59 protein-coding genes and 1 pseudogene (1 of these 60 running past the window's edge) are annotated in these 52859 nt (G+C 68.0%); 32 read left to right on the forward strand and 28 right to left on the reverse strand.

The features are described 5' to 3' along the window. Both rlmKL and RHOOR92_RS0109000 read left to right on the forward strand, forming a co-directional pair. The coding region (gene rlmKL, locus RHOOR92_RS18645; RefSeq protein ID WP_037115184.1) for a bifunctional 23S rRNA (guanine(2069)-N(7))-methyltransferase RlmK/23S rRNA (guanine(2445)-N(2))-methyltransferase RlmL at window positions 1-1153 on the forward strand (1153 nt) is incomplete at its 5' end. 62 nt (window positions 1154-1215) lie between these two features. Continuing rightward, window positions 1216-1641, forward strand: coding sequence for a hypothetical protein (locus tag RHOOR92_RS0109000; protein WP_007507858.1), 426 nt, complete (start codon window positions 1216-1218; stop codon window positions 1639-1641). A gap of 77 nt (window positions 1642-1718) precedes the next feature. On the opposite strand, the gene RHOOR92_RS0109005 is transcribed toward RHOOR92_RS0109000, so the two are convergent. Beyond that, window positions 1719-2159 (reverse strand): DUF6491 family protein, encoded by a 441-nt coding sequence (locus RHOOR92_RS0109005; RefSeq protein ID WP_007507860.1) that lies wholly within the window; start codon window positions 2157-2159, stop codon window positions 1719-1721. Between the two features lie 230 nt (window positions 2160-2389). Between RHOOR92_RS0109005 and egtB the strand changes: the two genes are divergently transcribed. Together egtB and egtD are read left to right on the forward strand one after the other, a co-directional pair. Next, window positions 2390-3640 (forward strand): ergothioneine biosynthesis protein EgtB, encoded by a 1251-nt coding sequence (gene egtB, locus RHOOR92_RS0109010; RefSeq protein ID WP_027490101.1) that lies wholly within the window; start codon window positions 2390-2392, stop codon window positions 3638-3640. After that, a complete protein-coding gene (egtD, locus tag RHOOR92_RS0109015) occupies window positions 3637-4626 on the forward strand; it encodes an L-histidine N(alpha)-methyltransferase (RefSeq protein ID WP_027490102.1) in 990 nt (329 codons plus the stop codon). Before egtB ends, egtD begins: the two co-directional genes overlap by 4 nt. Before the next feature lie 43 nt (window positions 4627-4669). Here egtD and RHOOR92_RS0109020 read toward each other — a convergent pair whose 3' ends face one another. The 3 genes from RHOOR92_RS0109020 to RHOOR92_RS0109030 form a co-directional block, all read right to left on the reverse strand. Further along, the gene (locus tag RHOOR92_RS0109020; RefSeq protein ID WP_015448277.1) at window positions 4670-6175 is read right to left on the reverse strand and encodes a peptidase S10; all 1506 of its coding nucleotides are present in this window, start codon (window positions 6173-6175) and stop codon (window positions 4670-4672) included. A gap of 82 nt (window positions 6176-6257) precedes the next feature. Further along, complete coding sequence (locus RHOOR92_RS0109025) at window positions 6258-6884, reverse strand: NADPH-dependent FMN reductase (protein WP_015448276.1); 627 nt, start codon at window positions 6882-6884, stop codon at window positions 6258-6260. A gap of 27 nt (window positions 6885-6911) precedes the next feature. Beyond that, complete coding sequence (locus tag RHOOR92_RS0109030; RefSeq protein ID WP_007507870.1) at window positions 6912-7508, reverse strand: LysE family translocator; 597 nt, start codon at window positions 7506-7508, stop codon at window positions 6912-6914. Between the two features lie 92 nt (window positions 7509-7600). Between RHOOR92_RS0109030 and RHOOR92_RS0109035 the strand changes: the two genes are divergently transcribed. Next, on the forward strand, window positions 7601-8506 hold the full coding sequence (locus tag RHOOR92_RS0109035; protein ID WP_027490103.1) for a LysR substrate-binding domain-containing protein: 906 nt from the start codon (window positions 7601-7603) through the stop codon (window positions 8504-8506). Here RHOOR92_RS0109035 and trxC read toward each other — a convergent pair whose 3' ends face one another. Then, window positions 8507-8950, reverse strand: coding sequence for a thioredoxin TrxC (gene trxC, locus RHOOR92_RS0109040; RefSeq protein ID WP_027490104.1), 444 nt, complete (start codon window positions 8948-8950; stop codon window positions 8507-8509). Window positions 8951-9034: 84 nt separating this feature from the next. Between trxC and RHOOR92_RS0109045 the strand changes: the two genes are divergently transcribed. Further along, entirely contained in the window at window positions 9035-9511 is a 477-nt protein-coding gene (locus RHOOR92_RS0109045; protein ID WP_027490105.1) for a hypothetical protein, read from the forward strand. Window positions 9512-9524: 13 nt separating this feature from the next. On the opposite strand, the gene msrB is transcribed toward RHOOR92_RS0109045, so the two are convergent. Further along, window positions 9525-10127 (reverse strand): peptide-methionine (R)-S-oxide reductase MsrB, encoded by a 603-nt coding sequence (gene msrB / locus RHOOR92_RS0109050; protein ID WP_015448273.1) that lies wholly within the window; start codon window positions 10125-10127, stop codon window positions 9525-9527. A 102-nt stretch (window positions 10128-10229) separates the two neighbouring features. Further along, window positions 10230-11951, reverse strand: a complete 1722-nt coding sequence (locus RHOOR92_RS0109055; RefSeq protein ID WP_027490106.1) for a cytochrome c biogenesis protein DipZ — start codon at window positions 11949-11951, stop codon at window positions 10230-10232. A 127-nt stretch (window positions 11952-12078) separates the two neighbouring features. Between RHOOR92_RS0109055 and RHOOR92_RS0109060 the strand changes: the two genes are divergently transcribed. Together RHOOR92_RS0109060 and RHOOR92_RS0109065 are read left to right on the forward strand one after the other, a co-directional pair. Next, a complete protein-coding gene (locus RHOOR92_RS0109060) occupies window positions 12079-12744 on the forward strand; it encodes a sigma-70 family RNA polymerase sigma factor (RefSeq protein WP_015448271.1) in 666 nt (221 codons plus the stop codon). 4 nt (window positions 12745-12748) lie between these two features. Further along, a complete protein-coding gene (locus RHOOR92_RS0109065; RefSeq protein WP_007507884.1) occupies window positions 12749-13402 on the forward strand; it encodes an NrsF family protein in 654 nt (217 codons plus the stop codon). A 2-nt stretch (window positions 13403-13404) separates the two neighbouring features. On the opposite strand, the gene RHOOR92_RS0109070 is transcribed toward RHOOR92_RS0109065, so the two are convergent. Then, window positions 13405-13887 carry a YajQ family cyclic di-GMP-binding protein gene (locus RHOOR92_RS0109070; protein ID WP_007507886.1) on the reverse strand — a complete coding sequence of 161 codons (483 nt, stop codon included), beginning with the start codon at window positions 13885-13887 and terminating at the stop codon, window positions 13405-13407. A gap of 184 nt (window positions 13888-14071) precedes the next feature. Here RHOOR92_RS0109070 and RHOOR92_RS0109075 point away from each other — a divergent pair, with 184 nt between their 5' ends. Together RHOOR92_RS0109075 and RHOOR92_RS0109080 are read left to right on the forward strand one after the other, a co-directional pair. Next, the gene (locus tag RHOOR92_RS0109075; RefSeq protein WP_007507888.1) at window positions 14072-15295 is read left to right on the forward strand and encodes an NAD(P)/FAD-dependent oxidoreductase; all 1224 of its coding nucleotides are present in this window, start codon (window positions 14072-14074) and stop codon (window positions 15293-15295) included. Window positions 15296-15379: 84 nt separating this feature from the next. After that, entirely contained in the window at window positions 15380-16264 is an 885-nt protein-coding gene (locus tag RHOOR92_RS0109080) for an NAD(P)-dependent oxidoreductase (protein WP_007507890.1), read from the forward strand. Window positions 16265-16277: 13 nt separating this feature from the next. On the opposite strand, the gene RHOOR92_RS0109085 is transcribed toward RHOOR92_RS0109080, so the two are convergent. Then, window positions 16278-17156 carry a PhzF family phenazine biosynthesis protein gene (locus RHOOR92_RS0109085; protein WP_027490107.1) on the reverse strand — a complete coding sequence of 293 codons (879 nt, stop codon included), beginning with the start codon at window positions 17154-17156 and terminating at the stop codon, window positions 16278-16280. 201 nt (window positions 17157-17357) lie between these two features. On the opposite strand from RHOOR92_RS0109085, the gene RHOOR92_RS0109090 reads away from it, so the two are divergent. From RHOOR92_RS0109090 to RHOOR92_RS18650, 4 genes are all read left to right on the forward strand, one after another. Then, the gene (locus tag RHOOR92_RS0109090; RefSeq protein WP_007507894.1) at window positions 17358-17963 is read left to right on the forward strand and encodes a rhomboid family intramembrane serine protease; all 606 of its coding nucleotides are present in this window, start codon (window positions 17358-17360) and stop codon (window positions 17961-17963) included. A gap of 92 nt (window positions 17964-18055) precedes the next feature. Further along, window positions 18056-18364 carry a hypothetical protein gene (locus tag RHOOR92_RS0109095; protein ID WP_015448266.1) on the forward strand — a complete coding sequence of 103 codons (309 nt, stop codon included), beginning with the start codon at window positions 18056-18058 and terminating at the stop codon, window positions 18362-18364. Window positions 18365-18521: 157 nt separating this feature from the next. Continuing rightward, complete coding sequence (locus RHOOR92_RS0109100) at window positions 18522-18929, forward strand: hypothetical protein (protein WP_015448265.1); 408 nt, start codon at window positions 18522-18524, stop codon at window positions 18927-18929. A 78-nt stretch (window positions 18930-19007) separates the two neighbouring features. After that, complete coding sequence (locus tag RHOOR92_RS18650) at window positions 19008-20045, forward strand: aminopeptidase (protein ID WP_037115191.1); 1038 nt, start codon at window positions 19008-19010, stop codon at window positions 20043-20045. Between the two features lie 14 nt (window positions 20046-20059). Here RHOOR92_RS18650 and RHOOR92_RS0109110 read toward each other — a convergent pair whose 3' ends face one another. After that, window positions 20060-20866, reverse strand: a complete 807-nt coding sequence (locus RHOOR92_RS0109110; RefSeq protein ID WP_015448263.1) for a cytochrome c — start codon at window positions 20864-20866, stop codon at window positions 20060-20062. 333 nt (window positions 20867-21199) lie between these two features. Between RHOOR92_RS0109110 and pncB the strand changes: the two genes are divergently transcribed. Further along, window positions 21200-22384: a nicotinate phosphoribosyltransferase gene (gene pncB, locus RHOOR92_RS0109115; RefSeq protein WP_007507903.1), complete on the forward strand. Its 1185-nt coding sequence runs from the start codon at window positions 21200-21202 to the stop codon at window positions 22382-22384. A gap of 145 nt (window positions 22385-22529) precedes the next feature. Here the strand turns inward: pncB and RHOOR92_RS0109120 are convergent, their stop codons facing one another. The 3 genes from RHOOR92_RS0109120 to RHOOR92_RS0109135 all read right to left on the reverse strand — a co-directional run bounded on the left by RHOOR92_RS0109120 (window position 22530) and on the right by RHOOR92_RS0109135 (window position 25237). Beyond that, window positions 22530-23324, reverse strand: a complete 795-nt coding sequence (locus RHOOR92_RS0109120; protein ID WP_015448262.1) for a MetQ/NlpA family ABC transporter substrate-binding protein — start codon at window positions 23322-23324, stop codon at window positions 22530-22532. A gap of 228 nt (window positions 23325-23552) precedes the next feature. Next, window positions 23553-24230 carry a methionine ABC transporter permease gene (locus RHOOR92_RS0109130; protein ID WP_015448261.1) on the reverse strand — a complete coding sequence of 226 codons (678 nt, stop codon included), beginning with the start codon at window positions 24228-24230 and terminating at the stop codon, window positions 23553-23555. Next, window positions 24227-25237, reverse strand: a complete 1011-nt coding sequence (locus RHOOR92_RS0109135; protein ID WP_015448260.1) for a methionine ABC transporter ATP-binding protein — start codon at window positions 25235-25237, stop codon at window positions 24227-24229. Before RHOOR92_RS0109135 ends, RHOOR92_RS0109130 begins: the two co-directional genes overlap by 4 nt. A 99-nt stretch (window positions 25238-25336) precedes the next feature. On the opposite strand from RHOOR92_RS0109135, the gene RHOOR92_RS0109140 reads away from it, so the two are divergent. After that, entirely contained in the window at window positions 25337-25822 is a 486-nt protein-coding gene (locus RHOOR92_RS0109140) for a glutathione peroxidase (RefSeq protein ID WP_015448259.1), read from the forward strand. Between the two features lie 149 nt (window positions 25823-25971). Next, entirely contained in the window at window positions 25972-26454 is a 483-nt protein-coding gene (locus RHOOR92_RS0109145) for a peptidylprolyl isomerase (protein WP_007507912.1), read from the forward strand. A gap of 85 nt (window positions 26455-26539) precedes the next feature. Here RHOOR92_RS0109145 and RHOOR92_RS0109150 read toward each other — a convergent pair whose 3' ends face one another. Further along, the gene (locus RHOOR92_RS0109150) at window positions 26540-27637 is read right to left on the reverse strand and encodes a phospholipase A (protein WP_027490108.1); all 1098 of its coding nucleotides are present in this window, start codon (window positions 27635-27637) and stop codon (window positions 26540-26542) included. A gap of 115 nt (window positions 27638-27752) precedes the next feature. Next, on the reverse strand, window positions 27753-28133 hold the full coding sequence (locus tag RHOOR92_RS0109155; protein WP_027490109.1) for a hypothetical protein: 381 nt from the start codon (window positions 28131-28133) through the stop codon (window positions 27753-27755). Between the two features lie 186 nt (window positions 28134-28319). On the opposite strand from RHOOR92_RS0109155, the gene RHOOR92_RS0109160 reads away from it, so the two are divergent. After that, the gene (locus RHOOR92_RS0109160) at window positions 28320-29555 is read left to right on the forward strand and encodes a crosslink repair DNA glycosylase YcaQ family protein (RefSeq protein ID WP_027490110.1); all 1236 of its coding nucleotides are present in this window, start codon (window positions 28320-28322) and stop codon (window positions 29553-29555) included. 25 nt (window positions 29556-29580) lie between these two features. Here RHOOR92_RS0109160 and RHOOR92_RS0109165 read toward each other — a convergent pair whose 3' ends face one another. Further along, on the reverse strand, window positions 29581-30045 hold the full coding sequence (locus tag RHOOR92_RS0109165; RefSeq protein WP_231378358.1) for a hypothetical protein: 465 nt from the start codon (window positions 30043-30045) through the stop codon (window positions 29581-29583). A gap of 327 nt (window positions 30046-30372) precedes the next feature. Here RHOOR92_RS0109165 and RHOOR92_RS0109170 point away from each other — a divergent pair, with 327 nt between their 5' ends. The 6 genes from RHOOR92_RS0109170 (at window position 30373) to RHOOR92_RS0109195 (ending at window position 34515) form a co-directional block, all read left to right on the forward strand. Further along, window positions 30373-30582: a cold-shock protein gene (locus tag RHOOR92_RS0109170; protein ID WP_007507922.1), complete on the forward strand. Its 210-nt coding sequence runs from the start codon at window positions 30373-30375 to the stop codon at window positions 30580-30582. A 257-nt stretch (window positions 30583-30839) separates the two neighbouring features. After that, window positions 30840-31049: a cold-shock protein gene (locus RHOOR92_RS0109175; protein ID WP_007507924.1), complete on the forward strand. Its 210-nt coding sequence runs from the start codon at window positions 30840-30842 to the stop codon at window positions 31047-31049. 86 nt (window positions 31050-31135) lie between these two features. After that, window positions 31136-32053, forward strand: coding sequence for an alpha/beta fold hydrolase (locus tag RHOOR92_RS0109180; RefSeq protein ID WP_027490111.1), 918 nt, complete (start codon window positions 31136-31138; stop codon window positions 32051-32053). A gap of 52 nt (window positions 32054-32105) precedes the next feature. After that, entirely contained in the window at window positions 32106-33167 is a 1062-nt protein-coding gene (locus RHOOR92_RS0109185) for an NADH:flavin oxidoreductase/NADH oxidase (protein WP_027490112.1), read from the forward strand. 18 nt (window positions 33168-33185) lie between these two features. Further along, a complete protein-coding gene (locus tag RHOOR92_RS0109190; protein WP_027484724.1) occupies window positions 33186-34061 on the forward strand; it encodes a pirin family protein in 876 nt (291 codons plus the stop codon). A gap of 151 nt (window positions 34062-34212) precedes the next feature. Further along, a complete protein-coding gene (locus tag RHOOR92_RS0109195; RefSeq protein ID WP_027484723.1) occupies window positions 34213-34515 on the forward strand; it encodes a DUF962 domain-containing protein in 303 nt (100 codons plus the stop codon). 57 nt (window positions 34516-34572) lie between these two features. Here the strand turns inward: RHOOR92_RS0109195 and RHOOR92_RS0109200 are convergent, their stop codons facing one another. Continuing rightward, a complete protein-coding gene (locus RHOOR92_RS0109200; RefSeq protein ID WP_027484722.1) occupies window positions 34573-34962 on the reverse strand; it encodes a cytochrome c in 390 nt (129 codons plus the stop codon). Between the two features lie 123 nt (window positions 34963-35085). Between RHOOR92_RS0109200 and RHOOR92_RS0109205 the strand changes: the two genes are divergently transcribed. Then, window positions 35086-35874 carry a tRNA threonylcarbamoyladenosine dehydratase gene (locus tag RHOOR92_RS0109205; protein ID WP_037115194.1) on the forward strand — a complete coding sequence of 263 codons (789 nt, stop codon included), beginning with the start codon at window positions 35086-35088 and terminating at the stop codon, window positions 35872-35874. A gap of 96 nt (window positions 35875-35970) precedes the next feature. On the opposite strand, the gene RHOOR92_RS0109210 is transcribed toward RHOOR92_RS0109205, so the two are convergent. The 3 genes from RHOOR92_RS0109210 to gluQRS all read right to left on the reverse strand — a co-directional run bounded on the left by RHOOR92_RS0109210 (window position 35971) and on the right by gluQRS (window position 38724). Beyond that, entirely contained in the window at window positions 35971-36894 is a 924-nt protein-coding gene (locus tag RHOOR92_RS0109210; RefSeq protein ID WP_015448250.1) for a sel1 repeat family protein, read from the reverse strand. A 112-nt stretch (window positions 36895-37006) separates the two neighbouring features. Further along, window positions 37007-37747, reverse strand: coding sequence for a beta-ketoacyl-ACP reductase (locus tag RHOOR92_RS0109215; protein WP_027484721.1), 741 nt, complete (start codon window positions 37745-37747; stop codon window positions 37007-37009). A 110-nt stretch (window positions 37748-37857) separates the two neighbouring features. Then, window positions 37858-38724: a tRNA glutamyl-Q(34) synthetase GluQRS gene (gluQRS, locus tag RHOOR92_RS0109220; RefSeq protein ID WP_027484720.1), complete on the reverse strand. Its 867-nt coding sequence runs from the start codon at window positions 38722-38724 to the stop codon at window positions 37858-37860. Window positions 38725-38831: 107 nt separating this feature from the next. Here gluQRS and htpX point away from each other — a divergent pair, with 107 nt between their 5' ends. Both htpX and htpG read left to right on the forward strand, forming a co-directional pair. Next, entirely contained in the window at window positions 38832-39725 is an 894-nt protein-coding gene (htpX, locus tag RHOOR92_RS0109225) for a protease HtpX (RefSeq protein ID WP_027484719.1), read from the forward strand. A 164-nt stretch (window positions 39726-39889) separates the two neighbouring features. Beyond that, the gene (htpG, locus tag RHOOR92_RS0109230) at window positions 39890-41758 is read left to right on the forward strand and encodes a molecular chaperone HtpG (RefSeq protein WP_027484718.1); all 1869 of its coding nucleotides are present in this window, start codon (window positions 39890-39892) and stop codon (window positions 41756-41758) included. 333 nt (window positions 41759-42091) lie between these two features. Here the strand turns inward: htpG and RHOOR92_RS0109235 are convergent, their stop codons facing one another. The 6 genes and pseudogenes from RHOOR92_RS0109235 to RHOOR92_RS19025 form a co-directional block, all read right to left on the reverse strand. Next, the gene (locus tag RHOOR92_RS0109235) at window positions 42092-42823 is read right to left on the reverse strand and encodes a hypothetical protein (RefSeq protein WP_007507949.1); all 732 of its coding nucleotides are present in this window, start codon (window positions 42821-42823) and stop codon (window positions 42092-42094) included. Between the two features lie 229 nt (window positions 42824-43052). Then, the gene (locus RHOOR92_RS0109240; protein WP_007507950.1) at window positions 43053-44024 is read right to left on the reverse strand and encodes a restriction endonuclease; all 972 of its coding nucleotides are present in this window, start codon (window positions 44022-44024) and stop codon (window positions 43053-43055) included. A gap of 212 nt (window positions 44025-44236) precedes the next feature. After that, a pseudogene (locus RHOOR92_RS19960) lies at window positions 44237-44332 on the reverse strand (LysR family transcriptional regulator); the annotation flags it as partial. Between the two features lie 110 nt (window positions 44333-44442). After that, the gene (locus RHOOR92_RS0109245; RefSeq protein WP_007507952.1) at window positions 44443-45012 is read right to left on the reverse strand and encodes a hypothetical protein; all 570 of its coding nucleotides are present in this window, start codon (window positions 45010-45012) and stop codon (window positions 44443-44445) included. Between the two features lie 118 nt (window positions 45013-45130). After that, complete coding sequence (locus RHOOR92_RS19020) at window positions 45131-45835, reverse strand: NAD(P)-binding domain-containing protein (protein ID WP_050980794.1); 705 nt, start codon at window positions 45833-45835, stop codon at window positions 45131-45133. A gap of 165 nt (window positions 45836-46000) precedes the next feature. After that, window positions 46001-46255, reverse strand: a complete 255-nt coding sequence (locus tag RHOOR92_RS19025) for an FAD-dependent oxidoreductase (RefSeq protein ID WP_050980795.1) — start codon at window positions 46253-46255, stop codon at window positions 46001-46003. Window positions 46256-46426: 171 nt separating this feature from the next. Between RHOOR92_RS19025 and RHOOR92_RS0109255 the strand changes: the two genes are divergently transcribed. Beyond that, on the forward strand, window positions 46427-47050 hold the full coding sequence (locus RHOOR92_RS0109255) for a phosphatase PAP2 family protein (protein WP_007507954.1): 624 nt from the start codon (window positions 46427-46429) through the stop codon (window positions 47048-47050). Window positions 47051-47068: 18 nt separating this feature from the next. Here RHOOR92_RS0109255 and RHOOR92_RS0109260 read toward each other — a convergent pair whose 3' ends face one another. Then, window positions 47069-47704 (reverse strand): DUF4124 domain-containing protein, encoded by a 636-nt coding sequence (locus tag RHOOR92_RS0109260; RefSeq protein WP_231378359.1) that lies wholly within the window; start codon window positions 47702-47704, stop codon window positions 47069-47071. 309 nt (window positions 47705-48013) lie between these two features. Here RHOOR92_RS0109260 and RHOOR92_RS0109265 point away from each other — a divergent pair, with 309 nt between their 5' ends. The 4 genes from RHOOR92_RS0109265 (at window position 48014) to RHOOR92_RS0109275 (ending at window position 52735) form a co-directional block, all read left to right on the forward strand. Further along, the gene (locus RHOOR92_RS0109265; protein ID WP_007507958.1) at window positions 48014-50227 is read left to right on the forward strand and encodes a toll/interleukin-1 receptor domain-containing protein; all 2214 of its coding nucleotides are present in this window, start codon (window positions 48014-48016) and stop codon (window positions 50225-50227) included. Between the two features lie 80 nt (window positions 50228-50307). Next, window positions 50308-50706 carry a hypothetical protein gene (locus tag RHOOR92_RS0109270; protein ID WP_007507960.1) on the forward strand — a complete coding sequence of 133 codons (399 nt, stop codon included), beginning with the start codon at window positions 50308-50310 and terminating at the stop codon, window positions 50704-50706. Between the two features lie 38 nt (window positions 50707-50744). After that, the gene (locus RHOOR92_RS19585) at window positions 50745-50906 is read left to right on the forward strand and encodes a hypothetical protein (RefSeq protein WP_015448245.1); all 162 of its coding nucleotides are present in this window, start codon (window positions 50745-50747) and stop codon (window positions 50904-50906) included. A 143-nt stretch (window positions 50907-51049) separates the two neighbouring features. Continuing rightward, the gene (locus RHOOR92_RS0109275; RefSeq protein ID WP_027490114.1) at window positions 51050-52735 is read left to right on the forward strand and encodes a hypothetical protein; all 1686 of its coding nucleotides are present in this window, start codon (window positions 51050-51052) and stop codon (window positions 52733-52735) included. Between the two features lie 32 nt (window positions 52736-52767). On the opposite strand, the gene pnuC is transcribed toward RHOOR92_RS0109275, so the two are convergent. Then, window positions 52768-52859 carry the final stretch of a nicotinamide riboside transporter PnuC gene (gene pnuC / locus RHOOR92_RS0109280; RefSeq protein WP_015448243.1) on the reverse strand. The gene runs 496 nt beyond the window's last position, so only the last 92 of its 588 coding nucleotides appear in the window; its start codon lies off the right edge, out of view; the stop codon is at window positions 52768-52770.

Below are 52859 nucleotides of genomic sequence, written 5' to 3' on the forward strand. Positions count from 1 at the left end.
CGCCGTGCTGGCCGGTGACGTGGAACTGGGCCGCGCGATGCAGCTGCATGCGGACAAGCGCTACGCGCTGTACAACGGCGCGCTGGAAACGGTGCTGCTGACCTTCGACCTGAAGCCGCGCGACGAGATACCACGCGAGCTGAAGCCGCTGTCGGCCGGCGCGCAGATGCTGAAGAACCGGCTGGAAAAGAACGTCAGGCACCTGCGCAAGCGGCTGCTGCGCGAGGATATCCACTGCTGGCGCGCCTACGACCAGGACCTGCCCGAGTACGCTGCCGCGATCGACGTCTATGGCGATGTGCACGGCGACGACCACCTGCACATCCAGGAATACCGCGCACCGGCCGACATTCCCGCCGACGTGGCGCGGCTGCGCCTGCGCGAGATCGCCCGGGTCGCCGGCGAGGTGCTCGGCGTGCCGCGCGAGCGCATCGCGATCAAGACCCGCGAGCGCGGCAAGGGCGGCTCCAAGTACGGCCAGCTCGACCAGCGCGGCGAGTTCATCGAGGTGGAGGAGGGCGGCCTGAAGTTCCTGGTCAACCTTACCGACTATCTCGACACTGGCCTGTTCCTCGACCATCGGTTGGTGCGCGCGAAAGTGCGCGAGCTGGCCGAGGGCCGCTGCTTCCTCAATCTGTTCTCCTACACCGCCACCGCCAGCGTGTACGCCGCCGCCGGCGGCGCGCTGGAAACCACCAGCGTGGACTTGTCGGCGACTTATCTGGAATGGGCCTCGCGCAATCTCGCGCTGAACGGCTTCAGCGGCGTGCGCCACCGGCTGATGCAGTTCGACGCGCTGGAGTTCCTGCAGCGCGACCGCGGCCACTACGGCCTGATCTTCGTCGACCCGCCGACGTTCTCCAACTCCAAGCGCGCCGACGATTTCGACGTGCAGCGCGACCACGTGGCGCTGCTGGAAGCCTGCAACGGGCGGCTGACCCGCGACGGCGTGATCGTGTTTTCCAACAATTTCCGCCGCTTCAAGCTGGATCGCGAAGCGCTGGAAGCGCACTTCGACATCGAGGACTGGAGCGCGCCCAGCATCCCGTTCGACTTCGCCCGCCGCGCCGACATCCACGGCTGCTGGCTGCTGCGCCGGCGCCAGGCTGTGACGGGGATCAACCCCTGGGATACGGCGCACATTAAAAAATGAACCCTTCAGTGCATATTAAGCGTGATCGGACGAGCATCCATCCCGTACAACGGAGAACGATCATGACCAAACGCTTCGGTAATGCAGGCAAGCTGGCAGTCATCGGTTTGGCGGTCGCGGCAGCTGTGGCCATGCCGTTGAGCGCGTCGGCGCACGATCACGGTGATCGTGGTTGGCATGGCGGCGGGTGGCACGGCGGTCACCACGATTACGACGGCGGTTATTACCGCCACGGCGGCTACTGGAGCGGAGGCCGCTGGATCGCCGGCGCCATCGTCACCGGTGCCGTGGCCGGCCTGGTCAGCGACGCGCTGCGCCCGGCACCGGTGTATTACGAGGCACCGGTGGTGTACGGCCCGCCGCGCACGGTGATCTACGAGGATGCCCCGGTCGTGCGTCGCCGCGTGGTCGAAACCCGCACCGTGGTGTATGGCGACCCGTACCAGACACGGTATATCCGCGAAGATGGTGACGATGACGACGACTGAGCAATGCGTGGGATCATTGCATTGCGCAACGAAGAGCCCGGCCTGTCCGGGCTCTTCGTGTTTCGGCGGCCGGTGCCTCAGTGCGCCGGCAGGGCCGTCGGCAGCTCGGCGCCGCTGCCGTGCCGGGTGGCGTGCTCGCCGAGCTGCTTGAAGCGGGCCTTGTCGATCCTGCTGACGGACTCGATCGCGCACGGCGGCTGGTAGCGCGAGTGCACCGTTTCACCCACCTCGCCGCAGATGCGGCCCCGGTTGACAATGGCGTTGGACGGGTTGGGCCGGAAGATCAGCCCGGGCGGTGGCGTGCCGAGTCGCGGGCAGTCATTCTGCAGCGTCACCAGGTAATGCTTCGGACCGGTGCGCACGATGGCCGTGCGCGCATCGACGATGTACCACTCGTTGATCTGCGTCGTGTCGATGCACTCGTTTGCGGGCAACGGCGAACGGGCTCGGCCTGGCTCGGCCGCGTGCACGTTGCCGACAGCGAGGACGAACAGCAGGGCGGGAAGAATCGCTTTCATGGGCGTTACCTCGTCGGATGGCGCGGAGCGGGCATCGTGAGCCGGCCGCGGGAGCTGCATGCCGGCTATTCACGGCGGCCGGTGGGGGAGCCGCGCTGCAAAGCATCTGCCATCTTCATATCACAATAAGTGAACGGTTGGCGCGGCATGCTGGCGGACATGTTTTTGAACTGTCTGCATCGCGAAACGCTCCGTACCGAGGCCGCCGTGCGGATGCCGGGAGGGCGCCGGTGACGACCTGGCAATCGTCCGCGCCGGCCGGCATCGCGGCGCGATTCCGCCAGGTACGCCAATGCACGCTGGCGCTGTGCGCCGGCCTCAGCGCCGAGGATCTGCAACTGCAGTCGATGCCTGACGCCAGCCCCGGCAAGTGGCACCTGGCGCACACCAACTGGTTCTTCGAGCAGTTCGTGCTGGGCCGTGACCCGGCCTACCGGCCGCGTGATCCGGCCTGGCATTACCTGTTCAACTCCTACTACCAGTCGGTCGGGCCGATGCATGCGCGGCCGCAGCGTGGTCTGCTGTCGCGCCCGTCGCTGGACGAGGTGCTCGATTACCGCCGCCATGTCGACGACGCGGTGGGCGAGCTGCTGGAACGCAGCGACGATGCGGAACTGCCCGGACTGGTCGAGCTGGGCCTGCAGCACGAACAGCAGCACCAGGAGTTGCTGCTGACCGACATCAAGCACGCGTTCTGGTGCAATCCGCTGCAGCCGGCCTATCGCGCACCGATTGCCGCGTCGGCAGATGCGAAAGTCGTGCCGCTGCGCTTCGTCGATGGCCGCGAGGGCATCGTCGAGATCGGCCACCGCGGCGAGGGCTTCGCGTTCGACCACGAGACCCCGCGCCATCGCGCCCTGCTGCAGCCGCACGCGCTGGCCAACCGGCTGGTGACCAACGCCGAATACCTGGCCTTCGTGCGTGAAGGCGGCTATCGCGAACCCGGGTTGTGGCTGTCCGACGGCTGGGCCACGCTGCAGCGCGAGGGCTGGCAGCATCCGCTCTACTGGCAGGACGACCTGGCCAGCGAGTTCACCCTGGCCGGCGCGCGCGCGCTCGACCCGCACGAGCCGGTCTGCCACCTCAGCTATTTCGAGGCCGACGCGTTCGCGCGCTGGGCCGGCGCGCGGCTGCCCACCGAGGCCGAGTGGGAGTCGGCGGCGCAGGGCGTCGCGATCGACGGCAACCTCCAGGACGCGCAGCGCTTCCAGTCGCGTGCGGCAAGTGGCGATGCCGGCCTGCTGCAGCTGTACGGCGACGTGTGGGAGTGGACCGCCTCGCCCTACGTCAGCTACCCGGGTTTCCGCCCGCTGCCCGGTTCGCTGGGCGAGTACAACGGCAAATTCATGTGCGGCCAGTGGGTGTTGCGCGGCGGTTCCTGCGCCACGCCGCGCGATCATGTCCGCGCCACCTACCGCAATTTCTTTCCACCCCAGGCCCGTTGGCAATTCGCCGGGCTGCGACTGGGACAGGACCGATGAGCAGCGTGCAACCCTTTGGCCTCAGTGACGACGAGCGTCGCCCGCCGTCGAGCGATCTCCTTGAAGTTGTCCAGCGCGGCCTCGGCGCCCGCCCCAAGCGGCTGCCGTCGTGGCTGTTCTATGACGAACGCGGCTCGGCGCTGTTCGAGCGCATCTGCGAGCAACCGGAGTACTACCTCACGCGCTGCGAGATCGCGCTGATGGACGAGCACGCCGCCGACATTGCCGGCGTGCTCGGCAGCGGCGTGCGGCTGGTCGAATACGGCAGCGGCAATGCGCACAAGACCCGCATGCTGCTGCAACATCTGCACGAGCCAGTGGCCTACGTGCCGGTGGAAATTTCGCCCGAGCCGCTCAGGCGCAGCGTCGAGCGGCTGGCCGCGGCGTTTCCGCAGCTGCCGCTGCAGCCGCTGTGCGCGGATTTCAGCAAGCCGCTGCGACTGCCGATCCCGCCGCGTGCGCCGCGGCGCACTGTGCTGTATTTCCCTGGCTCCACCATCGGCAATTTCGACAACCGCGAGGCGGCCGTGCTGCTGCGCAAGATGCGCAACGAGATGGGCGACGCCGGCGGCATCCTGATCGGCGCGGACCTGAAGAAGGATCCAGCGCTGATCGAGGCGGCCTACAACGACCGCGCCGGCGTCACTGCCGAGTTCACCCTGAACATGCTGGCGCGGCTCAACCGCGAGATCGGCAGCAACTTCGAGCTGTCGGCGTTCGCCCACCGCGCGCACTACAACCCGATGGCCGGGCGCATCGAGACGCACATCGTCAGCCGCCGCGAGCAGCAGGTCAAAGTCGGCCGCGTGAACGTGCCGTTCCGCGCCGACGAGGCGATCCAGGTCGAGTACAGCTGCAAGTATTCGCTGGAGGACTTCGCCGCGCTGGCCGCCCGTGCCGGGCTGACCGTGCAGCGCGTGTGGACCGACCCGCAACGGATGTTCAGCGTGCAATACCTGGTGCGCGCCGGCGCGCTCGCGCGTTGAGCGCGCCGCGAGGCGCACTCATCCAGCCTCGCCCGCGGCTACCTCATTTCACGCCGTACAACGCCTTCACGTCGGCGGTCAGCGCAGCCTGGCTGTCGGGGCGCGCGTAGAACATGTGGCCGCCGGGGTAGTTCTTCACCCGCACGCGGGTCGGGTCGCCCATTGCCGGCATCTGGTCGACGATCAGCACCGAGGCCATGAACGGGCAGGACAGGTCGTCCCAGCCATGGGTGATCAGCACGCGCAGGCCCGGGTCGTTGGCCACCGCCTCGCGCAGCTGCGACACCGAGCCCTTGTTCGCGTCCTTGTCCTCGTGCCACAGCTTGTTCACCTCGTAGCTGAGCGCGTTGTAGCGGCCGTCGTATTTCCAGCCCACGACGCGGGTGACGAAGTCGACCATCGCCGTGGTGGTGGGCGCGATGATGCCGTTGAGGATCGGGTCGCCGCTTTGCTGGTGCGGCGCGTACGGGAACGGGTCCCACGCGGTGACGTTGGAGTCGTAGCGGCTGCCCAGCTTGCCTTCGGCGCGGTATACCTCGCGCAGGTAGGCCTGGGTCTCGATGCGGCCGCCGGAGCGCTTGACGAACAGCGGGTCGAGTCCGGTCAGCTCGGTGACCTTCTTCACCACGCGCTCGGTGGCCTGCGGGTCGGCGCGGCCGCGCATCAGGTCGCTGGCGTATTCGCCGCGGGTGTATTCGATGATCGGCGCCATCGCCGCGGCGCTGAGCTTGTGCTCGCGCTCCAGATGGGCGGCGGCGATCGAGGGTAAGGTGAGCATCCACGGCAGCGGCGACACGTTGCCGTCCTCGAACGCGGCCGGGTCGAGGTACGGCGACAGCAGCACCACGCCGTTCATCGCCACGCCGAGGCGCGTCTGCAGGTACTCGGTGATGCGCGGGCCGCGGAAGCCGCCGTAGCTCTCGCCGACCAGGTACTTGCGCGAGGCCATGCGGCCGTTCTTCACCAGCCAGTCGTAGACGATGCGCGAGAGATACTGGATGTCGCTGTCGGTGCTGTAGAACTGTTTGGTGGCTTCCTTGTCGTCGACCAGCGCGCGGCTGTAGCCGGTGCCCACCGGGTCGATGAACACCAGGTCGGTGAAGCCCAGCCAGGTGCCGGGGTTGTCGTGCAGCGTGGCCGGGTCGGACGGGTTGTCGCCTTCGGCGCCGAAGTTCACCCGTTTCGGCCCGATCGCGCCGAGGTTGAGGTACACCGAGGAGGCGCCCGGGCCGCCGTTCAGCGCGAACGTCACCGGACGGTCCCTGCCGGCCATGGTGTAGGCGGTGAACACCACTTCGCCGGTGGTCTTGCCCTTGTCGTCGCGCACCGGCAGCGAGCCGACGGTGACGGTGTACTTGAGCGTGCGCCCGTCCACCGTAGCCGATTGCGTCACGTGCGCATCGGCCGGCAGCGGCGGCAGCTGGAAGCCGTCGCTGCCGGCCGACTCCGGCGCGGCCGGCTTGTGGGTGTCGACGGCGAAGGCCGGGGCAGCGTTGGCGACGGCCAGCACGAAGGCCGCCAGCAGGACGGATCGCAGGGATTTGTGCACGGTTCTTCCTCGCGGGCGAAAGCGGCCAGCTTAACCGGCGCCGTCGCGGCGGGAGTGTGCGTAAAGGCATGGGTGATCGTGGTCAGCGCCGCGCCGTCACCGCGGGTTCCCGATTGCCGAATGACGGCGCGGTGCGCTCCATCCATCGCTCGAACGCCAGCGTGAAATCCTGCAGCGACTGCGCGATGGCCAGGTCGGTCAGCGCGCCACCCGCGTCGAAGCGGCTGGCCGCATTCGCCACGAACAGGGTCGGGGCGGGCATCACCAGGGCGCCGCAGGTATGCAGCACCTGGCGCAGCGAAGCCTGCGCCAGGCGCGTACCCCACGGCCCGCTGCTGGCGCCGAGCACGGCGACGGGCTTCTCCGGCAGCACGTCACCGGCCGGGCTTTCGCGCGAGAGCCAGTCCAGCGCGTTCTTCAGCACGCCGGGCATGGCGTGGTTGTACTCGGGCGTGGCGATGAGCAGGCCGTCCGCGGCGGCGAGCGCCGCGCGCAGCGCCTGCACACCGGCGGGGCCGGCCGGCTCGCGCCGCTCCAGATCTTCATCGAACAGCGGCACGGCGGACAGCGCATCGTAGACGTCCAGCTGCAGTGTCGCCGGCGCCTGGGCCACAGCCGCCTGCAGCAGGCGGCGGTTCCAGGAATCGCGGCGCAGGCTGCCGGGGAGGCACAGCACGCGGCGGGCAGGAGTCGTATGGAAGACGGTCATCTCGGTATCTCCAGTGAAGCAAGGGGGTCAGGGTTCGATCAGCAACAGGAAGGCGCAGGCGACCAGCAGGGCGCCCATCACGATGTCGACGCCGCGGCGGATCGTGGGGCGCACCAGCCAGCGGGCCAGCCACGCGCCAAGCGCGGCCCACAGCAGCAGGCACAGGGTGGGGATCAGCACGAACAGTCCGGCCAGCGGCAGGTAGTCGCGCAGGCCGGCGGCCGGCACCGCCGCCAGCACGCTCAGCACGATCACCCAGCTTTTCGGGTTGAGGAACTGGAAGCCGATCAGGCCCAGGATGCCGGCCGGCAAGGCTGCCGAGGTCGCGGCGGCGTGCCGTGGCGCGATGCCGGCGGCGCACAGCGATACGCCGAGCCAGGCCAGGTACACGGCGCCGATCACGCCGGTCCAGCGCCGTAGTGGCGGATGTGTGGCGAACGCCGCGCCCGCACCCAGCGCCATCACGGCGAGCAGCAGCAGGCCGCCGCACACGATGCCGGCGATCGCCGGCATCGCGCCGCGCAGGCCGGCCTGCCCTGCCGCGCGCAGCACCACCAGGTTGTTCGGACCGGGCGTGATCGCGGCCACGCAGAGCAGGCCGCACGCGGCGAGCAACGGATCCATGGCATGTCCCTCATCGCTAATGGTCGGATGAAGCACATTCTGGTGGCTGCGGCTGGTCTGTGCCGTGTGGTTTATGGTCTAGAATTGCGACCATGAACGAGCTGCCGCTGAATGCCTTGCGTGCCTTCGCCATGGTCTATGCGCACGGCGGCGTACGCGCCGCCGCGCGCGAGCTGGGCATGGTGCACTCCTCGGTGAGCCGGCATCTGGGCGAGCTGGATCGCTGGCTGGGTGTGCCGCTGCTGCGCACGGCGGCCGGTCGCGGCGCGCTGGTTTTCACGCCGCAGGGCGAGGCGCTGGGTCGTGCCACGCTGGCCGGGCTGCGCGGGATCGAACAGGCGGTGGCGGCGTTGCGCGAGACCCGCCCGGCGCATGCGGTGACCCTGTCCGCCTCGCCGTCGTTCGCGATCCGCTGGCTGCTGCCGCGGTTGCCCGCGCTGGAAAAAGCGCACCCGAAGATCGAACTGTCGGTGCAGGTGGAGCAGCGCCTCGATGCGCTGGACGACGGTCGCATCGACCTGGCGATCCGCATGGGCAAGGGACCGTGGCCGGGACTGCATGCCGAGTCGCTGATGGACGACGCGCTGTATCCGGTGATGAGCCCGGCGCTGTGGCAGGCGTCCGGGCGTCCGTCCAGGCCGGCACAACTGGCTGGCCTGCGCCTGCTGCACGATCGCGACCCGCAGGCAGCGTGGGAGCTTTGGCGACAGGCGCACGGGCCGGCGAAGCTGTCGCTGCAGGGCGGCGCACGCTACACCTCGTCCGACCTGGTGTTGCGCGCGGCGATGCAGGGCCAGGGCGTGGCGCTGGCGCGGCATCGGCTGGCCGCGGACGACGTGGCGAACGGCAGCCTGCTGCGTCCGTTCGGCGAACTCAGCGTGGCGCTGGGGCCGTCGTACTGGATCGTGCGGCCGCCGGCCAGGCCGCGCCCGGCGGTGGCCGCGGTGATCGACTGGCTGCGCTGGCAGGCGGCGGGTACCGGCCAGCCAGCCATGTGATCAGCCGCGCGCCAGCGCGCCCTCGACGAACCGCTGCAGCTGCGCCGCGTTCAGCGCGCCGGACTGCCGCGCGATCTCGCGGCCGTGCTTGAACATGACCAGGGTGGGAATGCTGCGGATGTTGAAGCGTGCGGCCAGTTGCGGCTGCGCCTCGGTGTCCAGCTTGGCCAGCCGCAGGCGCGGTTCGAACCTGCCGGCGGCCTGCACGAACACCGGCGCGAAGCCGACGCACGGGCCACACCATGGCGCCCAGAAATCCACCAGCACCGGCAGGTCGCCGCGGCCGACGATCGCCTCGAAGTTCGCCGCGGTCAATTCCGCCGGGTGTCCCTCGAACAGCGCCTGCTTGCAGCGACCGCAGTTCGGATGCTCGCCGACCCGTTCGGCCGGCACGCGATTCAGCGCACCGCAATGCGGGCAGGGGATGGCCAGTGGTGTACTCATGGCAGACTCCGGTAACGGGTCAGGCGCCAGGCGCCAACGCCGACAAGATGGCGACGACCACCGCCGAACCCAAGCCGAGCCGACATGCTGCGACATCCCGACTCATCCGGTACACGCTGGCCCCGGCGAAGTCTGCTCGCGCTGGGCATGCTGTGGACCGCGCCGAATACCTTGCTGGGCCTGCTGCTGGGTGTGGCCGCCGTGTCGTTCGGCGCGCGCATGCGTTGGCAGCCGCGCGAGCTGGCGCTGGTGGTGCGCCGCTGGCCGTGGGGGCGCGGCGGTGCGCTGACCCTGGGCAACGTGATCGTGCATACCGGCGAGCATCTGGACACGCCGTGCCTCACCTATGCGCATCGCGCCGGTCGCGGCATCGAGCCGCCGGTGTCGCTGGCCGACCACGAACGCGCACATGTCTACCAGTACATGCTGCTCGGCCCGCTGTTCCTGCCGCTGTACCTGCTGTGCGGCGGCATCAGCGCGCGCAATCCGTTCGAGCGCGCGGCCGATCGCTACGCGCGCTCGGGGCGCGGCTGGTGGCCGTGGTCGCGGGAAGGCCGCTGAGCCGCTTGCGCGGTCAGGCTGCTGCGTGCGGCACGAAACGGAGCGCCACCGAGTTCATGCAGTAGCGCAACCCGGTCGGCCGCGGGCCGTCGTCGAAGACGTGGCCGAGGTGGCTGTCGCAGCCGGCGCAGCTGATGGCGGTGCGCTGCATGCCGAACAGATGATCGCTGCGCTCGATCACGTTGCGCGCGGCGATCGGCTGCCAGAAGCTGGGCCAGCCGGTGCCGGAGTCGAACTCGGTGGCGGCGTCGTACAGCGCAGTGGCGCAAGCCACGCAGCGGAACAGGCCGGGCACGGCAGGCCGCTCGTGCTCGCCGCTGAACGCGCGCTCGGTGTCTTCGTGGCGCATCACCTCGTACGCCGCCGGCGACAGCCGCTGCCGCCATTGCGCGTCGCTCAGCACCAGCTTCGCCACCTTGCGCGCGCCGAGGTCGTGGCCGGCGTCGTCGAAGATTTCCAGCAACACCTCGCCCGGCGCGCCGACCGGCGCATTCGCCGCCGCATGCAGGCGCGGCAGCAGCAGGCCGCCGCCGACGGCCAACAGTGCACCGCCGCCGAGCGCGGCACGCAGGAAGCGGCGGCGATCCATCGCGAGAGTTTCATCGAGACGTGGCATGACAACCTCCGTGGATGTTCTTTTGTGTAGGAGCCCGCTTGCGGGCGATGCTTTTCCGCGAGCGCAGAGGCATCGCCCGCAAGCGGGCTCCTACGTGTCGCTTCAGCCGAACGTGAAGGCGTAGGCCTGCACGCCCGGGTCCAGGAACTCGATCTCGAACAGCCGCTCACCGCTGCCGTGGGCCTGGCGTACCAGCTGATACAGCCGCTGACTGGTGATCGTGCCGTGGCCGTCGGCGTCGGTGTCCATGCCGTGATCGGCGCCGGGCGGCTTGCCGTCGATGCTCACGCGGTAGCGGATCGGCTTGCCGTCCGCCGCTGGGCCGAGCACCAGGTGCAGGTCGCGGCCGCGGAAGCGATAGACGATGCGGCCGCCGGCCCGCTCCAGTTGCGCGTTTTCATCGCGTACGGTCCAGCGCCCGTCGAGCGACCACTGGTCCACGGCGAGCGAGGCGGGTGCGTGATAGTCGTGCGCCTCGTCACGCGCCACCCGGCCGCCGACGAAGTTCATTGCGCGGGCGTAGCCGACGTAGGTTTCCGGCGAGCGGGTGGGGTCATCCGAGGCGGCCGCCTCGACGCCGCGGTGGTCGTCGCTGACGTAGCCGCCGGGCAGGTTCTTCTGGCCGGCGTCGGCCAGCAACTGGCGGATCACGTCCTCGCTTTCCCGGTACTCGCCTTCGCCGAAATGGTGATGGCGGATCTGCCCCTGTGCGTCGATGAAGTAGTGCGCCGGCCAGTACTCGTTGTTGAAGCCTTTCCAGATCGCGTAGTCGTTGTCCAGCGCGACCGGGTAGTCGACGCCCAGGTCCTTCACGGCCTTGGTCACGTTGGCCGGATCCTTCTCGAACGCGAACTCCGGCGCATGCACGCCGATCACCACCAGGCCGTGGTCCTTGTACTTGTCGGCCCAGCCACGCACGTACGGCAGCGCGCGGATGCAGTTGATGCAGGAGTACGTCCAGAAATCGACCAGCACCACCTTGCCGCGCAGCGCTTCGGTGGTCAGCGGCGGACTGTTCAGCCATTGCGTGGCACCGGCCAGCGACGGCAGCGTGCCTTCCACCGGCAACGGCTCGCCGGCCTTCAGCACCGGCTGCGGCGCCGGCGCCGGGCGCACGGCGTTGATCAGCTTCTGCTCGATGCCGCCGGTGCTGGCCAGCGAGACGCGGGTGAGCAGGCCGGTATCCAGGCCCAGCGCGATCGCCGCCACGCCGCACAGCACCAGCACGCCGAGCGCGCGGCGCATCCACTCGCCGGCGCCGAGCGAGCGCTTCATCAGCGCGAACACCTTGCCGCCGATCAGCAGCGCGAGGCCCAGTGACGTGGCCGCGCCGGCGGCGTAGGTGAGCAGCAGCAAGGTGGTATGCACGCTGGCGCCGTTCAGCGCCGCACCGGTCAGCAGCAGGCCCAGGATCGGTCCCGCGCACGGCGCCCACAGCAGGCCGGTGGCGACGCCGAGGCCGGCCGCGGCCCAGACCGAATCGCCATCGCCGGCCGAGCGCTGCGACAGCCGGTTGCCCAGCGCCACGAACGGGCGCGTGATCCATTCGGCCAGCCGGGTCGACAACAGGGTCAGGCCGAGGAAGGCCAGCACCAGCATCGCCACGTAGCGGCCGTACTGGTTCGCGTGCACCGCCCAGCCGCCGCCGAGCGCAGCCAGCGTGGCCACGGCGGCGAAGGTGATCGCCATGCCCAGCAGCATCGGCAAGCCATTGCGCATGAACGGCCGGTCGGAGCGGGCGAACACGAACGGCAACACCGGCAGGATGCACGGGCTGAGGATGGTCAGTACGCCGCCGAGATAGGCGAGGATCAACACGAGCATGGGGGGCATCCGTGGAAGGTTGTCTGATTATTCGCCGCTGCCCTGGCGAGGGTTACACGCCGGCACGAAGTAACGTTGGCGCCGACGGCAGCGAATACCTGTCAGGCGTTCCGCCGCGGAGCGAAGCATGTCGCAAGCCTTGACCGCCACCGGCTTCATGGGTCTAGATAGCGTACTTTCCCTGCGAACGAGTCCCGCCCCGACCGTGCCAGCCGATGTGGCCACCGCGAATGACGGCGAGTCGCCCAGCCAGCGCCGGGCGGCGTGGATGGTTGCGGCACAGGCCGGCGACCGACGCGCCTACGAGAGGCTGCTGGCCGATTCGGTGGCGCTGATCCGCGCCACCGCGCGGCGCCAGGGCGTGGCGCAGGATCAGCTGGACGACGTGGTGCAGGAGGCCCTGATCACCGTGCACCGCGTGCGCCACACCTACGACCCGACCCGTTCGTACGATGCGTGGCTGACCGCGATCGCCAGTCGCCGCGCGATCGACGCGTTGCGCCGCCGCGGTCGTCGCGACAGCCGCGAACTGCGCGACGATGTCGCGCTCGACCAGCATCCGGATGCCGACGACGCCAGCGCCGCCACCGAGGGCGAACAGCGCGCGCAGCGCCTGCACGAGGCGATCGCCGAATTGCCGCCGGGCCAGCGCGAGGCGGTGGAACAGCTGGGCCTGCGCGAGCGTTCGCTCAGCGAGGCGGCCGAGTTGACCGGGCGCAACACCGGCGCGCTGAAAGTGAACCTGCACCGCGCGCTGAAGGCACTGCGCGAACGTTTCCATGGAGAACCCTGACGTGATGTCCGACCCGCAATCCCATGAGGCGCTGATCGACCGCCTTGGCACCGAGCTGGTGCCGGTGCGGCGTCTGCTGCCGCCATGGCTGCGTACCGCCGGCTGGCTGCTGGTGGTGGTGGCGCTCGCGGTCGGGTTGCTGATGCATTACGGCGCGGGCCCGATGCTGCGGCGCTGGGATGCCACGCCGGACCTGGCCTGGGCCGGCATCGGCGCGGCGATCACCGCGATCTGCGCGGCGTGGGCCGCGTTCGCGCTGGGCGTGCCAGGGCGCCGTGCGGCGTGGGCGTGGCTGCCGCTGCCCGGAGCGCTGCTGTGGATCGGTGCCAGCGGCCTCGGCTGCCTGCGCGAATGGATCGCGCCGGGCACCGAGATCGCCGGCATGCATCAGTCCGCCGATTGCCTGATTTTCATCATCGGCTTCTCGGTGCCGCTGTCCGCCTTGCTGATCGTGCTGCTGCGCCGCGCGTGTCCGTTGCGGCCGGTGCTCACCGCGGTGCTGATCGGCCTAGCCAGCGCGGCAGCCTCGGCCAGCCTGCTGGAGATCTGCCACGCGTTCGACTCCGCCGCCACCGATCTGCTGACCCACGCGTTGGCGGTGATCGTGGTGGTGGCGGTCAATGCCGCGATGGGCGGCCGGCTGCTGTCGAGGGCCTGAACTCAGTCGCGGAAGTTGTCGAACTGCAGCGGCAGCTCGACCTCGGACTTGCGCAGCACCGCCATCGCCGCCTGCAGGTCGTCGCGCTTCTTGCCGCTGATGCGCAGCTTGTCGCCGTTGATCTGCGCCTCGACCTTGAGCTTGGCCGCCTTGAGTTCGGCGACCAGCTTCTTCGCCACCGGCTGCTCGATGCCCTGCTTCACGGTGATCTTCTGCCGCGAGCCGCCCAGGTTGGTTTCCGGGTCGCCGACGTCGAGCGCGCGGATGTCGATCTTCCGCGCGGTCAGCCGGCCGCGCAGGATGTCCAGCATCTGCTGCAACTGGAACTCGCTGGGCGCGTTCTGGGTGATCACGCCGTCGTCCAGCACGTACTGCGCGTCCACGCCCTTGAAGTCGAAGCGCGTGGTCAGCTCGCGGTTGGCCTGGTCGATCGCATTGGTCAGTTCGTGCTTGTCGACTTCGGAGATCACGTCAAAGGAAGGCATGGCGGCGGCTCGCTGGGAACAGGAACAAAGTGTAAGCCATGCGGCTGGGCGATAATGCGCGACTTTCCTTCTCGTCATTCCGGCGCAAGCCGGAATCCAGCGCCTCATAGTTGGCAAAGGCACTGGATCCCGGCTTGCGCCGGGATGACGAGCCAAAGCACAACGGTGCAACCATGGTTAGTTCTTGAAAACCGACGTGTTGATCATCGGCGCCGGCGCCGCAGGCCTGATGTGCGCGATCGCCGCCGGCCAGCGCGGCCGCCGCGTGCTGGTGGTCGATCACGCCAACAAGGTCGGCAAGAAGATCCTGATGTCCGGCGGCGGGCGCTGCAATTTCACCAATACGGGCGCGACGCCGGCGAACTATCTGTCGGCGAACCCGCATTTCGCCAAGTCCGCGCTGGCGCGCTACACGCCGTGGGATTTCATCGCGCTGGTCGAGAAGCACCGCATCGCCTACCACGAGAAGGAACTGGGCCAGCTGTTCTGCGACGACTCGGCCAAGCAGATCGTGCGCATGCTGCTGGACGAATGCGTTGCTGCCGGCGTCGCGGTGGAAGCGAACTGCGGCGTGCAGCGCGTGCGCAAGACGCCGGAAGGTTTCAGCGTGCACACCGCGCGCGGCGAGCTGCACGCCGAATCGCTGGTGGTCGCCTCGGGCGGCCTGTCGATCCCCAGCATGGGCGCCAGCGGCTTCGGTTACGAGCTGGCGCGCCAGTTCGGCCACGCCGTGCTGCCCACGCGCGCCGGCCTGGTGCCGCTGACCCTGAGCGGCAAGCACCAGGAGCACTACCAGGATCTGGCCGGCGTGGCGCTGCCAGCGGTGGAGGCGCGGGTCGGCAAGCAGGGTTTTCGCGGCGGCCTGCTGTTCACCCATCGCGGCATCAGTGGTCCGGCGATCCTGCAGATTTCCTCGTACTGGCACCCCGGCGACGACCTGCGCATCGACCTGCTGCCGAACCGGGACGCCGGCGCGCACCTGATCGAACAGCGCGCGGCGCGGCCGCTGGCGGAATTGAAAACCGTGCTGGGCGACGTGTTGCCGAAACGCCTGGCGCAGCGTCTGTGCGAGCAATGGTTCCTCGCTCCTCAAGACAGCGGCCATCCCTGGCCGCTCCCCGCGTACGAGAGCCGCCCGATGCGCCAGTACCGCGACGCCGAACTGAGCCAGGTCGGTGCGCAACTCAACGCCTGGCCGATCACCGCCAGCGGCACCGAAGGCTACCGCACCGCCGAAGTCACCCTGGGCGGCGTCGACACCGACGGCCTGTCCTCCAGCACGATGCAGTCGAAGCTCGTGCAGGGGCTGTATTTCATCGGCGAGGTGGTCGACGTCACTGGCTGGCTCGGCGGCTACAACTTCCAGTGGGCGTGGGCGTCGGGGCAGGCGGCAGGGCAGGCGGCATGAGGCTGCCCGCACGCGGTGGATTTCGCATGGATTGAATATCCCGCGTGCTTCACTGTGCGCCGGTTTCGACATGAGGACACCTGCATGAAAGTCGGATTCATCGGACTCGGCGCGATGGGCAGCGCGATGGCCAGCAACCTGCTGGCGGCCGGTCACACGCTGACGGTATGGAACCGTTCGGCCACCGCCAGCGAACCGCTGGCCTCGCTGGGTGCGAAGGTGGCGAAAACCGCCGACCGTGCCGCGCAGGGCGCGGCGCTGTGCAGCATGCTGGCGAACGACCGGGCGGTGCGCGAGGTGTTCCTCGACGGCGGCCTGCTCGACGCGATGGATCGCGGCACCGTGCACGTCAACCACGCCACGATCTCGGTGGCGCTGGCGCGGGAGCTGGCCGCGGAGCACGAGAAACGCGGGCTGGAGTACGTCGCTGCACCGGTGTTCGGCCGTCCGGACATGGCCGCTGCGGCCAAGCTCAACATCCTGGTGGCCGGCAAGCCGGCCGCCATCGAACGCGTGCGGCCGCTGCTGGAGGCGATGGGCAGCAAACTGTGGCCATTGGGCGAGGCGCCGGAGCGCGCGAACGTGGCGAAGATCGCGGGCAACTTCATGCTGGCGGCGGCGATCGAGAGCATGGCCGAGGCGACGGCGCTGACGCGCGCCCACGGCGTCAGCGCGGCGGACTTTCTCGACGTGATGACGAATACGCTGTTTGCCGCGCCGGCCTATCAGGGCTACGGCAGGCTGATCGCCGAGCAGCGTTTCAAGCCGGCCGGGTTCGCCTTGCCGCTGGGCTACAAGGATGTGGGGCTGGCGCTGGCCGCGGGGGAGGCGCAGCGCGTGCCGCTGCCGTTCGCCGGCGTGCTGCGCGACGCCATGCTGGAGGCGCTGGCCGCCGGCGATGCGGAACTGGACTGGTCGGCACTGGCGCTGGTCGCCGCGCGCCGGGCGCATCTGGACGAACGCGAATAGCCGGTACAGGGCGTTACGGCGCCCACTGCAGCGTGCCGTCGATCACCGTGTGGCTGCGTCCGCCGACCCAGATCGCGTTGTCGTCGATGTGCACGAGCAGTTGCGCGTCGTGGCCGATCTCGCGACCCTGGCTGACCTGGTAGCCACGGGCCAGCGCGCCGTGCGGTTCGGCGTGCACGATATACGCGGCGATCAGCCCGTTGGCGGCGCCGGAAGCGGGGTCCTCGACGATGCCCACGCCCGCCGGGAACGCGCGCACCACCAGCTGGTAGTCGGGGTGACCGCTTCTTGCGAATGCGCACAATCCCATGCTGTCGCTGGCTTGCGCCAGCGCGGCAATCGCCGCGTGGTCGGGCCGCCACGCGCGCAGGCTGGCTTCGTCCGTCACCTCGGCCAGCCACCAGCGCCGCCCGCCGTCGACCAGCGCCGGCGGCAGCACGCCCAGTTCGATGCCGGCCAGCGTGGCCGCCAGCAGCGGATGGGCGTCGCGGCCGGTGCCCAGCACCCGCTCGCCGGGCGACTGCAGCAACAGTTCGCGGCTGGTGCCGTTGCCTTCGACGCGGATCGGCAGCACGCCGGCGCCGCATTCCTGCCACAACAGGCCATCGTGCGGCTGGGCCAGGCCGCATTCCAGCGCGGCGTGCGCACTGCCGATGCTGGGGTGGCCGGCGAACGGGATTTCCTTGTGCGGAGTGAAGATGCGCACGCGATAGCTGGCCCGCGGGTCGCTCGGCGGCAGCAGGAAGGTGGTCTCCACCAGCGCCGTCCAGCGCGCGAAGCGCTGCATTGCCTCGGCGCTCCAGTCGCCTGCGCCGATCACCACGCCAAGATGGTTGCCGCCGCCCAAGGTGGCGGCGAAGACGTCCAGATGCAGGTAGCGGAGCGAGGTCATGGCATGCGCCGGGCGACCGCAGCGGTCGCGTAAAGCGGCGAATGATAGCCGCCTGTCTCCGGGCTGGGCAGTGATCCCGCGGAATATCGACGAGCGGGCGGGGCATAAGCGCCGGTGGTCGCGGTGGCGCGGGCGGAAAGTCGACAAGCCGCGGCGCGGGCGCCAAGATGTGCGCTTTTGCTGCCCGACGCGGAATCGCCCATGCCGATCACCCTGGCCATCATCGCCATCACCTGCATCGTCTCGTTCATGGCGTTCAAGAACAGCCGCCTGCTGAACGATCTGATCCTGTGGCCGCCGGCGATCGCCCGCCAGCGCGAATACCACCGGCTGGTGACCTACGGCCTGGTGCATGCGGATTTCGGCCACCTGCTGTTCAACATGATCACGCTGTTCTTCTTCGGCCGGGTGATGGAGGGCTTCTTCGCCGCGCGCATGGGGCCGTTCGGCTTCGCGCTGTTCTACATCGGCGGCCTGGTGGTCTCGATCCTGCCGACCTACCTGAAGAACCGCGGCAACCCGAGCTACCGCAGCCTCGGCGCCTCGGGCGCGGTATCGGCCGTCTTGTTCGCCTTCATCCTGCTGGCGCCGTGGTCGCGGATCATCGTGCTGGTGATCCCGATGCCGGCGATCGTCTACGCGGTGCTGTACACCGGTTACTCGATCTACATGGACCGCCGCGGGCAGGGCAACGTCAACCACAGCGCGCACCTGTGGGGCGCGGCCTACGGTATGGTCTTCACCTTGCTGGCGGAGCCGCGGGTGCTGCCGCATTTCCTCGACGCGCTGATGCAGCCGAGCTTCTGATGATGAACGCGGCCTGCGCCGCGTCATGCCCGGCGCGGCCGGGGCGTGCATACTGGTCACGGTCCCATTGCCCGCCGCAGGAGAACGAACGTATGGCCACCATCCGCAAGCCGGCTGCGAAGAAGTCCCCGACAGGGAAAGCCGCTGCCGGAAAGACGCCAGCTGCGAAGCCGACCGCAAAGAAGACCGCTGCGCGCAAGGGGACACAGAAGAAGGCCGCGGCGACGCCGGCGGCCGTGAAGAAGCCAGCTACCCGGAAGGTGGCGAGCCGGCCGGTTGCCGCCGCCGCGGCGAAGAAGCCGGCAGCGCGCAAACGCCCGCCGGCGCCGGTCCAGCGCATCAGCCAGGAAGACGCCGTGGCGAGAATCCAGGCCTTGCTGGCGGCCAAGAGGAGCGGGTGACAGTCAGCGCGCGGGCCGGATTCCGGAGGCCGCTACCGCGGGCGGACGGCGGCACATGGCTGGCGGGTAAACGCCGGCAGGGCAGGCGCCAGGACTCAGTGCGGGTTCAAGCAGCGCGGCCTACCGTGGCCTCGCTACTCCCACACGGGGACGGATCATGAAACGCCTGCTGGCCAGTGTTGTCCTGATCGTCGCTGCGGCGACGCTGTCGGGCTGTTATTACGATCCGGGCTACAGCTATGTGCGTGGCTCCGGCTACGCCGGCGACGCCTACTATGGCGACGGCGGCAACGCCTATTACGCGGCGCCGGCCTACTACGACGACTATTACGGCGGCTACTACGGCTGCTGCTATGCGCCCGGCGTGAGCGTGGGCGTCAGCAGCGTGTGGTACGGCGGTTCGCGCTACCGGCACGACGACTATCGCTACCGCGACCATCGCGACTATCGCGGCCATGCCGGCCAGTGGCAGGGCCACGGCGGCGACCGCGGCGACCATCGCGGCGATCGTCGCGACGGCAACCCGCAGCGGCGCGATCGTCACGACCGCGACGATCGCCGCTGAGGTTTGAGGCACCATCGGGGGATGCCCGGATTCGTGCCGCCACGCAAATGCATTCCAAGGCTCATCGCCATCGCGGCGATGGGCTTTTTGCTGTGCGCCTGCGGCGGCTTGCGCTACTACGCACAGGCGGTGCACGGGCAGGGCGAGCTGATCGCGCATCGCCGTGCGGTGAGCGAGCTGGTGCACGACCCGGCCACCGATCCGCAGCTCGCCGCGCGTCTGCGCCAGGCGCGGCAGGCGCGCCGGTTCGCCTCGCAGCGGCTGGCCCTGCCGGACAACCGCAGCTACACCGGCTACGTTGCGCTGGATCGGCCCTACGTGGTGTGGAACGTGTTTGCCACGCCGCGTTACTCGGTGCAGGCGGTGCCGCAGTGCTTCCCGGTCAGCGGTTGCGTCGCCTATCGCGGCTGGTTCGCCGAGGCCGACGCGAAGGCCGATGCGGCGCGGCTGCGCGCGCGCGGCGATGACGTCTGGATTGGCGGCGTGCCGGCGTATTCCACCCTGGGCTGGTTTGCCGATCCGATCCTGTCGAGCATGCTGCGCTGGGACGACGACGAACTGGACGGCACGATCTTCCACGAGCTGGCGCACCAGCTGATCTACGTGAAGGGCGACACCGCGTTCAACGAATCGTTCGCCAGCTTCGTGCAGAGCGAGGGCCTGCGCGAATGGCGCCAGTCGCGCGGCCTGCCGCCGCCGGACGAGCGGGCCCGGGCGATGGACGAGGGCTTCACCCGCCTGGTGCTGGACCTGCGTACGCGCCTGGCGACGCTGTATGCCAGCGGCGCGGACGCCGCGGCGATGGAGGCGGGCAAGCAGGGCGAGATCGCGGCATTCCGCGTCCGCTATGCGCAGTGGCGCGAGCGCGACTGGCCGGGCGAGCACCGCTACGACGCCTGGGTCTCGCAGCCGATCAACAATGCGCGGCTGCTGCCGTTCGGCCTGTACGAACGCTGGACGCCGGCCTTCGCCGCGCTGTTCCGCCAGGCCGAGGGGCAGTGGCCGGCGTTCTACGCCAGCGTGCGCAAGCTGGCGCGCGAGCCGAAGGCACAGCGCGAACGGACGCTGCAGGCGTTGTGCGATTCGCAGCAGGCCGATGCGCTGGCCGTGCCGTGAATCGCGCGGTCGCTTCAGCCGCCGCGCTTGCGTCCGGCCATGTGCCGCAGGTAGGCCAGTACGGCGTCGAGGTCGGCATCGGGCAGCGCGTGCGTGTCGAACCCCGGCATCTTCGCCTGCGGCCATTGCCGCAGCGACTGCGGGTTGCGGATGAAGGCGCGCAGCAGGTCGGCGCGCAGGTATTCGGTGGGGTTGTGCGGCAGGTTCAGGTCGGGGCCGAGCCTGGCGTCGCCCTGGCCGTTGAGCGTGTGGCAGGCAAAGCAGGTGCGCTGGAATACCGCGAAGCCGTGCCGCACCTCGCTGTCCGCCGGCAGCGCCGGATCGGGCAGGATCGCCGGGAAGCACTCGGCCACGCCGGCCAGCCTGCGGATGCTCGCCAGCTGGTACGGCCATTGTTCCGTGCCGATGCCGGCGGCCTGCGGCCGCGTCCACACCAGGTAGAACGGCCCGGCGTGGCCATGCCCCGGGAGCGTCGGCCACGGTTGCGCCGGATCCTCGATCGCCAGCCACGCTTCACTGCCTTGCGCGTTCAGCAGCAGCGCGGCGGGGATCTCGGCGGCGAAACCGTCGCCGGCGACGAACTGCAGATGATCGCCGGGGCCGATGCCGTCGAGCAGCGCGACCAGCGGCACTGCGCGGTAATGCATCGCGCGCCGGAACGCCACGTCGCCGGGCACGCTGATCGTGCGCGCATCGGGGCGCCTGAGCAGGGTTTCGCTGCGATAGGTGACGACGCCGTGGCCGAGGTCGACCTTCAGCTCGGCCGCGCTCGCGGGCAGGACCAGGCACAGCGCGAGCAGGCACACGGCAAACAGCTTCATGGTCGATCCCGCCCGAGGTTGAGGAAATTGTAGACGGCGAAGCGCATACCGTCTCGCCCGTTTGCGGCCGCCAGCCTGTCGGAAAGCTGAACAAGCGTCGCCATGCCGGTTGAACTCATCGGCGACTGGCCGCACTAACCACGTGTATCGCCGTGATGGCGACAGAAAGTGGCGCAGGGCATCGCGTCACTGAGGGGCCGGCATTTCCTCCCCTGGATGCCGCCTGACAAACCCCGTCAGTCCTCCCCTGGCTGATGGGGTTTCTTTTTGCGCGGAACAAGCTGCGCGATTCGCGTGGATAATGATCCATCCCGCTCCGCTCCCCGGCCTCCGATGATCATCGACTCGCTGCTCGATACCGACCTGTACAAGTTCTCGATGATGCAGGTGGTGCTGCACCAGTATCCGGCTGCCCAGGTCGAGTACCGTTTCAAGTGCCGCACGCCGGGCATCGACCTGGTGCCGTACATCGAGGAGATCCGCGCCGAGCTGAAGGCGTTGTGCCGGCTGCGTTTCGCGCCGGACGAGCTCGACTACCTGCGCACGTGGCGCTTCATCAAGAGCGATTTCGTGGATTTCCTGGGGCTGTTCCAGCTCAACGAGAAGTACGTGGCGATCGCGCCGGTCGCCGCGGCCAACGGCGAGATCGAGATCCGCATCCGCGGGCCGTGGCTGCACACCATCCTGTTCGAGGTGCCGTTGCTGGCGATCGTCAACGAGGTGTACTTCCGCAACACCAGCGGCGGCCTCGATCTGGCCGAGGGGCGCCAGCGGCTGCAGGCGAAGATCGCCCTGCTGCGCGACACGCCGGACTACGCCGGCTGCAGGATCGCCGACTACGGCACACGCCGGCGCTATTCGCGGCTGTGGCAGGAAAAGGTGGTGACCGCACTGCGCGAAGGGCTGGGTGAACAGCTGGCCGGCACCAGCAACGTGTGGCTGGCGCGCAAGCTCGACCTGACCCCGCTGGGCACGCTGGCGCACGAATACCTGCAGGCGCACCAGGCGCTGGGTCCGCGCCTGCGCGATTCGCAGGTGGCGGCACTGGAGGCGTGGGCGAAGGAGTATCGCGGCGACCTCGGCATCGCGCTGTCGGACGTGTACGGGCTCGACGCGTTCCTGCGCGATTTCGACATGTACTTCTGCAAGCTGTTCGACGGCACCCGCCATGACTCCGGCGATCCGTTCGCCTGGGGCGAGCGGGTGCTGGCGCACTACCGCGAGAACCGGGTCGATCCGCGCAGCAAGGTGCTGGTGTTCAGCGACGGGCTGGACATTCCGCGGGTGATGCAGCTGTACGCGCATTTCCGCAGCCGCTGCCAGCTCGCCTTCGGCGTGGGCACCAACCTCACCAACGACGTGGGTCCCGAACCGCTCAACATCGTGATCAAGATGATCCGCTGCAACGGCCAGCCGGTGGCCAAGCTGAGCGACTCGCCGGGCAAGAACATGTGCGAGGACGAGGCCTACGTGGCGTATCTGCGCCAGGTGTTCGAGATCCCCGCAACGCAGGGGTGACTGTATAGCGGCAGCCTTTGGCTCCTCCCCCTGCAGGCAGGGGGAGGTTGGGTGGGGGTTGCTCGGGCTGGCGGGGAAGAGCAGATCAAGAGCGAACCCCTCCCCAGCCCTCCCCTGCAAGCAGGGGAGGGAGCGCAGCGCGTCGTCAGAACGCGGGCAGCACGGCGCCGTGGTATTTCTGCTCGATGAACGCCTTGATCTGCGGACTGTTCAGCACCCGGGCCAGCTTCTGCACGCGCGGGTCGTCCTGGTTGTCGGGGCGGCCGACCAGGTAGTTCACGTAGGGCGAGTCCTTGCCCTCGATCAGCAGCGCGTCCTTGGTGGGATTCAGTCCGGCGGCCAGCGCGTAGTTGGTGTTGATCAGCGCCAGGTCGACCTCGTCCAGCGTGCGCGGCAGCATCGCCGCTTCCAGCTCGCGGAACTTCAGGTGTTTCGGATTCGCGGTGACGTCCTTCAGCGTGGCCATCTCGTCGGTCGGATCCTTCAGCGTGATCAGGCCGTGTTTCGCCAGCAGCAACAGCGCGCGGCCGCTGTTGCTGGGATCGTTCGGCAGCGTCACGCTGGCGCCGTCGGGCAGCTGGTCGATGCTCTTGAACTTGCGCGAATACGCACCGAACGGCTCGATGTGCACGCCGGTGACGATGGTGAGCCGGGTGCCGCGTTCGCGGTTGAACGCGTCCAGGTAGGGCTTGGTCTGGAAGTAGTTCAGGTCGATGTTCTTTTCGGCTACCTGGGTGTTCGGCTGCACGTAGTCGGCGAACACCTTGACCTGCAGCTCCACGCCTTCCTTCGCCAGCAGCGGCTTGGCCTGCTTGAGGATTTCCGCGTGCGGCACCGCGGTAGCGGCCACGGTGAGGACGTTGCCGCCCTGCTTGCCGGAGCCGGAGCAGCCGGCCAGCAACAGCAAGGTCAGGGCGAGGGAGGCAAACAGCAGTTTCATGGCGGACTCGGTTGTGCGGCGCACAATGATAAGCCGTCTATACTGCCAAATACAAACATGGGGCAAACATGACTTTCGGAGTCGTCACGACTTCGGCGCGGCATAGCCGGCCAGCAGGAGCAGGGCCAGGATGGCGGCGACGGCGGCGAGCAGCAATCTCATGGCGGTGATTCTCATGGGCGGTCAACGAAACTAGGCCGCCTGTGCCGCCAGACGCAAATAACCAGATCAGCGTTGCTTATAACGCGTGACGATGTAGTCGCCGATCATCTGCAACAGCTGCACCAGCACGATCAGCAGCAGCACGGTGACCAGCATGTAGTCGGACTTGTAGCTGAGGTAGCCGTAGCGGTAGGCCAGGTCGCCGAGGCCGCCTGAGCCGATCGCGCCGCCCATCGCGGTATAGCCGACCAGGGCGATCGCGGTGACCGTGATGCCGGCGAACAGGCCGCCACGCGCTTCGGGCAGCAAGACGTGGCGCACGATCTGCCACAGGCTGGCACCCATCGCCTGGCTGGCCTCGATCACGCCCTGCTGTACCTCGCGCAGCGCGGTCTCCACCAGCCGCGCGAAGAACGGCGCCGCACCGATCACCAGCGGCGGGATCGCGCCGCGGATGCCAAGCTTGGTGCCGACCAGGGCATAGGTGACCGGCATCAGCACGATCATCAGGATGATGAACGGCACTGAGCGCAGGATGTTCACCAGCAGCGAGGCGATCGCATAGAGCTTCGGCATCGGCCGCAGCTGGCCCTTGCCGGTGAGGTACAGCAGCACGCCCAGCGGCAGGCCGATCAGCACGGTGAGCGCCAGCGAGCCGCCCAGCATCAGCAGGGTGTCGATGCAGGCGCGGCCGATCTCGCCCCAGTCGTCGATGTTCGGAAAGAGTTTCGGCAGCGGGTTCATCGGTGCAACTCCTCGATCTCGATGCCAGCCTCGCGCAGCGCGGCCAGCGCGGCGTCCACCCGTTCGCCCTGCATCGCCAGGGTGAGCTGGCCATAGGGCAGGTCCTTGATGCGGTCGATGCGGCCGGCGAGGAGGTTGAATTCCACGCCGGTCTCGCGCGCCACGCGGCCCAGGGCCGGCGTCAGCGTGGCTTCGCCGCGGAAGCTCAGTCGCAGGAGGCGCCCGGGCACGCGGGCGAACGGCGCCAGCTCGCTGGCCGCCTCCTCGGGCAGCGCCTCGTTGACGAAGCGCTTGGTGGTGGGATGCTGCGGATGCAGGAACACGTCGGCGACCGCGCCGCACTCCACGATCGCGCCGGCGTCGAGCACCGCCACGCGATCGCACACGCGGCGCACCACGTCCATCTCGTGGGTGATCAACACAATGGTGAGTTTCAGCTCGCGGTTGATCTCGGCCAGCAGCTCCAGCACCGAGGCGGTGGTTTGCGGGTCGAGCGCGCTGGTGGCCTCGTCGCACAGCAGGATGGATGGCCGGTTGGCCAGCGCACGCGCGATGCCGACGCGCTGCTTCTGCCCGCCGGAAAGCTGCGTCGGGTACTTGTCGGCATGCGCGGTCAGACCCACTCGCGCCAGCAGCTCGTCGACGCGTGCGCGCAATGCACGGGCATCGCGTTCGCCGGCCAGTCGCAGCGGAAATGCCACGTTGTCCGCCACCGTCTGCGAGGCGAGCAGGTTGAAGTGCTGGAAGATCATGCCGATCCGGCGCCGCTGCGCGCGCAACGCCGGTTCGGCCAGCGCGGTCATCTCGGTGTCGCCCACGAAGACGCGCCCGCCGCTGGGCCGTTCGAGCAGGTTGATCAGCCGTATAAGCGTCGATTTGCCGGCGCCGGACAGACCGATGATGCCGAACACCTCGCCGTCCATGATGTCGAGGTTGAACGGCTGCAGCGCGGGAATGTCCTTGCCGTCGACGCGGTAGGACTTGTGGACATCGACGAAGCGGATCACGACGGAGCCTGGCTTGCGGGTGGTGGGCCATTCTATGCCACGGACATCACGGTCGATGGCGTATGCTGCTGGATTGATCCATCAAGACGGAGTCCGTCCATGTCCAGCGTCTACGATTTCACCGTTCGCGATATCGATGGCAAGCCCCGCTCGCTCGCCGAATGGCGCGGCAAGACCCTGCTGATCGTCAACGTCGCTTCCAAATGCGGTTTCACCCCGCAGTATCAGGGGCTGGAGACGCTGTGGCAGGACCAGCGCGACCTGGGTCTGGTGGTGCTCGGTTTCCCGTGCGACCAGTTCGGCCACCAGGAGCCCGGCGACGAGACCGAGATCAAGACCTTCTGCAGCACCCAGTACGACGTGACCTTCCCGATGTTCGCCAAGCTCGAGGTCAACGGCGAGCACGCCGACCCGCTGTACAAGTGGCTGAAGAGCGAGGGCAAGGGCATTCTCGGCAGCGAGTCGATCAAGTGGAACTTCACCAAGTTCCTGGTCGATGCGGACGGCCAGGTGGTGAAACGCTATGCCTCCACCGACACGCCGGAGAAGATCGGCAAGGATACGCGGACCCGGCTCGCCGGCTGATCGGGTTCCCTTCGAATTCCCGCGCCGGTTCGCCGGTGCCAACGCTGGCGCATTCCCGTGGCCTGCAGGCGGTTCTTCGCGATTCTGGTAACCTGCGCGGTTCGTGTCGGCACCTGGCCGGCGGACTTGAACCTATTCGCGAGAACCTCATGCAGATTGCCCAGAACGCCGTTGCCGCCTTCCATTACACGCTGACCGACGACGAGGGCCAGGTCATCGACAGCTCCGAAGGCCGCGAGCCGCTGACCTACCTGCATGGCAGCGGGCAAATCGTGCCGGGCCTGGAGAAGCAGATGGAAGGCCGCGCGGTCGGCGACAGGTTCACCGCCGACGTGGCCGCCGAGGAAGGCTACGGCGTGCGCCACGAGGAGCTGATGCAGGAGGTGCCGCGCGCGGCGTTCCAGGGCGTCGAGGACATCCAGCCCGGCATGCAGTTCCAGGGCCACGGCCCGGAAGGCCAGATCAACGTCACCGTGACCAAGGTCGAGAACGACGTGGTCTTCATCGACGCCAACCACCCGCTGGCCGGCAAGACCCTGCATTTCGCCATCGAGGTGACCGACGTGCGTGGCGCCACCGCGGAAGAGCTGGCGCACGGCCACGTGCACGGCGCCGGCGGGCATCACCACTGATCGATCGCCGGCGCGGCCAGGCCGCGATCCGCGGATGCGTGAAGGCCCGGCGCTGGCGCCGGGCCTTCGTCGTTTGCGGCCCGACCTAGTACCAGTCGAGCAGCGACACGCCCAGCCCCAGGTAGGTGGCGTTGTGGTTGTAGTCGATCAGGCTTTCGCCGTAGCCCTTGAACACCTCCATGTAGCCGCGCAGGTTGCCGGCCACCGGGAAACTCCAGCTGAAGCGCGCCGAGCCGTGGCTGCGGCTGCCGCCGCGCAGGGAATGGCGCAGCGCCATGCCGAATTCCTGGCCGCGCCATTCGTGCACGACCTGCATTTCGGCGCGTCCCATGTAGTTGCCGATGTCGGGGTTGTTGTCGTCGCGGCGTGCTTCCGGCACGCGCCACCACGGGCGCAGCATCACGGTCCAGCCGTCGCGTTCGAAGCCGACGTTGGCGATCACCCGGTTCCAGCTGCGCGACAGCGGGTTGCCGCGGCCGTTGGACTGGTGGTTGAAGCCGATGCCCAGCAGCCGGCCCTCCCAGCCCAGTACCTGGTAGTGGGTGTCGAACACCAGCATCGCCTCGGGCTCGTAGTTGGTCTCGCGGAACGGGCGCGACTGCTTCGAGTTGTAGACCTGCCAGCGCGAGGACTGGGTGTAGCCCACCCACAGGTCGCCGGCGTCGCCGAACACGCCCTGCCACAGCTTGGTCTTCAGGCTGAGCTGGAATTTCGCTTCCGCGTTGTCCAACTGTTCTCCCGGACCTGGCACGGTGTTGTCCGGGTTCGGGCTGTGCGGCCGGTTGTTCTGGTTGCTGGTGGCGAACACGGGCAGCACGAACACCGGCTTGTAGCCGCGGATGTTGTAGGTGCCGAGCTTGCTTTCCGGCGACAGCTCCCAGCGGCTGTCGAGCAGCGACAGCGGCGTGGCCACCTCGCTGTTGGGTTCCGCGCCGGCACTGGGCGTCTTCCGGCGGTCGCGGCCGAAGATGTTCGGCGTCGTGGTCGTCTCGTCCACCCGCTTCTGCGCGATCGGCAGGTTGACCCGGCCGGTCGCATGGTCGTAGCAGGCCAGCCGCTGGGCGTCGCTCTCGATGGCAGTGCAGGCGCGGATGTCGGTGGGGTCCGGATTCTGCGCGTGCGCGGCGGAGGCCAGGGTAACGGCGAACAAGGCCAGGAGGGCGGCCGCAGTCAATCGCTTCATGAAGAAAAGTTTCTGGCAGGGCGGCGGACCAGTCTAGCGGAGCGGCCATGGGCGACGCTGACCGGCGCGTGAAAACGCCGGCCGCGCGCGCGGCCGGCATCTGCGGCGTGCGGACTTATTTGCCTGCGGTCCAGCGCGCGTACTCGCTCTTGCTGATCCGGCCGTCACGGTTGTGATCGGCATAGAGGAAGTCGTTGGCGAGCAGTGGATAGGCCGAAGCCTGCTCCTCGCTGATGTATTTCCCGCCGCCGGACAACTGCTCGAAGGCGGGCGCCGGACCGCTCGGCGGAGGCGGCGGCATGCTCGAGTGCACCACCAGTTCGCCGGCCGGCGTGTTCAGGGTGGCGGTCGCCGCCGCCGTGCCAACTGGTGCCGGTGCCGTATCCATCGGCGCCTGCGGTGGCGTCTGCGGCGCGGTGTTCTGCGCGATCAGGGGACCGCCGCACAGCAGGCCGACGGTGGCGAAGACGATCAACAGTGATTTGCGCGGTTTCATTATCGGTACTCCATGCCAGAATGATCGGAGGAGGCTGTGCGGGCATGCGCGATCGATCGGGCGGAATGCCGTTTGGCCGAACTCGCGTTTCACGCTAGCAGGGGCTTTGTATATGCCGGCTCAATATCTGTGTCATGAGGTCGTGAAGGTGCGCCGCCATTGGGTGTCCCTTCAGGTGATGGCCGCGTGCTGAGCCTGGCCCAGGCGCGGGCGCTGCAACTGGCCGCGCAGGGTTTGCTGCAGCCGCCGCGGCGACGGCCCCGGCGCGACGACGTGGTGGCGGCGATCGGGCGCATGTGCCTGCTGCAGATCGACACCATCCACGTGGTGGCGCGCAGCCCCTACCTGGTGCTGCACTCGCGCCTGGGCAACTACCCCACGGCGTGGCTGGACGAGGCGCTGGCGCAGGGGCGGCTGGCCGAGTGCTGGGCGCACGAGGCGTGCTTCGTCGGCGCCGCCGACGTCGCCTGGCACCGTGGCGGCCACGATCACCGCACGCATCATTGGGCGCATCGCCATGCGGCGCGCATGTACCGCGAGCAACGTACCGAGATGGATGCGCTGCTGCAGTCGATCCGCGCCTCCGGCCCGGTGCGGTCGGCCGATTTCGCGCGCACGGACGTCGCCGGCAAGCCGGGCTGGTGGGAGTGGAAACCGGAGAAGCGCTGGCTGGAGGCATGGTTCGCGCTGGGCGAGCTGATGGTGGCGCGACGGGACAACTTCCAGCGCGTCTACGACCTGGCCGAAAACGTAATGGCCCGGCTCGACCCGCCGTTCGATCCCGCCTTCGCGCCGTCGGTGGCGGAGCAGCGCGAGCGCTTCATCCTCGACAGCGTGCGTGCGCTGGGGGTGACCCCGGCGGCGTGGATCGCCGACTACTTCCGCCTGAAGCCGAAGGTCGGCGATCGCGAACTGGCGCCGCTGGTGGCCAGCGGCGAACTGCTGACGGTGCCGGTGGCGGGCTGGAACGTGCCGGGCTATGTGCACCGCGACCATGCCGACGCGCTGGACCAGGCGCTGGCCGGACGCCTGCGCGCCACCCGTACCGCGCTGCTGTCGCCGTTCGACCCGCTGGTGTGGGATCGCGCTCGCGCCCTGGCGATGTTCGATTTCGAATACACCATCGAGTGCTACACGCCGGCGCCGAAACGCCGCTACGGCTACTACGTGCTGCCGATCCTGCATCGCGGCCGGCTGGTCGGCCGGCTGGATGCGAAGGCTCACCGCGGCAGCGGCGTGTTCGAGGTCAAGGCGCTGTTCCTGGAACCCGCGGTGTCGCCGGAGCCGACGCTGGCGCACGCGGTAGCCGGGGCGATCGCCGAGACCGCCCGCTGGCACGGCACCCCAGAGATCCAGCTGGGGCGCACCCGGCCGGCGGGACTCGCGCGGTTGTTGCGCGCCGCCTGGCGGGGCACCGGCTAGCCCCGCTCCTTCAGGCCCGGGCGGCCTACGGCGTGCTGCCGGCGGGGGCCGGGTTCGCCGCGCACGGCTTGCCGTGCAGGGCCTGCCGCAACTGGCTGGCGAGCGAGTTGCAGCGTGCCGCCAGTTGCGGCCGGATCTCCGGGTTCTTCGCGTCGCGCAACAGGCCGGCGCGCATCGCCTCGTAGCGGGATGGCAGCTGGCTCGGCGGGAAGATCTCCGCCGCGCGGTGGCAGGCCATGTAGCTGGCCAAGTAGTCGTCGCAGGCGGTGATGCCGGTGTTCTCCGACAGGTCGGGCTCGGCGGCGGGCCTGCGCGGGGCGGTCGCGGCATGTTCCCGGTGGGAGGCGCCGACAGCCTTCGTGGCGGCGGGTGCCGTCGCCGCGGTGGAACGGGTCGTTGTCTGGGTGCTGCGGGGATGCTGCGCGCAAGCAACCAGCAGCAGGCCTCCGAGCACGCTGGTCAGGGCAAGGCGGGACAGGGCAGGCATCATCGTTCTCCTCGGGGTGGCGACCGTGCCGGCCCTCGGGGTACCGGTACGGATACGGGGAATCGCCGCCACTAGAGCGCGACGAAGGTCAAGGGAATCTGAATTTGCCGCCGGCGCGACCGGAAACGGTGCATTCGTTCCATTCCGTTCAGCCCCGTTGTGCCGTTATGATCCGCCCACTGTGTTTGCCGGGGTCAGCAGAGTTTGTGGCCCGATGCAGCCGATCTGCGATCTGCCTCATCGTTCACCCCTGGGTTGTTTCCTTGCACACCAGTCAAGCCGGCCGGTTGCCGCATGGCGCCGCGTCTATAAACCTGTGGAGTGATTAACATGTCTGATCGTCAGATCGGTACCGTCAAGTGGTTCAATGATGCCAAGGGCTTCGGTTTCATTGCCCGTGACAACGGCCCGGACGTTTTCGTGCATTTCCGCGCCATTACCGGCGGCGGCTTCAAGAGCCTGCAGGAAGGCCAGCAGGTCTCGTTCAAGGTGGTGCAGGGCCAGAAGGGCTTGCAGGCCGAGGAAGTCACCCCGGCCTGAGTGCCGTCCCGTGTAGGGAAAACCGGGCAGCGATGCCCGGTTTTTTCCTGCCTGGATAATGTCCCTGGCAGCCCGCTTGACAAATCACTCACCGGTTGAAAATCCGTTATGCTTGGGCCACTGCGTCTGCTTGGCTACGTGAGTGCCCGGTAGGGATTTCCTGAATCCGACTGTTGCACCGGACCCTGCATGCTCAGTAAACCGTCGGCCCGTTGGGGCCGGTTTGTCTCAGCGTCTGGATAGGATCGGAGTGAGTCATGTCGGATCGTGAAGTAGGTACCGTCAAGTGGTTCAACGACGCCAAGGGTTTCGGTTTCATCAGCCGTGAAAATGGCCCTGACGTATTCGTGCATTTCCGCGCCATCACCGGCTCGGGTTTCAAGAGCTTGCAGGAAGGCCAGAAGGTGAGCTTCAAGGTCGTCGACGGCCAGAAGGGCTTGCAGGCCGAAGACGTCACCCCGGTCTGATCGTGGTGGCGGCATTCGTTTGAAGAGGCCGGCGCAAGCCGGCCTCTTTTTTTGTGGTGATGGCGGCAATTCGCTAGCCTGTGCGGATGTCCGACCGATCCATCGAGAGCACCCTCGCCGCGGCCGAGCCGCTGGTGGTTCCGGTAACCGCAGCCGACGGCGCGCGTTACGAATGGCTGGCCGTGCTTCCTGCCGGCAGCTGGCGGCACCTGCTGTACTGGATTCCGGCGATGGGCATCCCGGCTCGGCATTACCTGCCGCTGGCCCAGGCGCTGGCAGCGCGGGGCATCGCGGTGGTGCTGCACGAATGGCGCGGCATCGGTTCCAGCGATCGGCGCGCCGGCCGCGGCAGCAATTGGGGTTATCGCCAGTTGTTGCAGGACGACCTGCCCGCGGGCCTGGCCGCCGTGCGCCGGCGCTGGCCGCAGGCGAGCTGCCTGCTCGGTGGGCACAGCCTCGGCGGTCAGCTCGGCCTGCTCTACGCCAGCCTCCATCCAGGCGACTTCACCGGCCTGCTGCTGGTGGCCAGCGGCTCGCCGTACTGGCGATGCTTCCGGCGTGGCTGGCTGATCGGCGTGGCTTACGTGCTGGCACCCTTGCTGGCCAGGCTGGTGGGTTACCTGCCCGGGCGGCGGATCGGTTTTGGCGGCAACGAGGCGCGCGGGGTGATCGCCGATTGGGCACGCAGCGGGCGCACTGGCCGTTACGCGGCGGCCGGGATGGCGCAGGATTTCGAGCGCCGGCTGGCCGCGCTGCCACTGTCGCTGCTGGCGCTGCGCCTGCAGGAGGACTGGCTGGGGCCGCCGGCGTCGCTGGACTGGCTGCTGGGCAAGCTGGGACCGGGCGAACGCCGGGTGGAGGCGATCGCGCGGGAAGACCTGGGCGGCTTGCCGGCCGACCATTTCGGCTGGATGAAGACACCCGCGCCGATCGCCGCGCGCGTCGCCGACTGGCTGGCTGGGCCGGACGCAGCGTTCGCCGGGCGCGACGGCGCAGCGGGTTGATTCGCCGGGAGTCTGCCTGCATGTCGAGAGGCCCGATCTGCCGGATGCCCGCATGAAACTGTTCGATCCGTTCACCCAGCGCAGCCTGACCCTGCGCAACCGCCTGGTGGTCTCGCCGATGTGCGAATACTCGGCCGTCGACGGCGTGCCGAACGACTGGCACCTGGTGCACCTGGGCAGCCGCGCGGTGGGCGGCGCGGGGGCGGTGATCGCCGAGGCCACCGCGGTTTCTGCCAAAGGCCGCATCTCGCCGCAGGACACCGGCCTGTGGAACCAGGCCCAGGTGGAGGCGTGGCAGCCGATCGCCCGCTTCATCAAGGCGCATGGTGCGATCGCCGGCGTGCAACTGGCGCACGCCGGGCGCAAGGCGAGCACGCTGCGGCCGTGGGAAGGGCATGGCCCGGTGCCGGCCGGGCAGGGCGACTGGCGCATCGTGGCGCCGTCGGCACTGCCGTTCGACGATGGCTGGCAGGTGCCGCAAGCGCTGGACGAGGCGGGCATCCAGGCGGTGATCGCGGATTTCCGCGAGGCCACCCGGCGTGCGTTGGCGGCCGGCTTCAACCTGGTCGAGGTGCATGCGGCGCATGGCTACCTGCTGCACCAGTTCCTGTCGCCGCTGAGCAACCGGCGCGAGGACCGCTACGGCGGCAGCTTCGAGAACCGCACCCGGCTGGTGCGCGAGGTGATCGTCGCCGTGCGCGAGGTGTGGCCGGCCGAACTGCCGCTGTGGCTGCGCCTCTCGGCCACCGACTGGATGGACGAAGGCGGCTGGGATATCGGGCAGAGCGTCGAACTGGCGCGCCAGCTGAAGCCGCTGGGCGTGGACCTGATCGACGTCTCCAGCGGCGGCCTGCTGCCACACGCAAAGATCCCGCTGGGGCCGGGCTACCAGGTGCCGTTCGCGGCGCAGGTGCGGCGCGAGGCCGGTGTCGCCACCGGCGCGGTGGGCCTGATCACCGGCGCGGAGCAGGCCGCGCAGATCGTCGCCAACGGCCAGGCCGACGTGGTGCTGATCGCGCGCGAGAGCCTGCGCGATCCATATTTCCCGCGCCGTGCGGCGCAGCGGCTGGGTGCGAAGATCGACGCCCCGGCGCAATATCAGCGGGCCTGGTAAATCGTCGAGGAGAACATGATGGACGCCGTGCCGACCCTGGTTGAAGGTACCCGCCTGCACGATCTCGGCGACGGCTTCGTGGTGCGCCGCATGCTGCCGGTGCTGCTGGCGCGGCACGTCGGCCCGTTCGTGTTCTACGACCACATGGGGCCGGCCACGTTCGCCGCCGGCAACGGCATGGACGTGCGGCCGCATCCGCACATCGGCCTGGCCACGGTGACCTGGCTGTTCGATGGGGTGATCCGCCACCGCGACAGCCTCGGCAGCCTGGCCGACATCCGCCCCGGCGAGGTGAACTGGATGACCGCCGGCCACGGCATCGCCCACTCCGAGCGCACGCCGCCGGAGGCGCGCCAGGGGGGGCAGATGCTGCACGGCATCCAGGTTTGGGTGGCCTTGCCGCAGGCCGATGCCGAGGTGGCGCCGGAATTCCACCATCACGACCGCGACGCGCTGCCGCGGATTCGCCAGCCCGGCGTCGAAGCCGTGCTGATCGCGGGAACGGCCTATGGCGAGCGTTCGCCGGTCAAGGTGTTCGCGCCGATGTTCTTCCTCGAAGTGCGGCTGGAGGCGGGCGCCGAACTGGCGCTGCCCGCCGAGCATGCCGAGCGCGGCGTGCATGTGGTCGAGGGTGCGGTGCGCTGGGGCGAACTGGCGTTCGGCGCGCAGCAGATGGCGGTGCAGGCCGGCGCGTCGGCGCCCACGCTGCGTGCGCACGAGGCCAGCCGGCTGATGCTGTTCGGCGGCGCGCCGCTGGATGGCGAACGGCACCTGTGGTGGAACTTCGTGGCCAGCACGCGCGAGCGCATCGAGCAGGCCAAGGCCGACTGGCGCGAAGGCCGCTTCCCGAAAGTGCCCGGCGACGACAAGGAATTCATCCCGTTGCCGGACTAGCCGGCGCGGATTGTCTTGCTTCGTGGGGCGGGCACTGCCCGCCGCTCTTGCGCTTCATCAACATGCAAAACCCGGCGAGCAGTACCCGCCCTACAGAGCGCGCGGCATGTCTGCGTGGCAGAATCGGACCATCCCCTCGCGGAGCAGGAACATGTCCGGCTACAGCAGCTTTGCCGAGTTCTATCCGTTCTACCTCAGCGAGCACGGCAACCGCGGCTGCCGCCGGATGCATTTCATCGGCAGCACGCTGGTGATCGTTGTGGTCGTGCTGGCCCTGGCGAGCGGTCAGCTGCGCTGGCTGTGGCTGGCGCCGGTGGTCGGCTACGGCTTCGCCTGGATCGGCCACTTCGGCTTCGAGAAGAACCGCCCGGCTACGTTCAAGCACCCGTTGTACAGCCTGATGGGCGACTGGGTGATGTACGGCCAGATGCTGCGTGGCAAGATCCGCTTCTGACAGATTTTCTCCCTCCCCTGCTGGCAGGGGAGGGCCGGGGTGGGGTCGCTCTTCCCCTCAGCGGTACTGCTGGTGGCAGCTCTGGCAGGTCTCGCCGACCGGCTTGATCGCGGCCGCCACCGCTGCGCAGCTCGCCGGCGCGGCCTGCACGGCCTGGTGCAGGCGTTCCTGCAGCTGGGCGGCGTCGTCGGTGAAGGCCTTTTCGTCGATGCCGAACACCGGCGTGATGTCGCTGGCGGTGGACTCCAGGCGGGCCAGGTGATGTTGCACCTTCACCGGGTCGCACTGCTTCGCCTTGATCGCGTTCTTCAGTTCGCCCACGTGGTAACCCATCGTCTCCATCACCGCCTTCGGCATCGGGTTGCGCGCAGCCAGCGCGTTCATCACGTTGGCTGTGCCGATCACGCCGATCACCAGGCCAAGCAGGATCATCAGGGCTGCGCGCATCGCTACGATTCCTCAGGTGGGGAAACCCGCAGGATAGCGCGCGCCGCCGCGCGGCATCCATGCGGGCAGGATAAAATGGTGCCTTTGCAACAGGATTCCCCGGTGACCCACGCAGACACGACCATGCAGCCGCCCGGCGCGACGTTCCCGGCCGAACGCTTCGCCGGCGTCGAGCGGCTGTACGGCAGCGGCAGCGTGGCCACGCTGGCAGGCAAGCACGTGTGCGTGATCGGCATTGGCGGCGTCGGTTCGTGGGCGGCCGAGGCGCTGGCGCGCAGCGGCGTGGGCCGGCTCACCCTGATCGACGCGGACGAGGTCTGCGTGTCCAACACCAACCGCCAGCTGCACGCGCTGGACGGCGAGTTCGGCAAGTCGAAGGTGGGCGTGATGGCGGCGCGCGCGCACGCGATCAACCCGACCATCCGGCTGGAGGCGATCGAGCGCTTCCTCACCCCGTCCACGCTGGACGAACTGCTCGACCGCGGCTACGACGTGGTGCTGGACGCCTGCGACGCGTTCCGCGTGAAGCTCGAAACCATCGCCTGGTGCCGCCGGCGCAAGCTGCCGATCGTCAGCGTGGGTTCGGCTGGCGGTCGTACCGACCCCACCCAGATCCGCGTGCGCGACCTGTCGCGCACCGAGCACGACGCGATGTTCAGCCTGATCCGCAAGAAGCTCCGCGCCGATTTCAACTTTCCGCGCAACCCGGATCGCTACTTCGGCGTGTCGGCCGTCTATTCGCTGCAGAACGTGCAGTACCCGCAGCCCGACGGCAGTGTCTGCGGCACCCGCCCGCCCGGCGGCGACGCGCTGAACCTGGCCTGCGGTGGCGGACTGGGCGCGGCCACCCACATCACCGGGGCATTCGCTTTCGCGGCGGTGGGCAAGGTGCTGGAGAAGCTGCTGGGGTGAGTGGACACGGGCGCGAGCGCGCCCGTGCTTGCGTGTCGAGACGACCGGGGTCGGGTCAAGCCTGCCGTGCGGTTCTCGCGCCCGGGCGACGAACGGTTACGGATGGACGGGCTTGTCGTTCGCCGGTGGGTTGTTATCCGGGGTCTTGTCCGCAGCTTCCCTGGCCTCGCTGGCTGGGATCGGCATCAGGGCACCCACCGAGGTGGTGCCGGCTGGATCCGTCTTGAATTTCGGGTCGTAGGGGTTGTCGCTTTCGCGGAACTGCTGATAGGCCACCACGCCATGCATGTCATGTCCGCTGGTGATCTCGAAGCCCGTGGTGTCCGTATGCAAGGGCGCGCCCGTCATGCTCTTGCCCGTCCTGGGCGATGAGGGGCCGCCTCTCGATCCGACCTTCAGCGGCCCGGTGCTGCCGCCGGTGCGCGAGCCGGTCATTCCTGCGCGCACCTGGGCCCAGCGCATCTTGGCTCGATGCAGGGCGGTGGCGTCGCCGTAGGTAGGCTTGAGCTCGTTCCACAGGGCGTCGACCCGGGCGAATTCGGCTTTGCTCAGCGGCGTGATCATCAGGTCGCGCGCCGCGACGTATTGAGGTGTGCTGCGCTCGGCCGCCAGCACCATCCAGGCGGCGCCCAGTGGCCGATCCACCGGCACACCCTGGCCGCGGTAGTACATCACTCCGAGATTGTATTCGGCCGGCTTGTAAGCCCAGGACGCTGCAACCTTGTACATGTCGATCGCGTGGCGGTAGTTCTTTTGCTCGTAGGCGCGGGCGGCGAGCCTGAAAAAATACACCCCCGGTCTGGCGTCGCTCTCGGGGCTGGTGAAATCCTCGTTCGGCGAGGCGCCGAAGCTCGGGTCACTGTCGTACGAGGGCGCGTTGGTGGAAGGCGGGTAGGCAGGGGAAGCGGCAGTGCTGCCGGTGGCCGCCGCGCCGCTTTGCCCCCTGCACGGCAGCGCCACGGCGAGGGCCAGGCCAGCAAGCATCCATACGCAGGTGCCGGAAACACGTTCCATGACCATGAGCGATCTCCCTTCACCAGGTGGGTGGCAATGGGATATACGCCCGGGGCGGTCGGTGATGCAAGTGCGCGCCAGGTCATGCCGACGCGCCATCCGTTCGCTTGGCGCTGCCTCACCAGCCCATGTAATGCCCGCCGTTGATCGCTAGGTTGGCGCCGGTGATCCAGGCGGCCTGGTCGCCCGTGAAGAAGGCCACCGCGTGGGCGATCTCCTCCGGCTTGCCGAGGCGGCCGACCGGGATCTGCGCCACGATCTTTTCGCGCACTTCCTCGGGCACCGCCATCACCATGTCGGTGCCGACGTAGCCGGGCGAAACGGTGTTGACGGTGATGCCGAACTTCGCGTTCTCCTGCGCCAGCGAGATGGTGAAGCCATGCATGCCGGCCTTCGCTGCGGCGTAGTTGGCCTGGCCGTACTGGCCTTTCTGGCCGTTGATCGAGCTGATCTGCACGATGCGGCCCCACTTGCGCGCGCGCATGCCCTCGATCACCGGGCGGGTGACGTTGAAGCAGGCGTTCAAGTTGGTGTTGATCACGTCCATCCACTGCTCGTAGGTCATCTTGTGGAAGGTGGTGTCGCGGGTGATGCCGGCGTTGTTGACCAGGATGTCGACCGGTCCGTATCTGGCCTCGATCACGCGGACCATCGTTGCGCAGGCATCCGGGTCGCAGACATCGCCCTGCACCATGCACACGTCGATGCCTTCGGCCGCCATCGCCTTGCGCCAGGCTTCGGCCTTGTCCGGGTTGCGATAGTTGGTGGCCACCCGATGCCCCTGTCCGGCAAGGTAGCGAACGATCGCGCTGCCGATGCCGCCGGTGCCGCCTGTGACCAATGCCGTGCGCTGCGTCATGTCCTTGGAACTCCTGTGCAGGTGAAGCGGGGGCTGTCGCGCCGGAGCATGGCGGGAGCATGTTGCAGCCGTTGCCGCGGGACGCCGGTGCGTTGCGCATTTATAGCGTTTCAGGCGACGGAGTGACCGCTGCAATGCGGCAAATCCGCCGGGTCGAAGTTCGCCAGCGCCTGCACCAGCAGTTGGTGTGCATCCGCTGCCGCAGGCAGCGCCGGTACCCGCAGGAATGCCAGCGCCTGCCGCAGTGCCGGCAGGGGGGCGGCCGGGTCGATCGGAAAGGCCTGCCCGGACTTCGACAGCTTGCGTCCCTCGCCGTCCAGCACCAGCGGCAGGTGGCGATAAGCCGGCGTGGGCAGCCCGAGGCAGCGTTGCAGCCAGATCTGCCGCGCGGTGGAGTCGAGCAGGTCGAGCCCGCGCACCACCTCGGTGATGCGCTGGTAGGCGTCGTCCACCACGCAGGCGAGCTGGTAGGAATACAGCCCCTCGACCCGGCGGATCACGAAGTCGCCCACCTCGTCGCGCAGGTTCTGCCGCTGCGGTCCCTGCAGGGCGTCGTCGAAGGCGATGGCGATGTCCGGCACGCGCAGCCGCCAGGCCGGCGCCTGTGCCGCCTGCGGCGACGCGACGCAGCGACCATCGCGATGGATGCCGCCGGCATCGGCCAGTTCGCTGCGGCTGCACCAGCACGGGAACACCTGGTCTGCCGCGCGCAAGCGCTCGAACGCCGCGTCGTAGGCGGCAATGCGTTGCGACTGGAACAGCGCCGGCGCGTCGGCGCCCAGGCCGAACGCGGGCAGGGCGGCGAGGATGCTTGCCGCCGAACCGGGAACCTCGCGCGGCGGGTCGATGTCCTCCATCCGCAACAGCCACTCGCCACCGGCGTGCCGCGCGCACAGCCAGCTGCCCACCGCGGCGACCAGCGAGCCGAAGTGCAGGTGTCCGGTCGGCGAGGGGGCGAAGCGACCGCGATAGCTCATCGGCGCATCTTAGATGCCGTGCCGAGCCCTTGAAAGCGCCGGCCGCCGCCCCGAATTTTCAGTCCACCCCCAGTCCCCTTCATGACTGCCACGATAGAGAGACAGCCATGCGTCGCATCGCATTGTTCATTGCCACCAACCTTGCCGTCCTGCTCCTGCTGAGCATCGTCTGCCGCCTGTTCGGCATCGACCAGATGGCCGCCGCCCGCGGCTACGGCGGCATGGGCGGCCTGCTGGCCTACGCTGCCGTGTTCGGCATGGGCGGCGCGTTCATTTCGCTGGCGATGTCCAAGACGATCGCCAAGTGGTCCACCGGCGCGCGGGTGATCGAGCAGCCGCAGGACGAGACCGAGCGCTGGCTGGTCGACACCGTGCGCCGCCACGCGCAGAACGCCGGCATCGGCATGCCCGAGGTGGCGATCTACGACGCGCCGGAGATGAACGCGTTCGCCACCGGCATGACCAGGAACAGCTCGCTGGTGGCGGTCAGTTCCGGCCTGCTGCAGCAGATGAACCGCGAACAGGCCGGCGCCGTGCTCGGCCACGAGATCGGCCACGTCGCGAACGGCGACATGGTCACCCTGACCCTGATCCAGGGCGTATTGAACACGCTGGTGATCCTCGCCGCGCGCATCGTGGGCCGGCTGGTCGACAGCTGGATGTCCGGCGGCCGCGACGACAACCGCGGCGGCACCGGCATCGGCTACTTCGTGACGGTGATGGTGCTGCAGCTGGTGTTCGGCCTGTTCGCCTCGATGATCGTGATGGCGTTCTCGCGCTGGCGCGAGTTCCGCGCCGACGCGGCGGGCGCGCAGTTCGCCGGGCGAGGCGCGATGATCTCGGCGCTGCAGCGGCTGCAGGCCAACCATGGCGAGAGCACGCTGCCGCAAACGATCGCCGCGTTCGGCATCTCCGGTCCGCTGGCCGAGGGTTTCAAGCGCCTGTTCATGAGCCATCCGCCGCTGGAGGAGCGCATCGCCGCGCTGCAGAACGCCGGCTGACCTCTGCTTTGCTCCCTCCCCTGCAAAGCAGGGGAGGGTTGGGGTGGGGTGCTCTTGACCTTGCCTGAATGCCAAGATCAAAGGCGAACCCCCTCCTGACCTCCCCCTGCAAGCGGGGGGAGGGACCATCTCACATAGTCAACGCAACAACGGAACATCCACGCATGAACGCACCCGCCGAAACCCGCAAGTTCGAAGCCGAAGTCGCCCAGGTGCTGCACCTGGTCACCCATTCGCTGTACTCGCACAAGGAGATCTTCCTGCGCGAGCTGATCTCCAACGCTTCCGACGCCTGCGACAAGCTGCGCTTCGAATCGATCGCCAAGCCGGAACTTTCCGCCGGCGACAGCGAGCTGCACATCGACGTCAGCTGGGACCCGGCCGCGCGCACCGTCACCGTGCGCGACAACGGCATCGGCATGAACCGCGACGAGGTGGTGGCGAACATCGGCACCATCGCCAGCTCCGGCACGCGCCGTTTCCTGGAGGCGATGTCGGGCGAACAGAAGGCCGACGCGCGGCTGATCGGCCAGTTCGGCGTGGGCTTCTACTCCGCTTTCGTGGTCGCCGACAAGGTCACCGTGCTCAGCCGCCGCGCCGACGCGCCGGCCGGCGAGGGCGTGAAGTGGGAGAGCGACGGCAAGGGCGAGTACTCGCTGGAGCCGGTCGAACTGGCCGAGCGCGGCACCGCCGTGATCCTGCACCTGAAGGCCGACGAGGACGAGTTCCTCAGCCGCTGGCAGCTGCGCGCGCTGATCACCCGCTACTCCGATCACGTGGCTTTCCCGATCCGCATGCCGGTCGAGAAGGACGGCAAGCCGACCGACGAGTTCGAGACCATCAACGCCGCCTCGGCGCTGTGGACCAAGCCGAAGTCGGAGATCAGCGACGAGGACTACCAGAGCTTCTACAAGTCGCTCGGCCACGACTTCAACGACGCGCTGGCGTGGACGCACAACCGCGTCGAAGGTAGCCAGAGCTTCACCACCTTGCTGTACATCCCCTCGCAGCCGCCGTTCGACCTGATGATGGGCGGCCGCGACGAGCGCAAGGGCGTGAAGCTCTACATCAAGCGCGTCTTCATCATGGACGCGGCTGAAGAGCTGCTGCCGAACTACCTGCGCTTCGTGCGCGGCGTGGTCGACGCCGACGACCTGCCGCTCAACGTCAGCCGCGAGATCCTGCAGCACAACCGCCAGCTCGAGCGCATCAAGGCCGCCTGCGTCAAGCGCGTGCTGGACCTGATCGAGAAGCTGGCGAAGGACGAGCCGGAGAAGTTCGCCACCTTCTACAAGGCGTTCGGCAACACGCTCAAGGAAGGCATCAGCGAGGACGCCAACAACCGCGAACGCATCGCCAAGCTGCTGCGCTTCGCCTCCACCAAGGGCGAGGGCAGCCAGCAGACCGTCGCGCTCGACGACTACATCGGCCGCATGGCGGTGGGCCAGGACGCGATCTGGTACATCACCGCCGACAGCTACGCCGCCGCCTTCGGCAGCCCGCAACTGGAAGCGTTCAAGGCCAAGGACATCGAAGTGCTGCTGATGTCCGACCGCATCGACGAGTGGATGATCGGCTCGCTCAGCGAGTACGAAGGCAAGAAACTCAAGAGCGTCGCCAAGGGCGAGGTGCCGCTGGACGAAGCCGGCAAGAAGAAGCAGGAAGAGGCGACGAAGGAAGCCGCGCCACTGCTGAAGAAGCTGAAGGATCTGCTCGGCGACCGCGTGGCCGACGTCAAGGTTTCCGCCCGCCTTACCGACTCGCCCTCATGCCTGGCCCTTTCCGATTACGAGATGGCGCCGCACCTGGCCCGCCTGCTGCGTGAAGCCGGTCACGAGATGCCCGAGAACAAGCCCACGCTGGAGATCAACCCGCAGCACGCGCTGTTGAAGCGTGTCGAGGCGGAAGCGGACGAGGCGAAGGCCAAGGATCTGGCGACCCTGTTGCTGGAGCAGGCGGAGATTGCGGCCGGCGCGCAGTTGCCGGATCCGTCGGCGTTCGTGCAGCGGATGAATCGGGTGTTGCTGGGGTGAGGCGCGAGGTACTTTGTTGATATTAGAGAGCCCGCCATCCGGCGGGCTTTTCTTTGCTCCCTCTCCCCTGCGGGGGGCGGGCGGGTGCCCGCCACGCTCTTTCCTTTTCGTCATTCCGGCGAAGGCCGGAATCGCTTTTGCATTTCTGTGCACTGGCATTGGGGCGAAGAGCTTTCGTGCCGCTACGCGGCCTGTTGTCCCCAGTTCATCGCCGCACGCGAGCCCGGGTAGAACGGCGGGCCATCCTGGCCCGCACTCGGTACACTCGCCGCGCGGGCTAGGGCGATTTAATTGCCCCGTCCTGCTAGTTCAAAATCGCCTTCATAGCAGGCTTCAGGTTGCCGACGGATCGCAGAACTTGCGGATGATTTCCAGTTGCCCCTGGGTAAAGTTGCTGGTGGTGACGATGAACCAGGATTGAGCGGTGCTTACCTTCAGCGTCTTGACGTTGCCGGTGCTGCTGTAGATGGCCGAGCGAATGTCCTGTGCTCGAAAACTTCTCTTGCAAAACATACTAGTGTAGAAAATTTCTTCGCCCCGAAGCTCCACCCTGCAAAACAGTTTATTTGTGGCCGTCAACACGATAAGAGTACCAAACAGGCTGAAAAGCATGCATATGGCGAATGAACTCAGACTGGAGTGTTGCATGAACCCGGCAACGCCAAGGGCAATCATGCCGAGACCGACCACCCAGCCGAGAATCACTCCGATCCACACATTTTCGAGTGGCTTCAGAGTCATCGGCGACTGCAATGGTCTTGGCTCGTAAAGCTGACGTTGTCGCGCTTCTTCGACTCGACGTTCGTGCATTTTGCGGTTCAGATCCTGGTGGCGCTGTGTCGTCTTGAAGATGAGCAAGGACATGGATGCTAGGACGAGGATTCCCAGCGCCAGAAGGCACCAGTCGAGCGATCGATTCGCCAGAATCGGTATGGCCCCGACGATCGCATCACGTTTTTGCGTAAACAAGGTAAGCGCGCCGAGCGTCAGTGCAGCGAGTCCAATGGGCTGGCCCAAGAAAAAATACGGAGGAAGTTTCGCTTTCGGCACTTGCGGAGGTGTCATCGAAAATTTTCCAGGTAGTGGGTTGATGAATTACAAAAATGAGGGGAGATTTCTTTGTTAATGCTTGAAGCAATGGTCTAGGTGCCACACAAGATAGGCCGCATGAGACCGCAGGTCGGGGTTGAACGGTATGCGTAACCCCCGCTCCATCAACTTGTCTAGCTCATGGTGTACGCCATTGGGTGGGTTTAGACACATCTGGTTTCGAGTATTGCCGCACGAAGGAACATCAGCGCAGCGGCATCTCCTTCGTGGTCTTCTCCAGAATCTTCATCGACTCGGCGTTCCTCTTTTTCCACTCGCGCAATTCCGCGTCGTCCTGCGAATCGCTCGCATAGATCACTGCATGGGCGCGTGGTGTCGATGCTGTGGGGCGATGAGGGATCGACGGCGGCTCCGGTCCGAGTGTGGGCTGGAAAGCGGCAGTAGGCGCAGCGATCTGTCGTGCCTGCGAGGTGCTCGCTGTAGAAGGCGAGAGTCCCGCAATCAGGAGCAGGCTGGCGGCGATGCTTCCGCCAAACGCCAGCGGCGTATCCAGCGGATGTGTGGCGCGAGCCTTGCCGGATTGCAGCTTACGCACCGTGGCGATCAGCTCGCCGCCGTGGATCAGCTCGATGGGTTTGCCTTGGGCGAAGCGGTGGGCGTCGGGGGTGTAGTCGCCAAGCGCCACGATCTTCACGGCAGCGGCCTGGTGGTGCACGAGCAGGCCGTACATTTCGCGCACGACTTTGACGCCGACCTGCCGGTTCTGCCATTGCTTGCATTGCACCAGCGTGGTCTGGCCGTTCCTGCGCAGGATCAGGTCGATGCCGCCGTCGGCGCCGCCGAGGCCGGTTTCTTCGATGGCGTAGCCCTGGCGACGAAACGCTTCGCCGGCGAGCAGCTCGAATTCGCTCCAGCGCATGGTGCGCAGGCTTTCGATGCCGGTTTGCGAGTCGAGTAGCCGGCGACGCTGGTTACGTTTGACAAGTGAGACGAGCGCGCCGATCCAGCAGCCCGCGAGCAACATCCACGCGAGCGGCGCCAGCATGCCGTCGCGAGCATCCTTCGCAATGCCTGCGGAAAGAGGATCGGTGTGGGCGCCGAAGTACCAGCCGATGCCGAAGCGGACGGCGAGATAACCGATCAGCCCGAGCAGGACACCTGCCTGCCATGGCATCGAGGCGATCTGCTCGATGCCGCTTTGCTTGTGTTTCGCCATATCACTCCCCCTGAGTGCTCCCTGGCGAGGCCCACCGTACTGCAAACGTCCGCCGGGGAAAACCGGGCGCCATACCCGAATATCCGCTGACAACGGTTTGCTCCCTGGCTTGCAAGTCAGGAGCTCCGAAGCGAAAGGCTCGACGCTCTGCGCGCGACGGTAATAGTCCTGCGGCTGGAGGTGGTCGGCATGGCATGAAGGATTTTGAGCCTAGCAGCCGCGCTCACCCGTCGTTGCGTGCGCGAGCCGATCGGTACGGCAATCGTGTCCTGCGTGAGGCGTGCGTCGTAGCGGATGTCGGCGTCGCAACTCACCGTACGTTCCGCTTCCAGCAAGAAAGGCCAGTCGCATGCGGCGGGCCTTTCACTGTTTGCTGCCAGGTGCTACCCGGGAGCAGGCGGCCTTCTTGCTGGCCGGATTACCCTCCGTGCCCGGGCACGCGTGCAGGTGCGGGGCTGGGTGTGTTGCGGGTGGCGTTCTGGATGAGCGGAGTCGGTGCGGACCGGTAGTTCATGGGGTTCGAGGACCGGTCCATTTTCCGGTCGTCGTTGAATCGGATCCGTGCCCCGCGGTTGATGGAATCCCGGCTCGCCAGCGCCAGCCGGTGGCCATCGATATGGACCCAGTACCAGGAGCCCGACGGCACCGGCGAGCTTGATACGAAGGCAAACTGCGCGTCGTAGTCGCCCTCGGTGCGAGGCGTGGTGCGCAGGACCAGGTTGGCGACGAACTGGCTGGACACGGGGCGCCCGTGTTCGGTCGCCGGCTTGACGATCATTTCATTCAGGTTCTGCAGCAGCAGCCGGCGCAGCCGCGGCGAAAGTTCGATCGCCGGCGAGGCGTCGGTGACCTTGCCGTGGGCGTTCACCTGCACCAGCACCGGCATGACCTTGGGCCGGAATTCGTTGAGCGAGCCCGAGGAAGCCAGGGCCGTGCTTGCCGCGAGCGACAGCATTCCGAAAAGCAGGGTGGTTTGGAACCGTTTCATGGTGACCTCCTTGGAGCATCACGGAGTCGCGTGGAGACTCCGGTGCATTGTGGCATCTCTCCGGTATGCCGGCTGTTATCGCGCGGTGCTGCCGCGTCCACCGGCAAGGTGCTCGTGGTTACCGCTGGCAAGCCGCCGCCAGGCCGGCGATGCGCCGGGCCTCGATGCCGATCTCGCGCAACTGTCCGGTGGGCGCGGCGATCAGGCCGCAGAAGAACAGCCCCGGTTCGGGCGTTGTCCGGCCGCTCGCCAGCGGCATGCCGTGGTCGTCGAGGACGCCATGCGCCTCGGGCAGCAACGGGCGCAGGTCGGGCCGGAAGCCGGTGGCGAGGATGACGGCAGCGAACGGTTCGGCTGGCGACTGCGCAAACACCACGCCATCGCGGGTGAAGCGCTCGATGCCGCCGCGCAGCTTGATCGTGCCGTCGCGGATCCGGGCCAGCGTGCCCACGTCGAGCAAGGGGATGTGGTGGTCTTCCTCGATCATGCGGCGCGGCCCCTTGCGGGCGATGGTCAAGCCGAGCTTCCCGGCCGGGCCGATGACGAGCCGGATCGCCGGCGCGTTGATGAAGTCGGCCACGCGTGCGGGCAGGCGCGCCTGCGCGATCGCCCAGGTCAGGATCGGAATGCCTCGCAGCTCGTGTGGCAGGATCTGCACCGGGCCGCGCACGGCCAGCGTCACGTCGACCCCGGCTTGCGCCAGGTCCAGCGCAATCTCGCCGCCCGAATTGCCGAAGCCCACCACCAGCACGCGCTTGCCCGCGCAGGCCGCCGGGTTGCGATAGTCCCTGCTGTGAACAAGCAGGCCTTGATAGGTATCCACCCCCGGTCAGCGCGGACGGTGCGGGAAATCGGCCCAGCCGGTTGCGATCGCCACCACCGGCGCGGTGAACTCGCCCCGCGCCGTTTCCACGCGCCAAGCGGAACCATCGCGACGGACCGTGGGCACCGCGCAGTGGAAGACCGGCTGCAGGTCGAACTGCGCCGCTTAGCTTTCCAGGTAGTCGACGACCTGGGCGCGCGATGGATACCTGGGCCAGCTGCGCGGCATCGCCATGCCGGGCAGGCCGGAGTGGCCACGGTCCGCGTGCAGGTGCAGCCGGTCGTAGTGGCGCCGCCATACGGAAGCGACCGCACCGGCCTTTTCCAGGATCACCACGTCGAGGCCGCGCTGGCGCATGCATGCCGCGCAGGCAAGGCCGGCAGGGCCCGCGCCGACGATGATCGCGTCCGCACTTTGCATGAGGTTCCCGTTCGTCCCGGCATCCGGGTCCGGCCAAGGTAGCCCAGAGTGCGCTTTTTCCGCGCGCGGTTCGATGGCCCTTCCGGGCCGGTCGCGTAAGCCGACCGAAAGCTGGGCTGCGTAGCGTTCGGGCCGGAAGGCAGGCGCTGCCTGTCATGCGGGAGCCGCGAGATGCCTGCATTGCGATCCTGGCTATGCGCCGCCGCCATCCTGGTTTCGGGCGCTGCCCATGCGGGAGGCGGCCCGCTCGGCATCGACCACCGCGTCCACTACGACAACAGCGGCATCTGGAAACGCTCCAACCAGAATGCCCTGATGTACGGCATGATCGGTGCGATCGCCGGCGGCGCCCTGGTCTTTGGCGACAACGACCAGCTGGGCGACACGTTCTGGCGCTCGGTGGATGCCATGATGATCACCGGCGTCGGCGCCGAGGCGATGAAATACACGTTCCAGCGCGAGCGGCCTTCGCAGACCGACAATCCCGATCGCTTCTTCAGCGGCAGCCACGCGCAGAGCTTCCCCAGCGGGGAAGTGGCGGCGATATCGGCGGCGGTCACGCCGTTCATCGTCACCTACGGGCGCGACCATCCGGCCGTGTACGCGCTGGCCCTGCTGCCGGCGTACGACGCGGTGGCGCGGGTGAAGACCCGGGGCCATTGGCAGAGCGACGTGCTGGTCGGCGCCGCGCTCGGCACCGGGATCGGCCTGTGGGCGGCGCACCGGGATTCGCCGCTGATCATCAGCTGGCTGCCCGGCGGCTTCAAGGTGGGCTTCATCCATCGGTTCAAGTAGGGGCGGTACGCCGCCGCTTCAGCACTGCGTGCGGCCACCGGCCAACTGCTTGCACGGGTGGAAGATCGGCTTGTCCGATACCGGTGGCGGCTGGTGGTCATGGTCGCCGTCGTGGTCTCGGTCGCGATGGCGGCGCGGGTACGGCGGGGCGCCCCAGTAGGCGGGCGGGGCGTTGTAGACCGGCTGGCTCAGCTGGTTCTGGTAATCCGCGTTCTGCTGGCGCAGCGCCGTGTTCTCGGCCTGCAACCGGTCGCGCTCGGCGGCCTGTGCCGCTGCCTGGTCTGCCAGCGCCTGCTGCTGGGCCTCCTCGGCGCGTTGCTGCGCCGCATAGGCCTCGTCGGCATCGCGCTGGGCCTTCTCGTCCATGGCCTGCTGGCGGGCGTCGACGCGCTGCTGGTAGAGCGCTTCGAGGTGACGCGATTGCGCATAGCGCTTGGCCAGCTCGTCCTGACCCAGGCGCAGGTAGCGGTCGATGACTTCGGTGTCGTCGGCCTGGTGCAGCAGCTCGCCGCTGCCGTTCGGGCAGGGGTGGTCGGTGTAGGCGACCTGGCCACCCTGCGTGCATTTGTAGATGTTCTGGGCGCCGGCCGTCGGCGCTGCGGCCAACAGCATGGCGGCAGCCAGGCAACGGATTCCCGCGGTCAGGCTTCTCATGATGGCGACATTCTGCACCCGGCCGGCATCGCCCGCATGCCGGGGGCCCTGCCAGGCAGCCGGGAGCGTCGCGGCTTCGGGGTGGCCAGGCCCGAGGCGGAAGGGGGGCCAGCCGCGGGTCGCAAAAAACCGGACCGTGAAATCGGCTCCCGCTACCAAAAAATGAGATTTACATCACATTTTTGGTGCTAGCGTTCTTCCCTACGGGTGCCGCCCGAGGGGTGGCTGGGTGCCCAGGGTCCGGTCGAGCGGATGGGGGAGGGTTCCCGGCAAGGGAGTGCATCACCTCGCGCGGGAGCGCGATGCGTCATGACGCCAGCCTCGGCGACGCCGGCATGCCGGTACCGCGCCTTCATCAGCTACAGCCACCGGGACAAGGCCTGGGCGGGCTGGCTGCACCGGGCGCTGGAGACCTATGCGGTGCCGAAGCGCCTGGTCGGCCAGGCGACGGCGTTCGGCGAGATCCCCGCCCGTCTCGCGCCGATCTTCCGCGACCGCGACGAACTGGCCAGCGCCACCGACCTGGGCCGCAAGGTCAACGAGGCGCTGGCCCAGTCGGAAAGCCTGCTGGTGATCTGTTCGCCGCACTCGGCAAGTTCGCGCTGGGTCAACGAGGAGGTGCTGGCGTTCAAGCGGCTCGGGCGCAGCGAGCGCATCTTCTGCCTGATCGTGGACGGCGAACCCGGCGCCAGCGAGCTGCCCGGCCGCGCCGCAGAGGAATGCTTCGCGCCGGCGCTGCGTCATCCACTCGGCGCGGACGGCGAGTTGAGCCACCAGCGCACCGAGCCGATCGCCGCCGACGTGCGGCCGGGCAAGGACGGCAAGGCCAACGCCAAGCTGAAGCTGATCGCCGGCATGCTCGACGTCGGCCTGGACGTGCTGAAGCGGCGCGAATTGCAGCGACGCGCCCGGCGCATGGCGGCGCTGGCCACGCTGGCGTTGATCGTGATGGCGGGGACCACCGCCCTGGCGATCACCGCGCTGATCGCCCGCCATGCCGCCGTGGTCGCCAGCCAGGCCGCCGAGCGCCGGCAGAAGCAGGCCGAGAGTCTGGTCAATTTCATGCTCGGCGACCTCAACGACAAGCTGGCACGAACCTCGCGGCTGGACCTCCTGGAAGCGGTGGACGACCACGCGATGAGCTACTTCCAGGCGTTGCCGACCGCCGATGTGACCGACGAGGCATTGGCCCAGCGCGCCAAGGCGCTGGAGAAGATCGGCAGCATGCGGCTTGATCAGGGCCATCTGCCTGCGGCGATGACGTCCTATCAGGCAGCCCTGAAGCTGGCGGGTGCGCTCGCCGATGGCGCGCCCGCCGATGTGCCGCGACAGCTGGCCGTCGCGGAAATCCACGCGTTCATCGGCATGACCCATTGGCGGCAGGGACAGCTGGACGCCGCGCAGCGGGATTTCGTGGCGGCGCAGGCCATCCTGCAGCGCGCGCGCGTGCTCGCGCCGGATGACACGCAACTGCAGTTCCAGCTGGCGACGATCGACAACAACCTCGGCCATGCGATGGAGGCGCGCGGCCGACTGGACGATGCAATGCTCTCGTACCGGAGCATGCTGCTCCTGATGCGCAAGCTGGTCGCGGCCCAGCCCGGCAATGCCGAGTGGGCGGCATCGCTAGGCGTGGCACACAACAATCTCGGCAAGCTGGCGCTGATGCGTGGTGAGCTGGCTACAGCGATCGCGCAATACGCCGCCGACGACGCGATCGAGTCCGCGCTGGCGGCGCGCGATCCCAAGGACACCAGCCAGCGTGACAGCATGCTGACCGTGCACGCCATCCTGGGACGTACGCAGGCACTGGCCGGCAATGTCACCTCTGGCATCGCCGGATTGCAGCAGGCGGTCGACATCGCCATGCAGTTGCGGACGGCCGATCCGGGCAATACCGACTTCCAGGAACATGCGGCACTGTACGCCACCCAGCTGAGCCGCTTGCGGCGCCTGAGCGGCGGCGCGACCGCGCCGGCGGCGCTCACCGCGCAGGCGTTGGCGATCTTCGCCAGCCTGACCCGACAGGACCCGGACAACACTGCCTGGCAGCGTGGATTTGCCGAGGCGCGACTGGAACAGGCCGCGCAATCGCGAGCCGCCGGCCGGACCGACGTGGCGCGAGCGCAGGCCCGGGCCGTGCTGAGCATGCTCGACCCACTGCTCGCCCAGCAACCCGACGACCGGGCCACCTTGCTGGCCACGGTGGGCGCGAAGCTGTTGCTTGCCGCGGTCACCGACGACGCAAGCGCCGCGCAGCAATTGCGCGACGACGCATTGAGTGCGGTGAAAGCGGTGAAAAGCGGCGGCAGCGATCCCCGGCTGCTGGCGTTGCAAATTGAAGCCCTGCTTGCGCTTGGCAGAAAGACCGAGGCACAGCCGGTGATCCGGCAACTGTGGAGCAGCGGCTACCGCGATGCGGCGCTGCTGGCCGTGCTGCGGCGAGAGCGGATCGACTACCCGGTCAATGCGGCATTCCAGCAGAAGCTGCTGGCGGCAACCGACACCAGCGCCCGCCAGTAAGGCTGGGCAAGACGAACAGGGAAAAGGCAACACCGGCAAGTGCGGTATCGGATCAAACCCTCATCACCAAGGAATCCATCATGCCAAACCTTCTCAAGGTCACCCTCGACAACAGCACGAGCCCGCCAAGTCTCGACATCGATCAGAAAGACAACGCGAACCACGTCAGCCGAGGCCCCAACGCGCAGACCATCACCTGGCAGCTGAGCGGCAATGCGGCGTCGGGGTCGTTCAATGCGCAAGACGCGGCCGAGCCGGGTTTCGCCTGGGTCGACCCGGCGCCACCGGCGGGCATCTTCGGCTCCCCGACGCTCAGCTCGAACGGCAACGAAATAACCATGAGCGACCTCAACAACAGCGCCAGCACGACAGGAACCTGGATCTACCAGCTGAGCGCCACGATCGGCGGCACGGTCTATCAGTCGAAGAAGACCTCCATCACGGGGCAGACCACGAATCCGACGATCAAGAATACCTAGCGTCTGCATCCATCGGTTCCAACACTCTGGAGACCATCATGTCCAAGACCACCAGCAAGGAAAATCAGAACACCCCGGCAGTGCCTCCGCCCGCCGACAACGAGACGGACGCTGCAGCCAGCGAACCCGTTGCCGAATCCGGGCTGACAGGAACGCCAACGCCGGACCAAGCCACCAACCCGATGATAAAAAACACGTAGGCGCGTTGGCGCCGATACCACGCCAGGCGTCCAGCAGCTCATGCAGCTTCGCGAGAAGGCAGCCGCATGGCTTCCTGCGAAACATGGGCCGGCGAAGCTGCGTGTGACCTGTCCATCGTGACCATTCATCGCCAGGAAGCCACATGACTCCACTGGTCATCGGCGTCACCAGCCATCGCAACATCCCCGCCGACGAAATCGAGCCGATCCGGCAACGCGTGCGGGATTTCCTGGCGCAGCTCCGGCACGATTTTCCCGGGCTGCCGCTGGTGGTGGTGTCCGCGCTGGCCGAGGGCGGCGACCAGCTGGTGGCGCAGGAGGCGCTCGCCGCCGGCGCAAGGCTGGTCGCGCCGCTGCCGCTGCCGCCGGACCTGTACGTCGAGGACTTCTCCAGTGCGGCCGTGCGTGCCGACTTTCACCGCTTGTGCAGCCAGGCCGAGATCGTGCCGCTACCGCCGCCGAAGGGGCAGTCGTTGCTTGATCTCGGCACGCCGGGCCTCGCGCGCGATCGCCAGTACGCCAAGGCCGGCGTGTATATCGCCAGTCACTGCCACATCCTGCTGGCGATCTGGGACGGCAAGGTATCGGGCCGGCTCGGCGGCACCGCGCAGATCGTCAACTACCACCTGAACGGCACCATGCCCGGCCTGATCGACCGGCGGCAGGATACGCGCCACGTGCTGGGCGGCGGCGACGAGAGCCTGCTCTACCACATCGTCTGTTCGCGCGACGGGGCCGATGGCGCGCCGGCCGCCGGGTTGCTGCCGTTGCAGAGGGTGTGGCGCACGGCCGATACGGTTTCAGCTGCCGACAGCCTGCCGGCGGATTTCCGGCTGATGTTCGCGCGCATGGTCGAGTTCAACGGCGAGTGCGACACGTATGCGGGCGAGATCGCGGCATCGGTGCGGCAGGCCGACGCGGCGGGTGACGCGGCAGACATCGACAGCCTGTTCCACGCCGCCGACTGGCTGGCGCTGCATTTCCAGCGGCGCGTGCTGCTGGCGATGCGCCTGACCTACACGCTGGCGGCGCTGATGGGCATCGCCTTCACGTTCTACGCCCATCTGCCCGCGCAGGACTTCCTGATCTACCTGTTCCTGCTGCTGTTCGCCAGCGGCGGCGCGGTGGCGATGCTGGCCCGGCGCCGCGGCTGGCATCGCAAGTACCTGGACTACCGCGCGCTGGCGGAGGGTTTGCGGATCCAGTCGTACTGGCAGCGGGCGAACATCTCGGCGAACGCCGACCACGAGTTCGCCCACGACAACTTCCTGCAGAGGCAGAACATCGAGCTGGGCTGGATCCGCAACGTCATGCGTGCCGCCGGCCTCCATGCGGCGACCCGGCCGGCGCAGCCGTCGCCCGCGGCACTGACGCAGGTCATTGCGGAGTGGGTCGGCGAGTCCGGCAAGTCCGGCCAGCTTCATTACTACGAGCGCAAGACCGCCGAGCGCACCGGACTGCACCATGTCACCGAGGTGGTCGGCTCGCTCAGCCTGTGGGGCGGCGTCGCGATCAGCGTGTTCCTGGCGGTGTTCGTGCACCGGCTGTCGCACGACACCAAGACCGTCCTGGTGCTGATCATGGCGGTGCTGTCGATCATCGCCGCCGTGCGCGAGGCTTACGCCTACCGCAAGGCCGACAAGGAATTGATCAGACAGTACCGCTTCATGCAGCGCATCTTCGCCAGCGCGCGCGCGGCACTGGACCGCACGCACGATCCCGTGCTGCAGCGGCAGATCCTGCTTTCGCTCGGCGACGCGGCACTGACCGAACACGCCGAATGGACGCTGATGCAGCGCGAACGCCAGGTGGAGCACAGCAAGCTCTGATCGGTTCGGCTGGCCGGAGCCGTGCCGATCTTTCAATAAGCCGTGCCCGGTTGGTGTGGCGCCGCGGTCTTCGCCACGCGCCGCCATGCGCGCAGGCCGAGCACCGCCAGCAGCACGAAGCCGG

It is taken from the genome of Rhodanobacter sp. OR92 (assembly GCF_000427545.1).
GTDB classification, from domain to species: Bacteria; Pseudomonadota; Gammaproteobacteria; order Xanthomonadales; family Rhodanobacteraceae; genus Rhodanobacter; species Rhodanobacter denitrificans.

Excerpts from the sequence above, each read along its gene's own strand:
- RHOOR92_RS0109080 (WP_007507890.1), top strand. The coding sequence starts at position 15,380 with ATGAAAGTCGGATTCATCGGACTCGGCGCGATGGGCAGCGCGATGGCC.
- RHOOR92_RS0109070 (WP_007507886.1), bottom strand. The coding sequence starts at position 13,887 with ATGCCTTCCTTTGACGTGATCTCCGAAGTCGACAAGCACGAACTGACC.
- htpG (WP_027484718.1), top strand. The coding sequence starts at position 39,890 with ATGAACGCACCCGCCGAAACCCGCAAGTTCGAAGCCGAAGTCGCCCAG.
- trxC (WP_027490104.1), bottom strand. The coding sequence starts at position 8,950 with ATGAGTACACCACTGGCCATCCCCTGCCCGCATTGCGGTGCGCTGAAT.
- RHOOR92_RS0109240 (WP_007507950.1), bottom strand. The coding sequence starts at position 44,024 with ATGGCGAAACACAAGCAAAGCGGCATCGAGCAGATCGCCTCGATGCCA.
- RHOOR92_RS0109145 (WP_007507912.1), top strand. The coding sequence starts at position 25,972 with ATGCAGATTGCCCAGAACGCCGTTGCCGCCTTCCATTACACGCTGACC.
- RHOOR92_RS0109255 (WP_007507954.1), top strand. The coding sequence starts at position 46,427 with ATGCCTGCATTGCGATCCTGGCTATGCGCCGCCGCCATCCTGGTTTCG.
- RHOOR92_RS0109165 (WP_231378358.1), bottom strand. The coding sequence starts at position 30,045 with ATGATGCCTGCCCTGTCCCGCCTTGCCCTGACCAGCGTGCTCGGAGGC.
- RHOOR92_RS0109100 (WP_015448265.1), top strand. The coding sequence starts at position 18,522 with ATGAAACGCCTGCTGGCCAGTGTTGTCCTGATCGTCGCTGCGGCGACG.
- RHOOR92_RS0109210 (WP_015448250.1), bottom strand. The coding sequence starts at position 36,894 with ATGGTCATGGAACGTGTTTCCGGCACCTGCGTATGGATGCTTGCTGGC.
- RHOOR92_RS0109110 (WP_015448263.1), bottom strand. The coding sequence starts at position 20,866 with ATGAAGCTGTTTGCCGTGTGCCTGCTCGCGCTGTGCCTGGTCCTGCCC.
- RHOOR92_RS0109195 (WP_027484723.1), top strand. The coding sequence starts at position 34,213 with ATGTCCGGCTACAGCAGCTTTGCCGAGTTCTATCCGTTCTACCTCAGC.
- RHOOR92_RS0109140 (WP_015448259.1), top strand. The coding sequence starts at position 25,337 with ATGTCCAGCGTCTACGATTTCACCGTTCGCGATATCGATGGCAAGCCC.
- RHOOR92_RS0109005 (WP_007507860.1), bottom strand. The coding sequence starts at position 2,159 with ATGAAAGCGATTCTTCCCGCCCTGCTGTTCGTCCTCGCTGTCGGCAAC.
- RHOOR92_RS0109175 (WP_007507924.1), top strand. The coding sequence starts at position 30,840 with ATGTCGGATCGTGAAGTAGGTACCGTCAAGTGGTTCAACGACGCCAAG.
- RHOOR92_RS0109260 (WP_231378359.1), bottom strand. The coding sequence starts at position 47,704 with ATGAGAAGCCTGACCGCGGGAATCCGTTGCCTGGCTGCCGCCATGCTG.
- RHOOR92_RS0109245 (WP_007507952.1), bottom strand. The coding sequence starts at position 45,012 with ATGAAACGGTTCCAAACCACCCTGCTTTTCGGAATGCTGTCGCTCGCG.
- RHOOR92_RS0109270 (WP_007507960.1), top strand. The coding sequence starts at position 50,308 with ATGCCAAACCTTCTCAAGGTCACCCTCGACAACAGCACGAGCCCGCCA.
- RHOOR92_RS19025 (WP_050980795.1), bottom strand. The coding sequence starts at position 46,255 with ATGCAAAGTGCGGACGCGATCATCGTCGGCGCGGGCCCTGCCGGCCTT.
- RHOOR92_RS0109085 (WP_027490107.1), bottom strand. The coding sequence starts at position 17,156 with ATGACCTCGCTCCGCTACCTGCATCTGGACGTCTTCGCCGCCACCTTG.
- RHOOR92_RS0109030 (WP_007507870.1), bottom strand. The coding sequence starts at position 7,508 with ATGGATCCGTTGCTCGCCGCGTGCGGCCTGCTCTGCGTGGCCGCGATC.
- RHOOR92_RS0109055 (WP_027490106.1), bottom strand. The coding sequence starts at position 11,951 with ATGCTCGTGTTGATCCTCGCCTATCTCGGCGGCGTACTGACCATCCTC.
- RHOOR92_RS0109200 (WP_027484722.1), bottom strand. The coding sequence starts at position 34,962 with ATGCGCGCAGCCCTGATGATCCTGCTTGGCCTGGTGATCGGCGTGATC.
- RHOOR92_RS0109275 (WP_027490114.1), top strand. The coding sequence starts at position 51,050 with ATGACTCCACTGGTCATCGGCGTCACCAGCCATCGCAACATCCCCGCC.
- RHOOR92_RS0109035 (WP_027490103.1), top strand. The coding sequence starts at position 7,601 with ATGAACGAGCTGCCGCTGAATGCCTTGCGTGCCTTCGCCATGGTCTAT.
- RHOOR92_RS0109060 (WP_015448271.1), top strand. The coding sequence starts at position 12,079 with ATGTCGCAAGCCTTGACCGCCACCGGCTTCATGGGTCTAGATAGCGTA.
- RHOOR92_RS0109185 (WP_027490112.1), top strand. The coding sequence starts at position 32,106 with ATGAAACTGTTCGATCCGTTCACCCAGCGCAGCCTGACCCTGCGCAAC.
- RHOOR92_RS0109090 (WP_007507894.1), top strand. The coding sequence starts at position 17,358 with ATGCCGATCACCCTGGCCATCATCGCCATCACCTGCATCGTCTCGTTC.
- RHOOR92_RS0109000 (WP_007507858.1), top strand. The coding sequence starts at position 1,216 with ATGACCAAACGCTTCGGTAATGCAGGCAAGCTGGCAGTCATCGGTTTG.
- RHOOR92_RS18650 (WP_037115191.1), top strand. The coding sequence starts at position 19,008 with ATGGGCTTTTTGCTGTGCGCCTGCGGCGGCTTGCGCTACTACGCACAG.
- RHOOR92_RS0109150 (WP_027490108.1), bottom strand. The coding sequence starts at position 27,637 with ATGAAGCGATTGACTGCGGCCGCCCTCCTGGCCTTGTTCGCCGTTACC.
- RHOOR92_RS0109190 (WP_027484724.1), top strand. The coding sequence starts at position 33,186 with ATGGACGCCGTGCCGACCCTGGTTGAAGGTACCCGCCTGCACGATCTC.
- htpX (WP_027484719.1), top strand. The coding sequence starts at position 38,832 with ATGCGTCGCATCGCATTGTTCATTGCCACCAACCTTGCCGTCCTGCTC.
- gluQRS (WP_027484720.1), bottom strand. The coding sequence starts at position 38,724 with ATGAGCTATCGCGGTCGCTTCGCCCCCTCGCCGACCGGACACCTGCAC.
- RHOOR92_RS0109205 (WP_037115194.1), top strand. The coding sequence starts at position 35,086 with ATGCAGCCGCCCGGCGCGACGTTCCCGGCCGAACGCTTCGCCGGCGTC.
- RHOOR92_RS0109120 (WP_015448262.1), bottom strand. The coding sequence starts at position 23,324 with ATGAAACTGCTGTTTGCCTCCCTCGCCCTGACCTTGCTGTTGCTGGCC.
- RHOOR92_RS0109155 (WP_027490109.1), bottom strand. The coding sequence starts at position 28,133 with ATGAAACCGCGCAAATCACTGTTGATCGTCTTCGCCACCGTCGGCCTG.
- RHOOR92_RS0109180 (WP_027490111.1), top strand. The coding sequence starts at position 31,136 with ATGTCCGACCGATCCATCGAGAGCACCCTCGCCGCGGCCGAGCCGCTG.
- RHOOR92_RS0109025 (WP_015448276.1), bottom strand. The coding sequence starts at position 6,884 with ATGACCGTCTTCCATACGACTCCTGCCCGCCGCGTGCTGTGCCTCCCC.
- RHOOR92_RS0109065 (WP_007507884.1), top strand. The coding sequence starts at position 12,749 with ATGTCCGACCCGCAATCCCATGAGGCGCTGATCGACCGCCTTGGCACC.
- RHOOR92_RS0109170 (WP_007507922.1), top strand. The coding sequence starts at position 30,373 with ATGTCTGATCGTCAGATCGGTACCGTCAAGTGGTTCAATGATGCCAAG.
- RHOOR92_RS0109235 (WP_007507949.1), bottom strand. The coding sequence starts at position 42,823 with ATGACACCTCCGCAAGTGCCGAAAGCGAAACTTCCTCCGTATTTTTTC.
- pncB (WP_007507903.1), top strand. The coding sequence starts at position 21,200 with ATGATCATCGACTCGCTGCTCGATACCGACCTGTACAAGTTCTCGATG.
- RHOOR92_RS0109265 (WP_007507958.1), top strand. The coding sequence starts at position 48,014 with ATGACGCCAGCCTCGGCGACGCCGGCATGCCGGTACCGCGCCTTCATC.
- egtD (WP_027490102.1), top strand. The coding sequence starts at position 3,637 with ATGAGCAGCGTGCAACCCTTTGGCCTCAGTGACGACGAGCGTCGCCCG.
- RHOOR92_RS0109045 (WP_027490105.1), top strand. The coding sequence starts at position 9,035 with ATGCTGCGACATCCCGACTCATCCGGTACACGCTGGCCCCGGCGAAGT.
- RHOOR92_RS0109095 (WP_015448266.1), top strand. The coding sequence starts at position 18,056 with ATGGCCACCATCCGCAAGCCGGCTGCGAAGAAGTCCCCGACAGGGAAA.
- msrB (WP_015448273.1), bottom strand. The coding sequence starts at position 10,127 with ATGCCACGTCTCGATGAAACTCTCGCGATGGATCGCCGCCGCTTCCTG.
- RHOOR92_RS0109215 (WP_027484721.1), bottom strand. The coding sequence starts at position 37,747 with ATGACGCAGCGCACGGCATTGGTCACAGGCGGCACCGGCGGCATCGGC.
- RHOOR92_RS0109130 (WP_015448261.1), bottom strand. The coding sequence starts at position 24,230 with ATGAACCCGCTGCCGAAACTCTTTCCGAACATCGACGACTGGGGCGAG.
- RHOOR92_RS19585 (WP_015448245.1), top strand. The coding sequence starts at position 50,745 with ATGTCCAAGACCACCAGCAAGGAAAATCAGAACACCCCGGCAGTGCCT.